Here is a 57,671-nt window from a genome sequence, read left to right as displayed (position 1 = left end):
GACCTCGAACCGGCCGATGGGGAACCGGGGATTGTCCCGATGACCTTGGCTCCTCTGCTTAACAAGCGGATCGCGCTTAAGTCGCTCATCATGACCCTTCCTCCTCTGGACTGCTGCCGACCGACCTACCAGGCGCTGGCATCAGCTGAGAAATGGCTGCTGGTCACCTGCTTTGGATACCTCGGGTATAAAAATGCGCGGTTCGGAAGAATTGAAGCGCACGAGGCAGTAACTGCCTATGGTCGGGAGGCCTTGCTGCGTGCCAAGGAAGCTGCAGAAGATATGGATTTTGAGATCCTCCACATGTATGTGGATGGGCTGTGGGTGCACAAGCCTGGGTGTAAAACCCCCGCGGAGTATGAGGTGCTCCTGGCAGAGATCACCGAACGCACCGGCCTGCCGATCTCTTTGGATGGGATCTACCGGTGGGTCGTCTTCCTGCCATCCCGTGTGAACGAGCGGGTACCGGTTCCGAACCGCTACTTCGGCGTCTTCCAGGATGGGTCGGTCAAGGTCAGGGGGATTGAAGCACGCCGCCGGGATACTGCTCCCTTTATCACTGAGACTCAGATGGGTATCCTGGAAATCCTGGCCAGGGCTCCCGATGCCGATGGCTTGAAGGATGTTCTTCCAAAAGCGCAAGCGTTTGTTGATAAGCAGTTGACATTGCTTCGGAAAGGAAAAATTCCCCTGGAGAAGCTGCTGGTGTCACAACGATTGACGCGTGAAGTGGGGGAATATTCCTCTCCCTCACCAGCCGCCCGCGCGGTAAAGCAGCTGCAGGCTGCCGGGAGAACGGTACGTCCCGGCCAGAGGGTGCGTTTTTTGTTTACGCTTGGAAAATCGGGGGTCCATGCCTGGGATATTCCGGACCAACCGGACCCCCGCAGTGTGGATGTGCCTCGATATCGAACCTTGTTCACTCGGGCGGTCCAGACTGTCCTTGATCCCATCCGGCAAAGTATCCTTGGCGGGAAAGAAAGTGAGTGCCTGTATCTCTTCCCAATAAAAAGTGCCGAGAACTGGGTGAGGGGGGCACCCAGCCGCTCGGCAGGAACAATTTATCATCAATCGTGAAATTTAGCAATGTGGTGAGGAGGTGAAACATGAGAATCGCCGATTTTGGCAAAAGTGTATAACGTATGGAAGCAGTAGAAACAGTGGAAAGCCGCAATGCTTGACATGCGAACATCAGTTCTATATAATGACATCACGGTTCATTGGAGAAAAAACCATGGAAGCAAGATTATTGAAAATGAAGGAGGTCGCGGAAATGCTTGGAGTAAGTCTCTCTTATGCTTACCTGCTTACCAAGCGCGGCGAACTCCCCACCGTTCGGATCGGCAACGCCATCAGAGTGAGAGTCGGGGATCTGGAACGGTATCTAAAAGGAAAAGTAGAGCAAAATGAACCGCCCTATACCTTTCCTTACCGCAAGAAATGAATCCCATCCCGGTCGCTCACTTGGCGACCAAATCAGGTACAATCTTTTTAGAGTACGACAGCACCTTACCAGTCGAATAGCACAAGCTTCACCACTCGTTCCTCCTGCCTGGGCTCACCAAGTCACAGAAAGGAGGAATGAACATGGCTAGAAAGCGAGGCAACAACGAAGGCACCATCTACAAGCGGAAAGATGGCCGGTGGTGCGCCCAAGTCAGCCTGAGCGGTCGACGCGTCACGAAATATGCCAAGTCACAAAAGGCCTGCCGCGACTGGGTCAAGGACATCCTCGGTAAGATCGAGCACGGCCTGACCTTCGATGGCACGCAGGTTTCCCTGGAGCAATTCATGGAAAGCTGGCTCGCCGGCAAGGAACTGTCCCGCAGGCCGAACACGGTCAAGAACTATCGATCGTACTGCTCGGATTACATCTTCCCGGCACTTGGAAAGATGCGGCTGCAGAATATCCTTCCATCACACCTGCGTCAGTTGTATCTACGGATGCAGGAGGAAGGTCGCGGAGCCCGGACGATCCAGCTGGTCCACGTGACTCTGCACGGCGCCCTGAAGCAGGCGGTCAAGGAAGGCCTGATCGGTCGCAATCCCGTCGAGGCAGTAGAGCGTCCGAAGGTGGAAACGCAGGAGTTCCAAATCTTCACCGAGGAACAGGTGCATGCGTTCCTGACAGCAGCCAGAAATCATCCACTTGTGGCACTCTACTACCTGGCATTGACAACCAGTCTGCGCAAGGGCGAACTTCTCGGCCTGAGGTGGACTGACGTGGATTGGCAAAAAGGATCCCTGAGGGTCGAACGCCAACTGCAGATCGAGGCCGGTAAGGGGTATGTGCTTGTCCCCACGAAGACGAAAGCCGGTCGACGAACGATCAAGATTGGCAAGGGCGCCCTGGCAATGCTGGATGCGCACCGCCAACGGCAGGAAGCTCTGAGAGCGGCTGCCGGAGATCGATGGGTTGAAACCGGCATGATCTTCACCACGACCATCGGCACCTACCTCGATCAGACCAAAGTATCACGCGAGTTCAAGGAAATCCTTCGGGAGAATGGCCTGCCGGTAATCCGCTTCCACGATCTGCGGCACACCTCGATTTCTCTGCTCCTGGACATCGGAACTCCGGTCAACACGGTCCAGAGGCGGGCAGGGCACTCCAAGGCGAGCGTCACCACCGACATCTACGGGCACGTAATGGCCCATTCGCAGGATGAGGCGGCTGAAAATATCGAGGAAATCGTGAATCCGCCCGATGATGACTTGCAGTAGGGTTGCAGTACAATCCGACCTCAAAATGCCCCGAAGAGAGCCAACCCCCATATTTGGTACGGTAGCCTACAACAGACATCCCAGATATGGGGGTGATACAATAGAGTGGAAGCTATGGAATTCGCACTGCTTAACTCATAATCGCTTGGTCGCAGGTCCGACTCCTGCCGGGCCCACTAGTAATTTTGCCGAACCACTCATGCGGGATTGGAGGCAATGATGTGCCAAGCCGAATTGGCAGAAGAAGCGCACTTTCGAAAAGCAGCAATATCTCAAATTGAAGCGGGGGAGCGAGAAGTTAAAACAGCCGTTCTTCTCTATTTGGGATATGCTCTAAATAAACCAATCACCTATTTTTTTCCCAAAATGGCTTAACCTTGAAAAACCAAAGATGCAGACTAATCACCTCTTGGAATTGAATTACTGTTACATGTAAGAAAACTTGAAGATGATGATCTACGTAGATTAATCGCTCAAGCTAGAGCTTTAGTTGATTTAGCTAATCTTTGATGAAAAAAATCAAGAAGGCATCCGAGGAAAATCCAATTTCTCCTGGTGGTCAGCTTAGGGAGCTGGTTTTTGTTTCTTTGCTCATTGTTGAATCAATTTTCATCGTTTGGGCATTTGCCACTTTCAAAATTGATCTAGTTGTGAAACTTGTTCTATATGCCCTTGAATTATTATTATTTTTATTAATTATGGTTAAGATCATCGATGCACTAACGAGGGTAGTAAAATCTTCGAAAGATTTTGCAGAATCGATCTATAACTTGATTTATCAATTACGAGGACGGATTACCGGGTCAATTCGTGTGGGCACATTATCAATAAAAATGCCCACAAGTAATAAGGTTACTTCGATAGATTATCAAATTGATGAACAAGCTCAAATAGATATTGTTTCAATATTTAAATTGCTGGATGAGATTAAATCACCTGACAACCCATTACCTAATCATGAACACACAAATTAGAAATAATATCTCATTGAACGACCTACTTAATAAGGTTAAGGAAAAAGACGAAATTGCCTTCGGAGAATTATTTAAGATATTAGCACCTGCTGTTACCGAATACATTAACAGAAGGTTCCCTGATCTTGAAAAAGAAATCGTTGAATCCATAGCAATAGATACCCTCTCTACTATATGGTTTAAAGCTGAAAATTATTATGGTACTACAGACTTTCAGGTCAGATCCTGGGCGTATAAAATTAGTTACTTTGAAGCATTAAATTACCTACAAAAAGAAAGAAAAGAAGTTCCTGCAGAACAAATCTCAGATTTTGATAATATTCCATCAGAATCAAATGATATTCACGACGATTCATGGGAAGTAGGTTTACAAAGAATAGAACCATTTCTAGATAGTTTGACTCAGGACGAAAAGCGATTATTTAACACACTTCTTGAAGGATATTCAATGCACGAAATAGCTTTAAGAAGTAATCAATCCCCTTCAATGTTGCGTGTTAGAATCAGCAGATTAAGAAATAAGTTCGCACATTTTGTAAAAAGTGCAGAAGTAACTGCTTAGCTAATCTTTATCACTATTTATTAAAAAACGATTGAAACATATCAGATAATTACCTAATAATGTGTACCAATTGGAATAAAGCATAAATCCGCTTGGTCGCAGGTTCGACTCCTGCCAGGCCCACCTTTGATGCAATTTAGTCTGCGCAATTAGCTTTTCTTTACTTTCCTAATATTAACGAAACTAGTAGGTTATTAAGAATATGCCAAATAATATAAACAAACAAGTAATTGAAAAAATAAAAAGTGATAAAGATATCCCCACACTAAATGAACAATTTAAAAAAGCACAAATATTAATCATTGCCGAACTCTTATTCATTATTTTACCGTTTATTGTGATTGGTATTATCTCTTTTAGTAAAGGCGAATTCTCCGCCTTTTTTCGTATCCCCGAATGGTCTCTTGCATCTTCAATTCTTGTTGGTCAAACAATAGTCAAATTAATTTCTGGTTTGGTATCAAAACCACGAAAGATTGCTTGGGAAAATACTGCCCTAATACTTTCGATAATTATCGTGTTAATCCTCGTTCCTGTCTTGATTATCCTTTCACTCATCATGACGACCGATACACCATCTGCATGGTTAGTAATTGCCCAAATAATCTATTTCTTTCTTTCAGCAACTCTGTTTTATGCAGGAGGTTCTATTGGGCAAATCTTTCTTACTGGATTGTAAATCCACCTCTTTAATACATCCCATGTAAGTTAAACGTGATCAACCCCCCACCTTTCTACAAGTTTTCTTATTATGTCCGTTAACTCTTCAATGTTCCTAACTTCACTAAAATCTTTTCTAAGACCAAGTGTCGTTATTTGTCCTTTAACATCATTATCTGAAAGTGTCCCGTAAACTCCATCTGTAATACTCAAATTTGAGTGCATCATATTTTTATCGCCATTAACAATGTAAGAGCTGTTTCTGTGATGGTTTTTTTTGGCAAATCAGATAAAACGAATTCCGATTTTGGAAGGAATGAGAGGACGATAATTTCAAAACCATACATCATACTAATTAAACAAGAAACAGCTTATATGCGTACAATGTTGGAAATGGCGCGATAATAACCAGGAGGAAAAACAAACAGGGAAAGGGGAACCTATGAAGATGAGTCGTTTCGCATTCTATTTCTGTATGGCGACTTTCTTTTTATCCGCGTGTACACCATCACAAGCAGCCATACAAAGCGCGGTTCAAGAAACACAAGGTGCCTGGACGCCAATCCCTTCACAAACACCGTACCCTACAAATACACCCTATCCAACCTATACCCAACAACCAACGGTCCAGATCACAAAAATCGTCACACCCACTTTCACTAATTCCCCAATATTCACACCAACCATCACGTCAACCCCCACAAAAACCGGTACCCCCACACCCACAGTAAATCCCCTCACAACGCCTCGCGGCGATGGGTTCTACCTGGTGGGAGTAGATATTGCACCAGGCGTGTGGCGATCTCAAGGAACAGGTGATCGGTGTTATTGGGAAATAGATACGCGAACTGGAGATATTATCAGCAACCACTTCGGAATGGCAGGTGGAACTATGTATATTCCTTCAACTGCCTTTCAGGTTAGTGTGGAAGATTGTGGATCTTGGATCTACCTTGGGCCGTAAAGGTAAACGGTTCATAATCGCCTAGTTGCACAAAATCCCATGGATACTACTAGTGTACATGTGGATAATATCGGAAAGAAAATTGGGTGGTAATAAAAATATACCTTCAGGTAAGGAGAGGTGAAAATGAAAAGGTTAATTGGTTTTCTCTTTCTCACCTTATATTTAATCACAGCAACATTATTATCTATATGGTGGTTTAGAGGATTTTCTTCACCAAGTGTTAACTTCTTAACTAAAACACTACGTATTGTTGTTTTCATCATTGGGCAATATTATGTGCTAATATTCTTTCTTAACTATTATGTCAATGTTCTTGATGATTTTCACCCAACTAAAGATACTTTTCAAAACTTTGTTGATAGATTACGCGATATACCCAGAAAGATTATCCTGGGTTGGAAATCATGGTTAATAGGGATATTAATATTATTATTGATCGTAATTTATATGATGTATGAAATCGAAAGAGGGAAATATAGCTATTATCAACATATATTTGCTACACAAACCGTTGATGCCCATATAGAAACACTTAATTCAAATGAAACTGAAGCATTTATTGAAGATAAAACGCGCAACTGCATTTCTGCTGATGATGCTTATCGCAATGTTGGGCTATTTACTTGTATCTATGGCACTATTACCAAAATGGAGATTGATATAAACTCAATACCTTCCCCCACATATAAAGGTTATTTTTGCCTCGATGGTAGAGATTTTGGTCTTGAATATGATAAAAAATGTCTTGAGTTATTTGGTGATATTTATTTGGGATTTTATATTAATCGATGTGTTTTGGTTGTGGGCAAGATTGAAGGGGGTGGATTATTAAATCCTTATATATATTCTTCGAAAGATGAGCAATATTTAGGAGACTTTTATATCGAGATCCTACCGGAAAGTTCATGTAAATAATGCGTCTTTATCCAGATTAATTTTTTTTCTAGGGATGTAATAGATGAGTTGATGGGATATTTCATACATATGATTGCTGGAGGCAGAATATATGAGACATTATCCAATAAAAACCTACTCTCCACGATTAGATCTGCAAGAAAATAAATGTTGCAATAAATTATTCACAAAATTTTATTCTCCAAGGCAGTAGGCGTATGACCCAAGATATGTTTGAATATTCACCTCATGAAAATGGTCCCGATGGAAAACAAATAAATATTGGTGATTCACCAATTCCAGGTATTACTTTAAGACAAGTCTTGTCCGAACATTCATCCCCAATAACTTGCATTGCAATTTCACCCAATGGTAACTATATAGCATCAACAGCAAATGATAATGCTATCCGAATTTGGGATATAAGACGTGGAAAATGTATGTCAATACTTAAAGGACACGAAGCTGAGATATTATCTATTTCCTGGGCACCTGATAATTCTCAACTCGTATCTGGAGCAAAGGATAGAACAATTAAGAGATGGGATATCAATAACCAAAATCAATTAAAAATGATTAGTTCTCTCCCTCAAAATGTGAAATCAATCTCATGGTCACCAGATAGCCAATATATAGCATATTGTTTTTCTCATAATGACCCCTATATTTACTTGTGGGCAACTGAATCCAATAAAATCAATATACTCAAGACAAATAAAGAAGAAAATGGGGGCGTTTTACAAATTGCTTGGTCTCCTGATGGAAAACAGATTTCTGCTTCAGTAAATAACAATGTATATCTATGCGATATTAGGACAAGAAAAGTTGTACAGATTATTAAGGAGCTTAATAAGAACACAAATATTCCAAGCTTGGCATGGTCTCCAGATGGTCATACACTTGCCATAGGATCCACTAGTAATAATATAAGCCTTTGGGACGTTAAGAATAATCAAATGACGAAAATTCTTGAAGGCCTTACACAAGCAATAAGATCAATCTCCTATTCATTTGATGGACGTTTACTATTCTTGGTAGATGGAAACCATACATTAAGAATTTGGCGTACTGATACTTGGGAAATTTCAGCAATATTTGCTCAAGAAATAACAAGTCTAAGTACCGGTTTCGGCGAAAATTATTCCCAGAAACATTTAATCGCAACCATTGGGAAAAATAAATTAATCCGATTCTGGGATCTAGACATGAGTATTCTCCTTTCTAAAAAAGCGACTACTCATTCTCTACAATATACAACAGCCAAACTCGTCTTAGTTGGTGATACTGGTGTTGGAAAAACTGGCGTGGGTTGGTGGCTTTCACATGGTGAATATAAAGAACAAATATCTTCACACGGACAACAGTTTTGGATAATTAACAGGCTCAACACTAAACGCAATGATGACACTGAGTGCGAAGCTGTTCTTTGGGACTTGGCTGGACAGCATGTATATCGCCAAATCCACTCAATCTTCTTAGATAATGTGAACGTCTCGCTAATTGTATTTGACCCAAGTAACCGTCAAGATCCTCTAAAGGGGGCACAATACTGGTTAGAGCAATTGAAAGGGAAAAAGCGATTACCACCATCTATTTTAATTGGAGCAAGGGTTGATCGCGGAGCTCCAATACTCTCGCAACAAGATCTTGAACAGTTCTGCCAACGTTATGGTATTAGTGGAGGTTATATAAGTACAAGTGCCTTGACTGGGGAAGGCATGGAATCATTACTGGAGATTATTAAAATCCAAATTCCTTGGGAACAAATGATTTCAACAGTCACTACTTTTACTTTCAAACGCATTAAAGATTACATTCTTTCTCTCAAAGAGAGCGATGACTCTAAGAAAGTTCTAGTTCGTTTCTCTGATTTGATACTGCAATTACATGCAATTGATAATGACATAAGCTTCACCACAGCAGAAATAAGAACGGCAATCGAGCATCTTGAAACCCATGGTTATGTCACAAACTTACATAATGCAGTCGGTGTTGAGTATATATTGCTTGCCCCTGATTTGTTGGTCAATATAGCTTCATCTGTTATCCTTTTAGCTGATAAAAATCCCCGCGAGCTAGGGGCTATAAATGAAATGGAACTCCTTCAAGGAAATTATCAGGTTGATGAAATTAAAGGACTCCCAAAAGATGAAGAACAAACCTTGATAGATGCAGTTGTACAGCGCTTTCTTGACCATGATATTTGTTTTAGGGAGAAATTAGGCAATGATTCCCTGCTGATTTTTCCTGCACTAATAAAACAAAAACGTCCACTTAAAGATGAATTTGATTATGTGGATGATGTGTTGTTTATCGTTCGCGGACGAACAGAGAACATTTATGCTTCATTAGTAGTTTTACTAGGTTATACCACCGCGTTCACCCGAATAAACCAATGGCAGAATCAAGCACAATATGAGATGGGGGCAAGTGAGATTTGTGGTTTCCGTCTCATTGACGAGAAAGAGGGAGAAATTGAATTATTGTTATATTACAGCACAACCATGCCTACATATGGCCGTGCACTTTTTCAAGGTTTATTTGAGAAGTTCTTATTCAATCATGACGTAGAAGTAATCCGGATACCGCCAGTTTTTTGTCCCCAATTGCACCAAATTGGACACTCATTAATTATCAAGCATTTACATGGCGGTAATAAATTTTTATTCTGCGATGAATGCGGGGCTAAAACGTTTCTCCCAGAAATTGATACTCCCCAAACTCTTGGCGCAAAAGTTGGAAGGAGAGTTCAGAGGGAAGAATCACTTGTTAAACTTCGAAGAATTTACGAGATGAATCTCGCTAAGATAAAAAGCTTTCGCATTGACCGTGTTCCTCCACGTTGTTATATCAGTCACGCCAACGACCAACTTGATTGGGTTGAAAATCTTATTCATGACTTACTCGAAGCAGGTATATTTGTTTTGGAAGATCTAGATCAGATTCATGGAAATGATTATATTCTGATGGTTTGTACACCTGACTATAAGAAGATGTGGGTAGAAAAAAAAGAAATCGATATTAAGACAGAAATCAAAAAAAATCATGAGAGACCTAAACAAAATCAAGTCTCAGTAATCCCATTATTGTTAAAAGGTAATTTACGTACTTCTATTCCTGTGGAAATGACCGATATTCGATATGGCGATTTTAGTGATGAAACATCATATGCTGTCACTTTATTTGATTTGGTTTTAAGCCTATATTCTATTCAACTCGAACATGAGAGATTCAAGCCATTACGCGATGTGCTCAAACATCAATTGATAGATACTTTTGGAAAAATGAAAAAAGCAGAAGTATTTCTTTCATATGCCTGGGGTGATGAGAATGAAATAATAGTAAATGAATTAGATCAAGAATTTCAAAAAAGAAATATAAATATCATCCGTGATAAACGCGATTTGGGGTTTAAAGGCGATATTAATAAATTCATGAAAAATATAGGTCGTGGTAATGCGATTATCTTGGTGATAAGCGATAAATACCTTAAATCTCCAAACTGCTGCTTCGAACTAGTCCAAATCGCGGAAAATGGAAAATTTGCTGATCGGATATTCCCAATAATACTAAACGACGCAAAGATTTACGACCCGATTGACAGAGCACAGTATGTTGAATACTGGGAGAAGAAGAAACATGAACTTGATGAAGTAATGAAGCGTGTTTCTTCTGATAATATGCAGGGCTTTCGTGAAGATATTGATCTTTATACGAAAATTAGAATAATGTTACCTGAATTGATGAACATTCTCAAAACTATGAATACCCTCACAGCATCCCTTCACCAGACATCAGGGTTTTCAGAAATTCTTGAAGCAGTGATAACCAAGCTTGATGAGGAATAACATAAGAAAAAAGTAATCACTACCAATAAACGATAGCTACTACAGCTACCAGAAGAGAAGGCATAGAAAACATACGGTGTATGCACATAGCATAAATGAAAATACCCCCATATATGGTAAATATTAATAAATGAAAAGCCATATATAGGGGATATAATTGGTGGACATTATAGAAATTGCTTTTTCCCCACCACATAATCGCTTGGTCGCACACCGTCCCGTCGAAGGCCTCCGGGAGGTCCGCCTCCCACCTGCGTCACTTTAGGTAATAGGTTCCCCAAAAATCAATCGCAGTTGACTGAATCGCTGGAGAGAAATCATCATGGCCCACAAAACAGATTCAAGACCTGGTTGCTTATCCGCATTCTTTTCCCTCCCCAAAAAGAAAAACACTCCCCAGAATACACATCTCCCCTATCGATTACGCGATGATTTTTTATCCCCTGCTGAGCTATCATTTTATAAGGTTCTCATATTGCTATTTGGGTCTCGTTATTCCATCCTTACCAAGGTGAACCTGGCAGATGTGTTTTTTGTCATGCGCCCAAATGAGAACTATGGGTTCCACAATCGCGTTGCTCACCGCCACGTGGATTTCCTTCTTTGCGAGCCTGGATCAATGCGACCAATCGCAGGGATAGAACTGGATGATGCCAGCCATAATCAGGCTTCCAGAAGGGAAAGAGATTTGTTCAATGACGAAGTTTTTAAAGCAGCGCATCTGCCCCTATTGCATGTACCAGCACAACATGACTACAACACCAAAGACATTGAATCACGAGTTTTACAACATGTGAACAATGGAGTCGGAAATATACCGCCGGTTCCGGTTGAGATTAACCAGGGAAGGTCCATCCCATTTTGTCCAAAGTGTGGGATCCCCATGGTTTTGCGGACAGCTGGCAAGGGGGAATATACCGGGCAACACTTCTATGGCTGTAGTAATTTCCCAAAGTGCCGCGAACGGCTTCCTTTCGTAAATCCAGGCTGATCATCGTTCGGCGCGGGTCCCCGATCCCGCCCACGGTTGACCGGAGGCCTAATACGCTTGGTTACAGGTCCGACTCCTGCCGGGCCCCCGCAGCGGTGTGCGCACGGATGGTTGTCCTTCCAGAACCTCTCCGCTTGATATCTCCACATTAGCATGCGGAGGCTAACTCGTTTCAATACCCCCGGCTGGTTGAACAGTGACCAGGTTGATCTTCCGGTCGTTGATGCCATCAATATACTTCTTTGGGACATTAATATCCGTAACGATGGTATGGAAGTAATCCAAGGAACAGGTGCGAGCAAAGGCGTTGTTACCAAATTTCGTGCTGTCCACCACCAAGATGGCTTGTTTGGCTCGTTTTATGGCCGTCAATCTTACCTGGGCTTCCTCGTAATTAAAATCTGAAATTCCTTCATCAAACGTCACCCCGGCTGCACCGATGAACGCTTTTTGTACGCAAAATTGTTCCAGCGAATGTATCGCGATACTGCCCGACATCGATAATTCATGCGGGCGGATCTTGCCTCCCAGCGAATAGACAGTGACATTGGAATTCGCCAATTCGGTCATGATCGTCAGTGAACTGGTGATTACGGTAATATTATTCATTTTCTTTAGATTACGTCCCACCTCCTGGGTGGTTGTACCAATATCCAGGTAGATCGTATCGCCCTCCACCACCATTTCCGCAGCTGCCTTTCCGATGGCGATTTTTTCGGCCCGATTTTCCATTTCCCGCGTGAAATATAACGGCTCGGTGCCTGATGGCGTCACCGGGATGGCGCCCCCATAGACACGCTTGATGTAAAGTTGTTCTTGCAGGATGTCAAGGTCACGACGTACAGTGGCAATCGAAACATTAAATCGTTTGGTAATATCCTTGATCTTAATGATCTTATCGTGATTGATGATCTCAAGGATTTGATTGCGGCGCTCTTCAGATAACATATACCCTGCCTTCCACTTATCAATAATTCGGGTCTCAATGCTCAGGTTTTCATCGTTATTATATGATATTCCAGTAGTAATAACAGTTAAATTTCTAATTCGGACAAGTCAGTGAACGGATAGAACGATGAAGGTACTTTCTGAAAAGGAAGAGATGCCAAGTCTGCTGAGGCCGCCCCCGGGGTGTCGGTATAACAAACAATGTCAGAAATCTGGGCATAGGCTTCTCTGAACGATGTGCAAGCCTTGACCACCACCATCTTGTAGAAGGTGGGTTCCAGCCCAAACCCTCGATAGATCTGCGGGTCGCCATTCATCATCATCGCATGGCACAGCACGATATCGCTCTCACCAACGGTGATCACCGCGGTCGGTCCGATCTCGATCCGTACCCCGCGATAGGCTGCTGTTTCCAGTCTGAAAGCACCATCATGCAGTGATTTCACATATCCCTCGGCCACCACAGGCGAGAACAAAGTCGGGTTTCTGGTCCCACCAAGACGGAATTCGACTACTTTCCCAATACCAGTCTGAAAGGCCAATGCAACGGCGGGAGCATCATTGATGATCATTGCTGTCCGGGGTTTCTTCTCATGCCGCAGGAGAGCTTCTAACACAGCCGCACTATCTCCCGTGGAACCGGCATTGGCTGAGTCGGCAGCATCCACCAGGAGCACAGGTTTCTTGGTTTCATTTGTAAGGGAAAGGTCGATAACCTGGTCAATGGACTGCAGGGCTGGTCGGAAATCTTTGCGCACCTGGAAGAGATGCAACGCCAATTGGTGGGCATATGTCTCCGCATTGAGAGGGTTTTCATCTATGGCGATCACCACCGCTCCGCTCGCGCAACTCACATCCAACCATGGTTGCATCTGAAAAACGGAACAATCCAGCAGGGTCTGGCAGTTAACCAAATCCTTCGCTTCCTCGATCACCTCTTTGAATGGGCCAGCCACACTGGTATAGAGGTTTGCTGGCACCAGCATTGGCACCGATACGCGCACCATGGACAATTTCCGTCCCTGCAAGATCATCATGCCCAGCCTGGCAGCCCGGTATCCTGTTTCCAACAGGTCAACATGGGGATAAGACCGATATCCGCAGATGATATCTGCGTTCGCTGCCCATTTTTGCGTGATGTTCGCATGCAAGTCAGCAGAGGTGGCGATCACAACCTGGCTGCCGGCTTCCTTCCGACAGGCTTCAATGATCTCACCACACGCATCTTCCCATTCAATCGTTTGCGTTGCCCCATGCAGGGATAAAAAGATGCCGTCCACATGCTTCGCTGCCCGGATGGCACAGATCATCTGGTGCAGGAAATCTTCCGCAATCTCCTGCACTACCGGCCCGCCGCTGGGAGCCTTCAGAGCACAAACCGGGATCACCCTGCCATCCGCCTCCTGGATTGCCTGGAGCATACCGGTAAGTTCCAATTGCTGTCCGGTTTCCAGGATCTGTTTTCCTGTTGACACCTGCCTTCTCTCAAAATCCTTACGTGTGGTTGGCCAGGGATTAAAGGAGTTCGTTTCCTGGTGAAATTCTGCCACGAGAATTGTTTTCATGGGTTTCTCCTATTTCCAGGATCGCCACCTCCCTCCTGCAATTCTGGCACCTACTTATTAAGGGCTGAGAATAGTGGTTCCAACATCGGGCTGATATTCGTATACTGCCCATAAAGATCATCGTATATTTTGGCATATTCAGCACGCGGCTGGTAAGTCTTTTTTACCCTGACCTTGCGCTTGACATCTGAAAAATCACTGCACAACCCAATGCCGATGAACGTGCAATAGGCCGTTCCCAGGGCACCCACATGGCTGGGGTTTTCGGGCACTTCTATCGGTCTGCCCAATACATCTGCCATCATTTGCATCCATGGACCTCCATTTGCGCCGCCACCCACGATTCTCAGGGAATTTACACTTTTTCCGGTTTGAGCATGGTAGATTTCCGCATACCAACGCATCTGGTAGCAGATCCCTTCCAATACCGCATGGATCATATACCGGCGGTCATGTTGGCCAGAGATATTCAGGAAAACTGATTTGGCGTTCTGCGCAACTGGAGGGAAATCACCATAATACCAGGGCGTTGCCAACAGGTTCCCCGAGCCTGGTGGAATGTTCTGGATGTCCTTGTTCACATATTCATAAATGCCTTCCTTGAGGGTCTCTTTTTCCGCCCGGTAAAATTGATCAATCGCCCAATTAAAGGACATGCCAGCGGCTTTCGTTCCACCCAAAAGGTTGATATCTTTATCCTTCTCAAAGGTCACATAATTCAAGGAGCGGCTGGTTACCCGTTTCGACACCACTGCCAGCCAGCCTGAGGATCCCAGGTAAATATGAAAATCTCCAGGTGAACAGCGTCCCGATCCGATCGTTATTGCTGGAATATCCCCACACCCACCAAACACCGGGGTCCCTGCCAAGATGCCCATTTCCTCCGCTGCCCTGGCTGTAACCTCCCCCACCTTCTCGGTGGACATCACCAGCGTTGGAAACTTGCCCAGGTCCACATCTGCAGCCTTTTGTATCTCACTGTAGTAAGTCTGTAGGTCCGGGTTGGCTGTATGAACAAAATTATTGGTCAAGTCCACGCACTTTTCACCGGTAGCCTTAAATTTTAGGAACGCATTTACCTCCAGGAAAGATTTCGTCTTCGCATAGATGGCTGGTAATTCTTCCTTAACCCACAGCACCTTGGGCCAGTAGTCATCTCCCCGCAGTAGTTCCCCGTTTAATTTCTGGTTGAGTCTTGTTGCCTGCCTGACCGCACGGTTATCGAGCCAGATAATATTATTGTGCAGCACCTGGTCCCGTTCGTCCACCGGGATGATCCCCTTCCATTGCGTGCTAAAGGCTATTCCCCTGATCTTGTTGGGTGATATCCCTGTTTGCTGCAAGGCCTGTTTCGTGGAAGTACAGACCCCGTTCCAGTAGGCAGCAGGGTCTTGTTCTGCCCAGCCGGGTTGCGGGGTGAGTAAGCCATAACTGGCAAACGCGATCCCTGCCACATTCCCATCCAGATCAACAAGTACTGTCTTAACACCACTTGTCCCAACGTCATACGAGAGAACATATGCTTCTTCCATGAGTTTTTCCTCCTTTTAGTAGATCGGGGTTGAAATGCGTATTTCTCGGAATGACCTTACGTTTCTTGCATCTGCTGTACCAGATGACAACTCGCGAAATGACCAGGCGCTACCTTGGCATCTGCCGGCCTTTCGAGAAAGCAACGCTCTTCGCTGTACATGCAGCGAGTATTGAACAAGCATCCCACAGGTAATGAATCGGGACTGGGTGTATCACCCACCTTGATATCCAGGTTAAACCCCTCTTCATTGATCCCCTTGGAAATGCTGGGAGCAGATTTCAATAAGATTTTGGTATAAGGATGCTGAGGATTATTATAGATCTCCCAACTGGGTCCGCTTTCCAATATCGTGCCTGCATACATGATCATGATCTTGCTGGACATCTGCCGGACAACCGCCAGGTCATGCGCGACGAACAGCATGGACATTTTATATTCCTCTTGTAGGTCCATCAATAAATTCAGCACCTGCGCCTGCAGGGATACATCCAGAGATGAAATGGGCTCATCCGCCAGGATGAGATCTGGTTGTTCCACAAGCGCCCGGGCAATGATCACCCGCTGGCACTGCCCCCCAGATAATTGTTCAGGATATCGAAAACGATATATCGGGTCCAAGCCGACTTTTAACAAGGTGTCATTGATCGCTTGCTTTCTTTTCTTCGGGTCTTTCATCCCGGTAAGGATGAGCACCTCTTCCATGGATTGTTCGATCGTAAAGCGAGGATGGAGTGCGGTGAAGGCATTTTGGAAGATCAACTGCACTTTTTTTCTGAATCCGTTGGTTTCCCGCTTATCCATTTTATGGATTTCTTTATTCCTGAATAACACCTTTCCATCCGTGGGTCGTTCAAGCCCGATGATCGTACGCAGTAAAACCGATTTTCCACAACCAGACTCGCCCACCAGCGCCACAGTCTCACCATCTTCGATGGTGAAACTGACGGAATTCACAACTTGCTTTAATCCCACCTGTTTGTTGAAAAATCCTTCGCGGATGGGATAATGCTTATTAACTTTTTGTATTTCCAGAATCGGCGTGCTCATCAGGTTCACCTTGTCCTATTTTTAGATCATCACTGGTATGATAATTGTATAGTGGGTAATGGCATGCCACCTTTCGGCTTGCTCCAAGGTCCTGAAGGAGGGGGAGTTCCTGGGAGCATTTCTCTTGCTTGTACAGGCAGCGGGGTGCAAAAGGACATCCTTGGGGTACATGTACCATGTCTGGTGGGAAACCCGGGATGGATTTTAATCGCCTCGTCTTGCGAGCTTCCAGCAGGGGGACAGATTGGATCAAGCCAACCGTATAAGGGTGTTTAGGAGTTAACAGCAGGTCTCTCTTGGGCGAATATTCCACGCAATGTCCTGCATACATCACCATGATATCGTCTGAGAACTGCGAAACCACCCCAAAATCATGCGTGATAATGATCACCGAATTGCCCACCCGTTCTTTGACTTCAATGAGTGCTTCGATGATCTCAGCTTGGATGGTGATGCCCAGGTTCGTGGTTGGTTCGTCGGCGATTAGCAGTGCCGGGTTGAAGATCATGGACATGGCAATGAAGATCCGCTGTCTGAAGCCAGCAGAAAATTCACAAGGATACCGGTCGAGAACATCCTCGTAATTGGAAATTCCCACCATTTTCAGCGCATCGATGACGTGTGTTTTGACAATTGCTTTGTTATCGCGCCGGTGAACGCGGTATGCCTCAGATAATTGTTCGCCGATTTTGGTATACGGGTTAAACGAGGTGGTCGGATCCTGGAAGATCAGCGAGATCTGTGCCCCGCGGATCTGTCTCATTTCCTTTTCAGACATCTTCAGCAGGTTCCTGCCCCTGAAAAAGATCTCACCATCCACAATCTTGCCCGGTTCATCAACAATGCGCAAAATAGACCGGGAGGTGACACTTTTTCCAGATCCGCTCTCGCCGATGATGCCCAATACACTCCCTTTACGCAGGGAAAAATCTACACCATCAACAGCCTTGACCACATCCCCAGATTGCATATAGAAATACGTCTTAAGGTTTTTTACCTCGAGTAATACTTCTGAATCAGGTGCTGGACTTAAACTCTTGGTTACGATTTGATCCATGATCTCTCCAAAAGCCTCATTCTTTTTGTCGTTTTCCCGATACCGCTTGCATGGCGTCAGCCATGAGGTTAAGCCCAAGGACAATTATGAAGATGACTATTCCAGGTGAAGCGGTAATCCACCATTGTGTTGCGATGTATTTCCATCCATCAGCCATGATATTGCCCAGTGATATTCCAGGGGGTTGAATACCCAGGTTCATAAATGAAAGCAAGCTCTCTGCGATCACGATGCTCGCCAGGTCCATGGGGGCGACCGGTAGAATGGCAGGCACCAGGTTTTTCCCAAGGTACTTAAATGCGATCCGCAGCCGGCTTGCGCCCATGATCTTTGCGGCTGCCACATAATCCATCTCTTTTTCGATGATCACCCCGGACCTAATGACGCGGGCATAGGCTGGCCATGCAGATAAACTCAACACCAATATGATCGTCACCACGGTAGGATCGACCAGCGATAAGATGATGATTGCCAGTAAAACAAACGGGAATCCCATTTGGATGTCTGTGATCCGCATCAATAACGAGTCGATAAAGCCTGGATAAGACAATCCTGATAGCAGTCCCACCACCGCCCCGATCAATATTGCCACAGCAATGGAGAAAATCCCAATCACCATGGAGTTCTTGATACCAATGAAAATGCGCGAGAGCAGGTCCCTGCCAACTGAATCTGTGCCCAGGAAGTGAAATGCGTTGGTGTCCGAACTCCAGAATGGTGGCATCAGCCGGTCATGGGGAGCAACTTTTCCAGGATTATAGGGGACGATTTGCTGCGCAAATATGGTAATGAAAAGCGTAATAACGATGATGACGGCGCCGATCAGGAAATTCCTGTCCTTCAACAGCAATCCCAATGCTTTATTCTTTTTCATCATAAGCCACCCAGTGCTTTCCGGATGCGCGGATCTAGATAGATGTACCCAATATCGATGGCAGTATTTACGATGATAAAGAATCCAGAGATCAAGACCACCAACCCTTGCACCAGGAAATAATCCCGCCGAAGAATGGCATTCAAAGTTTGCAGTCCAATCCCCGGGAAACCAAATACATACTCAACGACTACGATACTTCCTACAATGAAACTTAGTTGAGCCCCAAATAAAGTTAACATGGGGATGAGCGAGTTCCGGAATGCGTATTTAATCAGGGTAAATCTCCAAGGAACCCCCCTGGCCCTGGCTGCTTTTACAAAACTCTGGCCGAGGCTGCCCATCATCGAAGCGCGGATGTTACGGATTAAAACCGCCATTGGCTGCAGGGAAAGTACGATCGCAGGCAGCACAGCGTAGATTGGTCCTTTATAACCAATGGATGGGATCAAGTGAAGTTTGACTGTAACGATGGAGATCATGATGAGTGAGATCCAATAATTTGGCAGGGATTGAAATATCACTGCAAAACCAGAAATGACTTTATCCACCCACGTGTTCGCCTTAACTGCTGCTAAAATCCCAAATACGATTCCAAATATCAGTTCCAGGATGAGGGCGAAAAACAACAATAACACCGTCTTGGGTAGGGCATTGCCAATAACCACCGAAACATCTGCTTTTTGAAAATAAGAATACCCCAGGTATCCATGAAAAAGGTTCTGACAATATTTCCAAAATTGAATGGGGATGCTTTCTCCAATGCCCATCTGCTCTTTGAGTTGTGCGATCTGCGCTTCAGTGGCAACGGGTGCCAGGGTCCTTGAGGGATCACCCGGGATCAATCGTAGCATGATGAAGGTGATTACCATGATCGCAAATACAACAATCAAGCCTTGCAGCAAGCGCTTAACAATAGTTGTGATCATTAAAAGATCTCCATTTCAAGCCCTTCAATATTCCGCTGGCGCATTCTCCCATTGTATTCCTTTCATCCCAATCATTATGGTATTCAGAAGATATATTTTCTGGGATTTCATCGGATTAATTCTAAATTCGATCAGGACGAAACATTACTTGTATAGCCATTCGACATCACTAAAGATATTTCCTGTTTTTGCCAGGATTAATAAAAAATAGCATGGGTGGTAACTTCGGATCAGGAAATTTTTGAACCGTGCCCAAAACATTGCAGATTGTTTTGGGCACGGGTTTGTTTATTGCTGTTACTATTTATTGATGAAGTATGCGTCTCGGATGGACGACAGATCCGATGTGGAAGCAGGAACGAATCCCTGCAAGGTTGTGCTCTTGGCATAGATCAACATGGAGTTGAACAGGGGCAACTGTGGCATCACGTCTGCAATGAGGGGGTATACCACATCTTTTAAATAGGCAGCCCGTTGCACCGGATCAACCATCCTGCTTTCATTGATAAGTGCCTCATTAATTTCTGCACTTCCACCACCGGTGGTCAACCCCGGATTCTTGTACAGCGCCGCCAAGGTCATATCAGGTTCCAATGCAGGCGGCATCCAACCGGTATCAACCATATTACCAGAATTGGGGGTATAGAGCGCATTCAACCAGCTGGCAGTCTCCATTGGTTGAAGGGTGCACTTTATGCCCACATCGGCCAGGTTTGACACAATGACTTCACCGTACTCTTTGGTCTTCGGGTAGAAGCCGACCGAGGTCAAGTAGGTCAGTTCGGGCAAACCCTCACCATTTGGATATCCGGCTTCAACTAGAAGAGCTTTTGCCATCTCAGGATCGTATGTCGGGAACCCCTCAGCCGGAGCGTAACCCCATGCAACAGGAGAGACGAAACTATCTGCAACAGTTGCATAGCCCTGCATGATGTCATTGACGATCGTCTCGCGATCGATGGCATAAGAAATCGCTTTGCGGACCAGGGCTTCTTCCGTTGGGGGAACGGCCCACTTGAAGACCAGATTCTTCTGTTCGATCGAAGGCAGGGTAATCAGTTCGAGGTTTGCATCTGCCTGGATGGTGGGGATCTGTTCAGAATCAACGCGCTCGATGAGATCAGCCTCTCCAGACTGAAGAGCCGCCAACCGGGTGGCAGGGTCTGCCACATATCGGAAGGTAATGGTTTTTATTTGAGGAGCGCCATCCCAGTAATCTTCATTCGCCACCAGGTTGACTTGCTCATTCTCGTAGCTGACGAACTTGAAAGCACCGGTGCCGTTCATCCCGGCTTTCAGTTTGGCTTCATCCAAGATATCTGCTGATGACATGATGGAAATGAAGGAAAGGTTGTTCACCAGGGGAGCATATGGCTGCCCGCTTGTGGTGGTGATCTGCACGGTCAGCGGATCGACCGCGGTTCCGACCATTTGCTCTGCCCAGAAGAAACCCATGGGTTTGGTTGGATCGCTGTAGCGTTCCACTGTTGCGGCAACATCTTCCGCATCGAAATCGGAACCATCCTGGAATTTCACACCTGGCCTAAGTTTGATCTCGAGCGTGACTCCATCCGCCAAATACCCCCAGGAGAGGGCCAGGCGCGGCACGTACTCGGTACTTCCACTTGCCCAATCCACTTCCCAAAGATGGTCAAACACCAACTGCTCAAGGTGCACATTAGCCAGGACCGTGTGACCAGCCGGATCCCACGCACCGGTGAAACTTTCTGCAGATAACATGACCAAAGAATCCTTGGCGGGAACTTCAGCTGTGGGTTGTTCCGATGTGGGGGACTGTGGGTTGGATGCCACGGGGGTCGCGGTCGCGCTGGGTTGGCAGGCGCTGATCGCTGACACGATCATGATTGAAACCATCAATGTGGCAAAAAATCTTACAGATTTTCTCATCTTCATTCTCCTTGTTTAGGTTGATCAGATCGAATGTGTCAAGAGCATTGATAGAATTTTTTGTCAGTCCTCCTTTCCATCCAGTATCCTTCCATGGACGATTGGTTATGGGATATCCAATCAATTTTTCAGGACTTCTTCCAGCACTTGCAAGAAAGCGTGGCAATCGCTTTCATAGATCTCACCCATGTTGGCGATCTGGAACATGCCCAGATCGGCGTACTTCCCCTTGCCCAGGTAAACAAAAAAGCCACGCTCCTCCAGGTCGCCTATGAATTGGTAAATGTTGCGGCCCTCGGGCAAAAAAACCGAAGTGACAGTGTTTGACATTTCCTTGTCCAACAGTAGACTGAGTCCAGCATTGCGGACTCCGTTACGGATGATTTGCGCGCAGTTGCGATAACGACTGATCCGTGATTCCAGTCCTTCCTGGAGGATATTGGTAATTGCCTTATTGAGCGCCCAGAAGAGGGTCACATTGGGAGTGTTTGGGGTTTGGTGCTTGACAAGGGCAAATTGGTAATGCTTATACAGGTTGAGATAAACATTCTTGCATTGGCTGGCGGTGATCTGCTTTAAATATGCTTCCCTGGCACAGATGAAAGCAGAACCGGGAAACGCACCAATGCATTTGCCACCCACAGAGGTGGTGAAATCGATGTGATTCTTAAGCATGTCAACATGCTCGCCCCCTGCAGCAGATACAGCGTCCACGAAGTATTTTTTGCCATACTTCACGCATAACTCCCCCACCTGGTGGACCGGATTGATCATCCCAGTGGAGGTTTCATGAAAAACCATGGCAACCAACGCGATCGTTGGATTTCGTTTTAAGATGCTCTCGATCAGGTTCAGATCTGGAGAGGTTGCCCATTCACTTGATGCGATTTCTTTTGGGATGCGGTACTGGTCAATTATTTCTTCCAATTTCTCCCCAAACGTCCCGTTCTTGATCAGCAATACCCCCTGCCCTTCCTTAAGAACCGATGAAAGTATGGTTTCGTTCGCAGCCGTTCCCGATCCTGAGATGATAATGGAATAATAGGTAGCATCGGCATTAAGGATCTGGTTGATCTTTTCTTGGGAGTCAATGAACATTTCTTCAAATGCTCTGGTGCGATGACAGATATCATAATGAAGCAATGCTTGACGGACATCCTCACTTACATTCACAGGTCCGGGGGTAAAAAGTTTCGGTGCATTCATGATGGGTTTCGTAACCTTTGTGAATTCTGGTGGAAATGACCTGGATCTCAAACTTCATCATCACAACAAGGAAGCAGAATAAATATCATTATTGAGGTGAAACCTATACTCAATTTTCTTGTTCAGTATAATATTTATATACTATTTTGTCAATATTATGATGGTTTTTGATGTTATTTTGTTGTATCCGCTGGCATTTATTTATACATTATCTGTTCATTGAGTATATATGTGTTCAAATAATAAAACATATTGGTCATCTACATCGATATAACAATCAGTTAATCGATCTCTTTGTGTTGTTTATATTAACATTTATGATGAATTTTATCCGATAAAATGAATGATCATAGCGACTTTGTGTTCAACAAGACGGTTGAAATCGACATATTGGAACCTTCCGAGCACTTTTGAGTACTAAATAGACCGTTCATCGATGGTACCCTTTAGGCATAAAGGCACCATATATACGGTATATCGAGCATTTGTTCCAATTCATAATCGCTTGGTCGCGCACCGTCCCACCGAATGTCCACGTAGCGAAGGGGGTTGCCCTTCCGGGAGGTACGTCTCCCACCTGACCTATTAACGCCATACCTCAAACTGGCACGGCAGAGCCGTACTTTTCACAATATTATCTGAAATCTCGGAGTATAACTCCGATATTTCATGCTATAATAAACTCATGATCAATCGCCCAGATTATCTCGAATTATTGAAAACAGCAGTTCGCCGCTCCCCCATAACCGCTTTGTTGGGGCCGCGCCAAACTGGGAAAACCACATTGGCGCGCATGTTTGCCGAAGAAAAAACGGCGACTTTCTTTGACCTGGAATCCATTCCGGATCAGCGCCGACTCCAGAACCCCGAACTTGCACTTGGAAACCTGGAAGGGCTGGTCATTCTGGATGAGATCCAGCTGATGCCGGAATTGTTTGGCACTTTGAGAGTATTGGTGGACCGCCCGGGACAAAAAGCGCGCTTCATCATCCTGGGCAGCGCCTCACCGGGGATCATCCGGAATGCTTCAGAAACGCTTGCGGGACGAATTGAATTTGTGGATTTGAATGGATTTGACCTGACTGAAGTGGGGAGTTCGAATTGGCAGTCGCTTTGGATAAGGGGATGTTTTCCACGCTCCTACTTAGCAAAAAACGAAACAGACAGTCTGACCTGGCGGGAAGGATTTATCCGCACTTTCCTAGAACGAGACATTCCACAACTCGGCATTCAGATTCCTGCCACTGCCATGCGGCGTTTCTGGACCATGCTGGCGCATTATCATGCCCAAACCTGGAATGCATCCGAACTGAGCCGTGCAATGGGATTATCGGATAAAACGGTACGTGGATATCTTGATGTTCTGACAGGGGCTTTTATGGTGCGACAACTCCAGCCATGGCATGAAAACATGAGCAAACGCCAGGTGCGGTCACCGAAGGTCTATCTCCGCGATAGCGGTCTCCTGCATAGCTTGCTCAACATAGATGGTATGAATACCTTATTAGGTCATCCGAAGGTCGGTGCTTCCTGGGAAGGATACGTGATCGAACAGGTCTTGCAGATCATCCGTCCGTCAGAAGCATACTTCTGGGCGGTCCATAAAAGTGCGGAGCTGGATTTGCTGTTCTTCCATAAAGGGAAACGTTACGGGATTGAAGTGAAGTTCAGCGAAGCTCCCGAGATCACTCGTTCGATGCAATCTGTGCTGCACGATCTGGATCTTTCCCATTTGTGGGTGGTCTATCCAGGTGCAGATGCTTACCAGGTCGAAAAGAAGATCTCGGTTCTGCCATTGCAAAGCGTCCCAGAGTTGATCCATCATCTGTAGCTCGCCCTATATGGAAAGCGGACGCCCTTACTCATAATCGTTTGGTCGCACACCGTCCCACCGAAGGTCCACGTAGCGTAGCGAAGGGGGTTGTCCTTCCGAGAAACCCGGCTCTCCCTGCGGGGGATCCCGTCCTGCCAGGCTCAATTATGCAGTGTTAATGGGTGAGCATGGATAAACCAAACCTTCCACGATCTTCATCCCCCCCTTTTCAACCCCTTTCCAAAAAAACAAATAAAAACAAATCAATTTTAATAATTCACACGTATCGCTTCTTCATTACTATAACCCCCTATAAACTCAAATTTTGATTTGTTTTTATAAATCACTTAAGTGTGCGCGCGCGGGGCTTAAATCAAGCTTTTTGCCGCCCGGGGCGGCATTCGCGAAGCATCCCCGTTCTTTGGGGACAAGCCGCCACCGGGCGTATTCGGCGCACCGCGAAGCGTAATTATTATTATCCCCGCTTTTTGGGGATCCCCGCCCCTTGGAAAACCCCGTATTTCGGGGATGAGCGCCGGATGCTCCCCCCGCCGGGGAAGCGCTGCCCCTCTTAACCAGGGGACTCCCCAAAGTACGGGGACATGTGCATCGCCTTGCTCGCAGTGACACAAAAAAGTGGGTCGCTGAGAGGGCGCACCGCGCCTCTGCACCGCCCTAGGCAGGCTCGCAGCCCGCTCGGGCATGCAGTCGCTGCGCCCGGGGGCTTGTCTGCTCATATTCCAACCCTTGATCTGGTGATTACCTATTGTATTCAGTAATTAAAAGGAATACTATTTAATGGACATTAAATGTCGCCTGATGCGCGATATGTCCTGGCGGAAGGCAACATTTCCAGATCATAAGTCAATGGAGGGAGCCCCATGAAATACGCCGCTTATTTGTTGATCTTTTTGATGTTCCTGGCGGGTTGCAACAGTACCCCTGCTACTCCCACCAGCGTGCCCGCCACACCCACACCTCCCCCTCCCACCTCCACGATTCCACTTCCCACCTTCACCGAACCAACCCCCTTCCAGGAAGACTTCGACGCCGTCCTTCAGCCGGGTTGGACATGGAACGCGGAGCATGTCCCCTCCCTGGATCTTTCCACCACCCCAGGATTTTTACACTATGTCCTGCAAAATGATCCTTATGAACTGGTCTTGTTACGCGACCCGGGCAGCTCCGATTTTGAGATCAGCACTCATGTGCTCTTTGAGCCCACCAGTAAATTTGAATTTGCCGGGCTCATCGTTTTTGTAGATCCTCAAACTGTGGCCTCTTTTGGCCGGCTGTTCTGCGACATCCCCGGCGGATGCGTTGGAAATGGCATCTATTTTGAAGGTGCGCAGGATGGAAAGTACGTGGGTCCCAACCTGGGAACTGTGACCGATGTGAAGAATGAAGCCTGGTTGCGCCTGACCAAGGCCGGCACGCTCTTTACTGCGTATTACAGTTCGGATGGACAGGACTGGACCCTGATCGGGACGCACGAATTCGATTTTGTGAACCCCAAGGTTGGCATCCGTGCCAGCGCTACCACCACCACAGGCACCGTGGCAGATTTTGATTTCTTCACCATTCTCAACAAGCCCTGATAGGTTGGATTCCCCTGCCCGGGCAGTTGGATGACGTCTGGGCAGCGGGTGCTCTTTGAGGAGGAAAGTCATCATTGCCTGGCGGCTCGCCGCTGGTGAGCCAGGCTGTTTGGCAGCCTTTTATAAAACTGGAATTCTCGAATCAGGTTGGGGTTTCTTCCATTTCTTTCGCGGTTGGATCAGTCTTCATCTCGGCTGGAGCAGAAGGAGAGGTCATGGCGAATCCGAGATTTATGAATTTCCGCTTATTATGTGCAGTTCTTACTCTATTCGTTTCCATCCTCGCTTGTTCCAACCCAATCGGCTATACCCTCTACGAAGGTGAAGATTTCACGTTTTCGGTTCCAGCAAGTTACAAAACCAAGATGTATGATCCACCCTATTTTGATTCGGTCACCAATTCCGAACACTTGTTGTTTTCAAATGTGGGACATTACCCGTATTTTTTAATTAATCGCCAAACAATCCCTTCGGGGAGTGATCTGGACACCGTTTTCACAGACCACATGCGATTAATCAGCGAACTTTATTCCAATGACTTCCAGTTGATATCACAAAACCAGATCACGATCAATGCTCGCACGGCAATCGAGTATATCCACCGCGAGTTCAGCGGTGAACCTTATGTACAGACGAGAGAAATCTGGATGGAATACAATGGTTGGGCGTATGCATTGATTTGTGTCAGTCCAGCAGATGCCACGCCAGGCGCGATCATCCCTGTGTCAGAACGGTGCATTCAGCTTGCCGAAGGGTTCAAGTTCAAATAGCATTTTTCCTTCCACTTCACCGTAGCAAATCCCATGAAGGATAGATAATTGTCGAACTGGGTTTGAGACTGAATACGCTTGGTCGCACACCGTCCCGCCGAAACCCCTCGTAGCATAGCAATGGGGTTTGTTCTTCCGGGAGGCCCGACTCCTGCCGAGGTGAGTCACAACAGCCCCAACCCTGCCCTCCCCAAAAAACGGGGATGCAAAGTGCGCGATCCCCATTTGCAGTATGTTGAATTTTGGAAAGATGTCATGCCAAGTCGGGTGGGGAACCGGTTCATCAGGTTTTCACTGACCACCTTTATAGCTTCTATACCTTCTGCCATCTTTTTTTGAATAACCTCGTCCCATGCCTTAACTTGGGGGAGAATGATCAGGCAACCCACTTTCCTTCACATGCCCCTTAACTTAGACGAATCTTAATTGGATAAATTATGTCTTATTTTGGACTATAATATTAAACACACTTATCGGTATACTGAAAGGAGACCACCCATGGCCGCAGAACACGAGCATGTGAAGATCCTTAATGAACTGGCAGAGCAGTTCCGCCCCCTGTTCGAGAACAGCCCGGAGGGCATCTATCTTTACATTGATGAAGTCCACAAGATCTGCAACGAGCGTTTTGCCAAAATGTTCGGCCTGACCGTGAAAGAATGGGAAGCGATGGATGGCTTTGTGAACAAGCACGCCATCCCCGGGGATGTGGAGAAGATCGTCAGTATGTACCATCAGCACATCCACCAGGAACTGACCCCGGCTCGTTTCCAGGTGACAGGCATCCGCAAGGACGGCTCACGGTTCAAAGCCGAAACGGATATGATCCCCTTCCCCTGGCGTGGTGAAATGCTTGCCCTGCATTTCTTCCGTGAAGTGAAGTAGGGGCTGATCCTCTCCACCAGTCAAGCCATGTCTTCCCGTCGCAACCGTACCGTGTTGTTCATCACCCTGGCGCTGGTCATCTCCATCGCCCTCCTGTTCGCCTTCTCACCGGCTGCCAGGGCTGCCATGGAGACCCTGCTCACCTTCAACGGCGTGACCGTCCGCGTTGACCCGGGCACCGGCAAATTGGTGGTGAGCGGGAACATGGAGGCTGTGACTGAACTGAGCGATACCTCCGTGACCATCCAGGGTGAGAACGGGGAAGTGGCCGGCGCAGGCATCGGGGTTGCCCAGGCGGTCGAATCGTTGGAGGTGGGCGACCTGCTCGCCCTTCACCCGGACCTGGTCCTTCCGAGCGTTCCTCCCGCGTACTCGCTGCAGCCGCAGGGAGAGGCAACCGGGGACAGCCTGACCATCACCTGGCAGGATCCCCGCGGGCACCTGATCATCTACCAGCGCAGCCCCGTCCAACTGCTACCGGAACAGGCTGTCCCCCCTGAAACTCCACCTGCAGGGAGCGTTCAATCCGGCAGCGGGTTCATCACGATGGGCGGGTACAGCGGTCCCATGCTGACGTATCGCTGGGAAACCGGCGGGTATACCCATGAACTCATCCTCACGGACACATCCATGAGCGAGTCTGACCAGCTTGGTATGCTGCCATGAACGCAAAAGTGCACCTCATTTCTCCCAGTGCATCCGTTCTCATTGGGGGAGGGCGTCTTGCTGAAGGTCACCGAATTTCCGTGAGGGGGATGCCCGTCAGACAAGCAGATCTGGCTGCTGTGGGTATGACCAGCTCACCCCTGCTTGACCTTCAACCAGATCTTTTCTGCAAATTCGTTCATCAACAAACGGATAAAACCAATGGTTGCGCTCTTTAATATAATAACCCCCCAGTTGTAAGAACCATCTCCGATGAATCTGGCAATGAAATAGACTTTATCCGTGGTGGTCATGTTGTTTTCCACCTTGCCCAAGTTAATTTTCGCACCAGCTCGAGCAGCCAATTGTAAAATCGGTGTGATACTTGCAGCAGTGATCGTCGAGTTGAATGCGGGATCATTCGACCTGCTTGACAGGATGTTTCCATCCGGTCCTGTCACCACCGTGGCGATCAAGTCCTCTCCCGCCTGTGTCACGAATTGTTGGACAACGGAATCAAGTTCGGGATGCGCGGGTAATTGAGCCTCAGGCTTTGGTTTTACAGCCTCCAGCTCTGAAATATGCCGGGAGACATCCACGGGTATTACGGGAATTATTTCTGCTTTACTGGTTTCAGGAATTTGGAGGTCTGGTTTGGATTCTTCAATGGAGATCACCGGATCAGCCCGGGTCGATTCTCCGACCTGGTAATTAATGATTCTAATTTCATAGGAGGAGGTTGCGCCATTGCGCTGGTTGTAAATAAAGGAGAATGGGGATGACTCTCCCGGGATTAATGTGGTGATCTCTGGGTAAAAAGGTTTCCCATCCACTACCTGACCGCTTTCGTCCCTGAGGAGTGAATTCCCCGAGTCATCACGGATGTCCGCCAGCAATTGAATTGACTTTACGAGATCGCCAGTTTTGTTCTTTATCAATCCAACTATCCGAAGATTTCCTTGCGGATCGGTGAAAGTATTTAACCTGGCGATCACCAATTCTCCTGGATTCTGACCTGGAGACATCGCCTGCTGTTTTTTTGCCATATTCGCCGCCTCTCGATAATGGCTAATTAATATACTGGCTGTATTATTCGGATTAACAGATCATTAGTCTGCGTAACTCTTCAAATCAATAATGGTCTTGATTTGACCTGCCCCCGAAATGTGGATCGCTTCTTATGTTAGTACAATCTGACGTAATTGGGAAGGCTGGAACAGGGTTGCCTTTGGCTCAGGACGAAATAAATGTAAAATAATAACGCTTGGGCGATTGTGACCCAACCTGGAGGCAAGCATGTCATTTGATTGGTTCGCAAATCTCAATCCCATTCTGCAAGCGCTCCTGGGAACGCTTTTCACCTGGGGTGTGACGGCAATTGGCGCGGCGATGGTCTTCTTCTTTAAGGCCATCAACCGCAAGGTGTTGGATAGCATGCTCGGTTTTGCAGCTGGCGTGATGATCGCGGCAAGTTTCTGGTCGCTGCTGGCGCCAGCCATCGACATGGCCGAGGAATCGAGCGATCTCCCCGCCTGGTTGCCAGCGGTGATCGGTTTCTTAATGGGTGGTGTGTTCCTGTGGGGTGTGGACAAGATCCTGCCACATCTCCACCTGGGCCTGCCCACCAGCGAAGCCGAGGGGATCAAGACGTCATGGCAGCGTAGCATCCTGCTGGTGCTGGCCATCACCCTGCACAACATCCCGGAAGGACTGGCAGTTGGCGTGGCCTTTGGGGCGGTGGCGGCAGGCATCCCTTCTGCCGCGCTGGCCGGTGCGGTAGCCCTGGCCATTGGGATCGGATTGCAAAACTTCCCCGAAGGGGCAGCGGTCTCCATCCCTTTGCGGCGCGAAGGCATGAGCCGCTTGAAAAGCTTTTTGTATGGCCAGGCTTCCGGTTTTGTGGAACCGGTGGCGGGTGTGATCGGGGCGGCCCTGGTGTTGGCAATGCGTCCCATCCTGCCCTACGCACTGGCATTTGCGGCGGGTGCCATGATCTACGTGGTGGTGGAGGAGCTCATCCCCGAGTCGCAGTCCGGCAAGGATACCCACTTTTCCACCTTTGGCGCCATGCTGGGTTTTGCCATCATGATGCTGCTTGACGTAGCACTGGGATAAAAATAGTTAATGAAAGGAGTATCATGCGCAAATACTTGTTCCATGGAAAGTACACGCCGGAGGGGTACAAAGGTCTACTTCAAGAAGGTGGTTCGGTGCGCATCGATGTGGCACAAAAGGCGTTGGGAAGCGTGGGGGGTTCTCTCGAAGCCTTTTATTATTCGTGTGACGAAGAAGACTTCTTCATCATAGTGAATTTACCGGATTACGTGAGTGCCATGGCTGTAACCCTGGCTGGGAATGCCAGTGGAACATTCAGCATTCGTGCGACAGAGCTTCTCACTCCCGAGCAGGTTGACAAGGTTGTCGCGAAAAGAGTTGATTTTCGCCCGCCGGGTCAATAGATTTCCCAGGGAACAACTTTAGATTGGACCCATTCACCTGGAGATCAAAGCATGCCGAAACACCGAATTTTCACGACCAGTTTCTCAAGCGTTTACCCGCTGTATATCCAGAAAGCGGAACGGAAAAACCGCACCAAAGAAGAAGTTGACCAGGTCATTTGCTGGCTGACCGGCTACAGCCTGCTTGGGTTGCAGCAACAGATCACGCAGAACCATGACTTTGAAACCTTCTTTGCCCAGGCGCCTGCCATCCATCCCCACAGTGCGCTGATCAAGGGAGTGGTCTGTGGTGTGCGCGTGGAAGAGATCGAAGATCCATTGATGCAGAAGATTCGCTATCTGGATAAGCTGGTGGATGAACTCGCAAAAGGGAAAGCCATGGAGAAGATCCTTCGCTAATCCCATCCACGACCTGGTAGGGGGAGCTTTGCCGGCGCGATCATTACGGTTGATCATCTCCGGCTTGTAATCATTAATTCACTCACAAACAGGATGGCAAGCATTCGCCCAGTCGATTTTCCCCATCCGGGTGCATCGTGACAACTCCAGCAATCATGGAATTACTGAACCGGGATATTCGTTCTTCATACGCTCAAGCATCTACGTGTGCCCCCTGTTTTTATTCACCCATCCAGTTCCCCGAACTCGGGGATATAGTGAACCCGCCCATCTGCGCCAGCCAGCGCTCCCACCCGCAGCTCCAACGCCTGGAACTCATCCCCGCTGCCGTAATCGCTGGTGAGACCAAGGCTGCGCCCGGGTTTGAACCCAAAACGGGCGTAGTAAGCCGGGTCGCCCAGCAGGACGACGAAGCCGTGCCCCATGCTGCGCGCCCGCTCCAGGGCAGCGCGCACCAGCCGCGCACCCACCCCCTTACCCTGGGCCTCAGGGGCAACCGCCAGCGGACCCAGCCCCAGCCCACCGGTGGGTATGGATCCGTTCTCTGAACTGAGTGGGGTGAGCAGCACGTGTCCCACCAGGCTGCCCTGCTCGACCGCCACCATCGAAAGGCTGACCCTGCCATGCTGGCGCGCCTGCTCCACCAACCGCGCCTCGGCCGGGCGGGAAAAGGCGGCTGTCTCCACGGCACGGATGCCGGGGATATCCTGCCCGCTCTCCGGGCGGAGCTCCAACCGGTCTCCAAAATATGCCAGCACGGCTCCCAGCGGCTGGCTGGCCAGTGAGTGCAGCGTCAGGTCAGCCGGCAGGGGTCCCTGTAGGGATGTGACAGCGTTGGGCACCCCCAGCACCCGCACCCCTGCGGCTTTTGCCGCAGTAATTCCATTGGGTGAATCCTCCAGCGCCAGCGCCTGGTCTGCCCGCAACCCCAGGGTTGAAAGGGCCGCCAGGTACAGGTCGGGTGCAGGCTTTGTGCGTGGGGCATCTTCTCGGCACACGACCGCCTCGAACAGGTGCTCGAATCCCAGCCGCTTTAGGAAGCCTTCCACCCAGGTGTGGGGTGAACTAGAGGCAATGGCAAGGCGCAAGCCTTGCGCGCGGGCGGTCTGCAGGGTGTCAACCACTCCCGGCATGGGCTGCAGGGTGGTTTGTAACTGCGTCCAGGTTTGGTGCGCCTGCTGGTGCAATGCCTGGTGATCGAGCTGGAGCCCGGTGAGTTGTTCCAGGCGGGTGACCGGGTCCAGGTTGGAAACCCCTGAACCCACCACGATGCGCACCCACTCTTCCAGCGGGAAAACCTGCCCATAGGAGGCGAAGAGGTCCTTCCAGATCTGCAGTTCGGGCGTTTCGGTATCCACCATCAGGCCGTCAAAATCAAAGATCAGTGCTTGGATCATGCCACTCCGGGCGAAACCTTGAGATCGCGACCGGCAGCCCAAGTACGGGCTGCCAGCACATCGGCTGATTATACTGCCAGCCAAGCACCCGGACAAATTGATGTATACTGGCAGGCATGGAAATGTCCCGCACCACCACCGCCGCCAACCGTGAAGAATGGCGCCAATGGCTGGAACAGAACCATGCCACCGAGCGGGAAGTCTGGCTGATCTTCCACCGGAAAGAAAGCGGAAAGCCATCCATCACCTACCGCCAATCGCTTGAAGAAGCCCTGTGCTACGGGTGGATCGACAGCCTCATCCAGAAGATCGATGACGAACGCTATGCCCGCAAATTCAACCCCCGCCGGCCCGGCAGCCAGTGGTCCGAGCTCAACCGGCACCTGGCAGCCAGGCTGGTGGATGAAGGCCGGATGACCCCGGCGGGGCTGGCTGCCATCCGTGTCCCACTGCCCGACGCACACCTGCCGCCCCCCCGGCGCCTCGAACTTGCGCTGCCCGACTGGCTGAAGGCAGCCCTGATGACCAGCCCGGTCGCCTGGGAATTCTACAACACACTGCCGGCCTCTCAGCGCCGGATCTGCATCGGATGGATCTCGGACGCCAAAAGGGATGACACCCGACAGCGGCGGGTTAAAGAAGCCATTGAAAAACTGGAAAGGAAAGAACGCTGGGGGTTGTAGCCCCATCCCATTTGCCCATGCCTGACAGATCGCACCTCACACGCGGCTACACTGCAGCCCTTATCAGCGCAGCCATCCTATCCACCACGGCCATTTTCATCCGGCATCTCACCCGCACTTATTCCCTGCCAGCGCTCATCCTGGCATTCTGGCGCGACCTGTTCGTCTTCCTCACCCTGCTGCCCATATTGGCGCTGGGTAGGCGGGCGCTTCTACGCCTGGAGCGCCCGCATATCCCCTTCCTGGTCCTCTACGGGCTGGCCCTGGCACTGTTCAACTCCCTGTGGACCCTGTCGGTGGCGATCAATGGTGCCTCGGTGGCAACCGTGCTGGCTTATTGTTCGGCGGGCTTCACCGCCCTCCTGGGCTGGTGGTTCCTTAAGGAGCGCCTGGAGTGGAGCAAGATACTGGCAGTGGTGCTCAGCCTGGGCGGTTGTGTGCTGGTTGCCAACGCCCTGGACGAAGCCGCCTGGCGCTTGAACCTGATCGGGATCATCACCGGGACGCTCTCCGGTTTAATGTATGCCGTCTATTCGCTGATGGGGCGCTCGGCATCACAGCGTGGCATCAACCCGTGGACGACCCTGCTGTACACTTTCGGGTTCGCGGCGCTCTTCCTGCTGGGTTTCAACCTGGTCTCCGCCGGCAAGATTCCGGGCAGCGCCAGCCAGCCGGGCGAGCTGCTCTGGTTGGGAAACGCCTGGGTGGGTTGGGGTTTGTTGTTCCTGTTGGCGGCAGTACCCACCCTGGCTGGCTTCGGGCTGTACAATGTCAGCCTGTCCCACCTGCCTTCCAGCGTCGCCAACCTGGTGGTCACCCTGGAACCTGTTTTCACCGCCGTCCTTGCCTATGGGCTGCTGGGCGAGCAGCTCACCTGGAGGCAGTTGCTGGGCGGCGTGTTGATCCTGGCGGGGGTGGTCTTCCTGCGCATCCATGAGGGCCGCCTGGATCGCCAGCGATCGCAGATGGAAGCCACAGCAACCTGAGGAACCGTATGCCCGGGCTGATCACCTCCCTGCTTGATAAAGCCTTTCAGGCACGCCAGCCGATCATCGACGATGGGCACCTTAGCGCTTTCCGTCTGTTCAACGGCTTTTTGGAAGGCTGCCCGGGGCTGAGCCTGGATGTTTATGCCACCACGGCAGTCCTCACCCTTCATCCCACCCACCCGCAGCAGGACTTGGCGCTGGTCCGTGAAGCGCAGGACTTCCTGGAGCAGCGCCTGCCCTGGCTGAAGGCGGGCATGCTCAAGAAACACGGCAGTGCCTCCAGGGAAGAAAAACGCGGCCAGCATCTCTTTGGCGGGCAGCCCGACCGCAAGATCCTGGAAAACGGGGTCTGGTATGCTGTGGACCTTGGGATGAACCAGGATGCCAGCTTTTACCTGGATACGCGCGGCTTGCGCCGATGGCTGCTGCTGAACACACACGGCAGGCGGGTGTTGAATACGTTTGCCTACACCGGCAGCCTGGGTGTGGCCGCCCTGGCAGGCGGTGCCCGGCAGGTTGTGCAATTGGATCTGAACCATGCTTTCCTCAACCTTGCCAGGGAATCCTGCAGTTTGAACGGATTCCCCATCCGTGAGGCAGATCTCATGGCAGGCGACTTCTGGAGCCAGGTGAAGCGCCTGAAGAGGACCGGAGAGCTGTTCGATTGCGTGGTGGTGGATCCACCATTTTACTCCTCCACCCCGCGCGGCACGCTGGACCTGAACACCGACAGCGCCCGCCTGATCAACAAGGTGCGTCCCCTGGTGGCTCAGGATGGCTGGCTGATCTTCATAAATAACGCCCTCTACGTGAGCGGAAAGAAATTCCTGGGCACCCTGGAAGAACTATGTGCAGACGGGTACATGCAATTGGCAGAATTAATCCCCGTCCCCGAAGATGTGTGCGGGTATGCCAGCACACGCTCAGGCTCGCCCATCAGCGACCCGGCTCCCTTCAACCATTCGACCAAGATCGCAATGCTTAAGGTGAAGCGGAAAACGAAAACACCGCTGCCCGAGGAAGTTACATGAAACAAGCGACGCTGGACCGCATCCGCCAGTTGAACAAAGCCGCCACCAACAAGCTGCTCATCCACCTATGCGGGAAGAAATTCGGCCATTTCGCCATCCTCGGCCACCTCGGACGAAAGAGCGGCAGGTTATACCAGATCCCAATCATCGCCGAGCCGTATGAGGATGGCTTCGTGATCGCCCTCACCTATGGAAAAAAGGTGGACTGGTTGAAAAACGTGCTGGCAAGGGGGAGTTGCTCACTGCGCTGGAAAAATCGCGACTATGCCCTGGTCCACCCGGAGTTTGTCAGCCCGGAAAGAAGCTTGCTGGCATTTCCAGCCATCTTCCGTTCAGGGTTGAGGATGATGGGGATCGAGTACTTTTTAAGGCTCCGGATCCAGGGCGATTTGTGATTCAGGCGTGAAAGAGTATAATGAGTAAAGAACAGATTCGGATTGACTTCTTCCCCGCGCGCTAGGTCGGACCAGGCAAGGCAGATCAAGGGGGAGATCCGAACATCACCGAGCCCTGGGGCATGATTTGTTGTAAACGAGCCATGGCATACACCGAAAAACATATTCTCACCATCGCCTCGCGAACAGTGAAGGAGTTCCCCCATTGGGGGGTGCGCCTGGTTGCCATCCTGATCTGGCTGTTGGGGGCTGTTAATCTCCTGCTGGCCATCCAGCCGTCCATGATCGACCGCCTGGAAGAGATCAACTCGACCAGCGCGTTGGAAGTCCAGGTGGGAGGCCACCTGGCAACCGCCCTGCTCGGGTTTGCCTTGTTCCTGCTTGCCGGCAGCCTGTGGAGGCGCAAACGCACCGGTTGGGTGCTGAGCGTATTGGTGGTGGGCGGTAAGATCCTGGTTGACTTCCTTACCACTCCGGATCTAGGGACCCTCCTGGCCGGGGTGTTGTTGTTCCTGTTGCTCCTGCTCAGTCGCAGTTTTCATAGTCATTCCGACCCGCCCTCGGTGCGCCAGGGGGTGATCATCCTGGTTTCGGCGTTCCTTTTCACGCTGGCATATGGTACCGCCGGCTTCAGCCTGGAGGGCACATCCAGCGGGCATCCCATCAACCTGGTGGAAAGCATCAGCCAGACCTTTAAACTACTGTCTGCCACCAGGGCGCCTGACCTGGGGAGCCTGGCGGGCTTTAGCCGCTATTTTGTGGCTTCGGTTTATGTGGTCTGGGTGGTGACGCTGGGTTTTTCCCTGATCATGATCATCCGCCCGGTGTTGGTGCGCCGCCCTGCAAATGAAGAGGAACGCACCCGCGCGGCTGCCATCATCGAAAAATATGGACGAGGTGGCCTGGCACGAGCTGCCCTGTACGAGGACAAGTCCTATTACTTCAGCCCGGGCGGCTCGGTGATCGCCTATGTGGAACGGGGCCGGGGTGTGCTTGTGCTGGGAGACCCGATCGGTCCGTTAGAGGATATCCATGCAGCCATCCACGGGTTTAAGCAGTTTTGTGAAGAGAACGATTGGCAGGCTGGATATATGGCGGTCCTGCCAGACCATCTCGACATCTACGCTGAGGCTGGGTTTGAAAAACTCGCCATCGGGAAGGAAGCCATCGTAGCGCTGGCAGGTTTTACACTGCAGGGGAACAAGAATAAGAATATCCGCCAGACAGCCTCCAAGATGACGCGTCTCGGATACAAGGTCACCTTTCACCGTCCGCCGCTCGATGACCAGTTAGTGCGCGAATTGAGGAAGATCAGTGATGCCTGGCTGTCCATGAAGGTGGGCGGGGAGCTCTCCTTCACCCACGGCTGGTTCAGTGATGACTACATCCGCAACGGGTCGGCATTTGTGGTATATGGGCCCGATGACCGCCCGGCTGCCTTTGCCAACTTGATCCCCGAGTACCAGAAAAATGAGGTCACCATTGACATGATGCGCCGTTACCCACATATGGATAACGGGTTGATGGATCTCCTTTACATTTTCATGCTGGAGTGGGCGAAAGATCGGGGTTATGAATCGTTCAGCCTGGGAGTCAGTCCATTGATCAGCGTGGGCGCCCATCCCGATAACCCGCGCCTGGAACGGATCCTGCATTCGCTGGCGATCTCACTGAACCGCATCTACAACCTGCAGGGGATCCATTTCTTTAAGGATAAATTCCACCCCCAGTGGGAGCCGCGCTACCTGATGTACCCTGGGATTTCCTCCCTGCCCAGCATCCTATCCGCGGTGGTGCGCGTTTACAGCCGCGATAATTTTCCCTGGAAGTATTTAAAAAGGTAAACCAGGCAAGGTCTCAGGGGCAGGGTGTGCCCATGGCCTGGGAGGTGGCGCAGACAGAGGTGGCCGTCCCGGAGGGATCGGTGGGCAGGGGGGTGATGGTGGACGAAGGGATGCGTGTGTTGGTGGGCGTCCAGGTGGCGAGCGGCGCCTTCGGCGTGGGGGTGGCAGTGCGGGTGGGTGTGCGGGTCCAGGTGAGGTTGGGGGTTGGGGAGGGTGGACGCCCGATCAGGAACAACCAGGCATTGTTGAATTGGCACTTGGTCAGCCCATATTCACTCATGCTCATAAAACCCAGGAAGCCGTCGGTGAAGGTGGCAATTTTATCATTGTTGTAGTTGCGTTGGGCTTCCAGCAGGTCCGATTGCATCTGTTCGTAGATCTGCGCATACTGTGCCACCTGGGCCTGGTATTCCGCGATTTGAGCCTCGCTGGCATCGGAGGGCATTTGCGGGAAAGCCGGCAATTGAAGTGTGGAGGGCGGCGGCTTGGTGATATCCACCTGGCCGATCTTGATGCCGTTGGTAAAAAATTCGATGAGATTGCCACGCGCCACCACCACCAGCCGGTTGGTGGAACCATTCAACCAGTCAAAGGACTTGTCTTTGCCGCGCGGGTAAAAGGCTTGCGTGTTGGTGATGTTGCCATCCACCAGGGCGGAAAATGTGAGTGTGCCGTTGGCAAAGCGGGAAATGGACACCATGAATTGATTGGGTTTATCTTTGTTCCCGTCGGAACGGAAATAATACCCGCAGGTGGAGGAGCCAGCCTTGGTGTCCCAGGTGATATCCGCGGCCAGGGCAAAATCGCCCGCCAGGATCTCAGGGTAATCATTGGCATACCCATACTGCATGTAACCGTCCAGATCCAGGTCGAAGGGGTTATGCAGCCAGGCCACCTGCCCATCCAGCGGGTTAACCCCGTAAAGGGGCAGTTCCTGCAAGACCGGCAGCATGGCTTCGGCAGTGGCGGCAAAGGCAGCCTGTTCCGTTTCCGCCTGGGCGGTCACATCCTGGCTGAGGGCGGTGGCTTGCGCATATTGGGTCGCCAGGTCATCCCCCGAGCCGGCCTGCAGCCCGGCGCGCGCTGTGACGGTGAGCATGAATTCTTCCGCAAAGGGCGTGCGGGTATTGGAGGGCTGGAGATCCTGGTCGAAGATGGGCACACACGCCGCGACCATCACAATTATCATTAGGATCAGCAGGGCTGCAATGCGCGGTTTAGTGGACATCTCGGCTCTTTACCAGGATCAAGATGACGGAGAAATACAGGACGACCAGGATCAACTGGGCATACCAGGTCTTGAATACCCATGGATAATAGATGGAGGGATCTGTTTTGTCAACCCAGGCCCAGTCGGAGGAGATCGCCACGCTGTCGATCAGGGCTTCGCCTGCCGAGACCGCAGCCGCCCGCGAAATGGTGTAGTGCGCCAGGTCCTGCTGGTACTGTACCAGGTTGGTCTGGTAGATGGCAACCGTGTTCTTGTAAAAATCCATCTGGCTGCGATAATTTTTCTGAAGGCTGGTGACTGACTCTTCATACTGCTGCAGGGCATTCAGGTATTCCACCACCTTCACCTGGTCGGAAGTGTCCTGCGGGGGGGAAGGCGGGGAGGGCAGGGCCGGTTCTGCCGGGGCTTCGGGCAGGGCAGGTGGAGCCGCGGGCGGAGCCTCCGAGATCTCGGGCACATACAGGGCACCCAGACCCGGGAAGTCACAGGAGTTCTGGTCGAACATCTTCACACCCATGCAGGGACATTGGTAAAAAGCCTTGTCCTCCAATGTCAGTGCATCGCGCAGCGGCTTGGGCAGGTCCCAGCAGGGATCGCGGGCCACATCCGAGCCCATTTCGGTGATCCCGATCATCACCTGGAGCGACCAACGGGTGGTTGCCCAGGCGCTCATATAATCAGGGATGGGCGCCAGGCCGCCGCTGAAAACGATCAAAACCACGATCAACCCGATCATGATCAGGGGGGTCACACCGGGGTTGTTGGAGATGGCGGAAGCCACCAAGCCAAGCATCATGCCGGTCATCACCGCCAGCACCAGTGAAATGTAGATCTCCAGGAAAGCTGAGGGACCCCCGGGGACTTTGAAGGCTGCGAAATGCAGAACCGTGAACGCCAGGGCATGGTAGAAAGCCAGCAATAAAGCCACCCATACCTTGGACGCCACGTAGGGAAAGATACGCAGGTTAACCAGGCGTTCGCGCTTGTAGATGCTGGCTTCCTTTACGAATTCTCGCATCTGGCTCATGGCGCCCACCATCAGGGCGTACATGGTCACGATGAACAGGGATACGTTGGCATAGATGCCGTTGCCGGTGACGTAATTAAAGGTGTCTTTCCCCAAAATGGGGGCGATGATGAAATCCACCGAGCCCACCAACGGGGCGATCAACAGCATCAAGATCAGGCTGGAGCGATCACGCGCCAGGATGGTGAGGTTCCTGCTGGAAAGGATGGCAAATTGACGGAAGGATGAGATGGTCAGTTTCCGCACCCGGTTTCTATCCAGGCGGGTGCGACGGGTCTCCAGCTTTTTCCGGCGGGAGCGGGATTGGATCACCAGGTCGTCAAGGCTTTCCCGGCGGGCTCTCAAGGGTTCGTAGATGTATTTGCGGTAGGCTTCGCTGGCCAGGTAGCGCTCAGCCCATTCTTTCGGTCCCCCCAGGTCCGGGTCTTCAATGACGGCGTAGATGTCATCGAATTGCATCACCGTTTCACCCAGGTGCTGTTCACTGCGATAATGGTCAAAATATGCGAGTGCTTCATCTGGCGGACCATACCAGGCCATGTACCCGCCGGTGTCCATGAACAGGACCTTGTCCGCCAGTTTTACATTCTTGGTAGTGTGGGTGATCATGATCACCGTGCGGCCCTGGTCAGCCAACCGGCGCATGAGGTGCATGAAAGCTGTCTCGTTGCCGGGGTCCAAGCCGGAGGTGGGTTCATCCAGGAAGAAGAGCCGCGGCCGGGTGAGCAATTCCACTCCGATGGAGACCCGCTTCTGCTGTCCCCCGCTCAGGTCGCTGATGCGCACATCCTTTTGCGCTTCCAGGTCCAATTCCTCCAGCACCTCCAGGATGCGCCTCTGGCGTTCCATTTTGCTGGTTCTGGGGGGCATCCTCAACCTGGCACTGAAATCCAGGGCCTGGTAAACGGTCAACTCCATGTGGATGATGTCGCGCTGGGGCACATAGCCGATCTTTCCCCGCATGGAGGCTTTATTACGATACACGTCGATACCGTCCACCAGCACCCGGCCGTGAGTGGCAGGCCGGTACCCCGCGATGGCATCCACCAGGGTGGTCTTGCCGCCACCGCTCTGCCCTACCACCACCACGAATTCATTCGGCTTCACAACCAGGGAGATGTCGTGCAGAATATTGAGTTTACGGCGAACCCACTTGTTCACCTGGAGTACTTCTACGAGTGCACCTCCAGGTTCGGTTTCCTTGTTTGCTTCAGTCTTGAGCATGGTCATAGGTTGGTTTCACACTGGGCAGTATGCCCCACGGGTTCTACCCCGCCCGGAAAGATATGAATAAGGAAATTACTGCCTGGCTCTGAAGGGAAGGGACGTAATTTTGAGGGGGAAGATGTTGCCAGGGGATGATGCCTCATGGTGTAGGGATGACTCTCAATATTTTAACTTTTCCCTTCCGGATGGCTTACCCGGAAGGAGCGGTGACATTTCTCTCCTACGGACAGGGAGTACCGGGGTAACCAGCCTGGTAGGTGGCACAGGCTGATGTTGCCGTGCGAACCCGGTTGGGGGTGCGGGTGGGTGTAATCGTGGGAGTGGCTGTCCAGGTCAGGTTGGGGGTGGGAGTTGGCGGCCGGCCAATGATGAACAGCCAGGCATTGCTGAATTTGCAGGTGGTATGGCCATATTCGCTGGCGCTTATGAAACTGAGAAAGCCATCCCGGAATGTGGCGATCTTTTCGCTGTTGTAGTTGCGCTGAGCCTCGCTCAGGTTTGCCTGGTTCTGTGCCATCACCTGCTCATACTGAGCCAAGGCCTGCTGGTAGGCAGCAAGTTGTTCGGGGGTGGGGTCAACCGGTCGGATAGGGAAGATGGGTGCTTCAACCGTGGAGGGCGGCGGCTTGGTGGTATCCACCTGGCCGATCTTGACCCCATTGGTGTAAATGTCGATCAGCGTGCCGCGCGCCACCACCACCAGCCGGTTGGTGGCGTCATTCAGCCCGTTGAAGGAGGTATCTTTTTTCTTGGGGTAAAAGGCCTGCGTGTTGGCCAGGTTTCCATCCACCAGGGCTGAAAAATACAGCGTGCCGCTGGCATAGCGTGCCACCGTGATGTTAAACTGGTTGGGCTTTTCCTTGTCGCCGTCCGAGCGGAAAACATACCCGCAACTGGCAGTGGCGGCCTGCGTGTTCCAGGTGAAATCCGCTGCCAGGACGAAATCGGCCGCGGTCACCTCCGGATAGTCGTTGGCGTACCCGGTCTGCGAATACCCGTCCAGCTCGATGGTCACCGGCGGATGAAGCCAGGCGACCTGCCCGTCCAGGGGGTTGACGCCATACCGGGGGAGCTCTTCCAGCACCGGGAGCATGGCGGCAGCTGTCTGCTGATAGACCAGGTTGTCCTGCTCCGCCTGGGCGGTGGACTCTGCACTGATGGCAGTGGCCTTGGCGAAGGCGGTCGCCTGGCTGGAGCCCGAGCCTGCTTCCAGGGCACGCGCTGTGATGGTTTCCATCACCGCTCTCCCCATGGGTGTGAGCGTCCCATAATCCAAGTTATGTTGTTCCAGGATGGACCCGCAGGCTGCCAGGAAAAGCAGCACAGGAAGGATCAGGGAAACGACCTTTGTCCATCTGCGAATTTCAGTTCTCATCGCGCGCCTGCCTTTGTTTGGTACTCACACTCATCATACCTTTAATACCAGCGCTTAAGATCACTGGCTGTCCTTGCGCTTGATCAGGATCAGGATGACCACAAAATAGAGCAGCATCAGGATGACCTGGGCAGCCCACACCTGGTACAACCAGGGAAGATAGGCCTTGGGATCGCGCTTGTTCACGAATGCCCAACTCCAACGATCAACGACACTGTCAATGACGCCCTCAGCGCCAGACACAGCCGAGACGCGCCTGACCGTGTATTTGGCCAGGTCTTCCTGGTATTGGATCATGTCATTCTGGTAGATCTCTGCCATGGTCTGGTAGATATCCACCTGGTTGCGGTAATCATCCTGAATGTCTGTGACATCCTCCTGGTATTTCTTCAACGCGTCCAGGTATTGAACCACGACCACCTGGTTTGAAACATCTGCAGGGGGGTCGGGAGGATCGGGGAAGAGCGGCTCAGGGGGGGCATCCGGTAGTGCCGCCGGGCTGGCAGGAGGATCCTGGTTAAGCTCACTGGTGTAATATGCGCCCACACCCGGGAAGTCACATGAATCCTTGCTGAACATGTCCAAGCCCATGCAGTTGCACTGGAAGAATTCCTTGTCGTCCAGGGACATGCCATCCCGCAGGTCTGCCGGCAGCTGCCAGCAGGGATCGCGGGAAACATCCGAGCCGATCCCGGCGATGCCCATCAGGGCTTCGTAAGACCAGCGCGTGGAAGCCCAAACGCTCAGGTATTCCGGGATGGGTGCCAGTGCGCCGCTGAACATGTACATCGGCACCGTCAACAGGATCATGATCAGCGGGGTGGTGCTCTGGTTGTTCGAAATGGCGGAAGCCATCAAGCCGATCATCATGCCGGTGATGGTCCCCAGCAGGAGGGTGACATACACCTGGATGAATTCGCTCAATCCACCCGGCATATTAAAAGCCAGGTAACGGATCAAGGTGAACGCCAGTGCGTGGTAGAGGGCCAGGATCAAAGCCACCCACACCTTGGAGGCAACATAAGGGAAGATCCGTAAATTCACCAGTCGTTCACGTTTATAGATGCTGGCTTCCTTGACGAACTCACGCATCTGCGAAAGACCACCCACCAGCAGGGAATAGATGGACCACAGGTAAAAGATCACGCTGGCATTCACAGCGCTGCCGTTCTCATAGGAAAAGACATTCTTCCCCAACAGCGGTGCCAGAAACAGGTCCAACGTCCCCACGATGGGGGCGATCAACAGCATCAGGATCAGGCTGGAGCGGTCGCGCCCCAGGATGGTCAGATTGCGCACCGACAGGATGATGAATTGCCGCAGTCCTGAAATGCGGTTCTTGCGGGCGCGTTTCCTGTCTTCCTGGTATTGCCGGGTTTCGGCAGACCTGCGGCTCAAGCGGGCCCGGGTTTTTTCTTTCTCCAGCAATTCCTGGCGGGGCTGCAGCGGCTCCAGCACATACTGGCGATACGCCTGGCTCTCCTGAAAGCGGTCCGCCCAATCCTTGGCATCCCCCAATTCAGGGTCATCCAGGATGGCGTAGATCTCATCGAACTGCATTTCGCCATCCCCAAACTGCCTCTTGGTGCGGAACTGGGCAAAATAGGTCATGGCTTCGGCCGGGGGGCCAAACCAGGCCATGTAGCCGCCGCGGCCCATGAAGAGCACCTTATCTGCCAACATCACATTCTTGGTGGTGTGCGAGATCATCACCACCGTGCGTCCCTGGTCTGCCAGGCGGCGCATCAGGTACATGAAGGCCGTTTCATTCCCGGGGTCCAGGCCCGAGGTGGGTTCATCCAGGAAGAACAAGCCGGGGCGGGTGAGCAGTTCCACACCGATGGAGACGCGCTTCTGCTGCCCCCCGCTTAACTCGCTGATGCGCATGTCCTGGTGATTTTCCAGGCCCAACTCTTCCAGCACCTCGTGGATGCGTTCCTTACGCTCCGCCCGGGTGGTGTGGGGTGGCAGACGCAGGCGCGCGCTGAATTCAAGTGCTTGGTACACGGTTAATTCCATGTGAATGATGTCGCGCTGTGGGACGTACCCGACCTTGCCGCGCATCGAGTCCACGTTCCGGTATACATCAATGCCATCCACGAAGACCCTGCCGTGGGTGGCCGGGCGGTAACCGGCAATGGCATCCACCAGGGTGGTCTTGCCGCCCCCGCTGGCCCCCACCACCACGATAAATTCACCCGGCTTGAAGGTCAGCGAGACGTCCTGGAGAATATTGAGCTTCTTGCGCACCCATTTGTTTAATTGGAGCGCTTCAACTTCAGACCCCTTGACCTCGCCTGCTCCAATTAATGGTTTGTATTCAGCCAACATTTTGATCAGACCGCCTTGATGATTATGCCAACCATTCCCTGCCGGTGCTGGTATCCCCAATCTTTCAGGCAGCAAGAGGAGCAGTAACCAGGTCCTTTTTAACTTGCGAGCAAGGGATTGTCGATTGGTTCTTCGATAGTATAAGTGAATTCAGGTAATTATGCAAACCAACCACCCGGGAGGCGGGAGCGAATGAAAAGTTGGGTTTCATTACCGGATTTGTGGTTTTTGTTGGGCTGCTGTATAATGATGAGATGAAAAAATCAACCTGGTTTCTGCTAGTTGCGGCGTTACTGCTCACTTCCTGCGGATCGGGTGGGGATGCTGAGTCCACGGCAATTGCACAACACGTTGCCGAGACCCTGACCGCCATGCCAACCTCCACAGCGACCCTTACTGTTACCCCCAGCGAGACCCCCAGTCCCACCTTCACCTTCACGATCACCCCTTCGGAAACTCCCAGCCCAACCTCCACACCCACCCCAAAACCAGTGATCTATCTTCCCACCGCAACCCTTGCACCTAATGTCACCTGTTACAATTCAACCTCCCTGCTTGGGTTGCAATGCACGATATGCATGGATCAGAGCGGGAACATTACTTCCAACAATTGCGGGTTTTAGTCACCTTCTCCAATCGCCTCGCCCCCAGTTGGTCGCGGCGTACCCCAGCCTTGCTTTCAGGGTTGATTCATTTAGCAACGGCTTGGTACCACTTCCAATCCAAATCAGGTGGGGGTTAAGGGCAGGCTGTATGGATGATTTTTCGGAATTACGGAATATTATTATCCTATCATTAAAGTCTCGAAAGCGACCACAGGAAAAGTGGAATGATTAAATACCTTCCGAAAAGGACATGTGATGGATAAAGAATTCCTTCCTTTCCCGCGCAGCCGCAGGGTGGCCAGTGAAGCGCTGCGCTTCGCAGTCCGGCGTCACATCGTGCATGGATTGCTGGAAGCAGATATAACCGAGCCGCGCCGCATGCTGAAGGACACCCGCGGAAGTGACGGTCACCCGCTCTCCCTCACCGCCTACATCATTGCCTGCTATGCCAGGGCTATCCATGCACACCCGGCAGTGCACGTCTATCGCACCCTCGACAACCGGCTGCTGGTTTTCAATGATGTAGATGTCTCCACCTTTGTCGACCATCCGGATGGCCAGGGAGTGCCCGTGCCGCATGTCGTCCGGCGGGCGCACGAAAGATCAGTTAGGGAGATCAGTGATGAATTAAGGGCGGTCAAAGCCGGCTCGCATCCCCTCGGCTGGCTTGAGAAGGTCATGCCGCTCGCAAGCCACGTTCCCGGGTTCATGCGCACCCTCACATTCAGCTTGATGAAGTGGTTCCCTGGCCTGATGAAGCGCATCGACGGCACCGCCCAGCTCTCCGCGTTCGGGATGTTTGGCAAAGGTTTAAGATGGGGGGTTGGACAACTATACATCCACACTGTGGGAGCCTGGATCGGCAGCATGGTGCCAAAACCAATGGCTTACAACGGGGGGGTGGCATTGCGCGACTGCCTGCACCTGACGGTCAGCATCAATCATGACATCGTTGATGGCGCACCCGGAGGGCGGTTCGTGGGCACTTTCATCGAACTTCTTGAAAGCGGCAGCCTGTTGGAAGGGGAAATTCCTCCAACGGCATAAGTCGGGCAGCAGGATTACGAACTCAGCCAATAAAAAAAGGACGGTGAAATTCTCACCGTCCTTTGCATATCTGTGGTTATTTTAGAATATTGTCAGTACCGCACCGCTTGCCCAGGCGAAGAGCGCCGCCGGCACGAAACTAAGCACCACCGTCGCCAGGGCTGCCAGTTCCCAGGTAAGGTCCAGCCAGAATTCACGCTTGGTTTCAGGCTCACCCGTGTGCATATACATGGTCACCACCACCCGCAGGTAGTAGTATGCCGAGATGAGCGAAGTGAGCACGCCTATCACCGCCAGCCAGATGTAACCGCCTTCCACCACAGTGCGGAACAGGTAGAACTTACCCACCAGGCCCAGCGTGGGCGGCATGCCGGTCAGTGAGAGCATGAAGATGGTCATGGCAGCCGCCATAAGGGGGCGTTTGCGTCCCAGGCCTGCGAAGTCGCTGATCTCCAGACCTTTTCCATCCTGTTTTTCCAGCCCAATGACCACTGCCCAGGCTCCGAAGGAGGTGATGGCATAGGTGAGCAGGTAGAACAGGGCTGAGGCGACTGCATCCGGTCCCACTTTTGGGTTCCCAAAGTTCACAAAAGCCATCAAGATATAACCGGCATGGGCAATGCTGGAGTAGGCCAGCAAGCGCTTGATGTTGGTTTGTGAAATGGCAACCAGGTTGCCCACCAGCATGGTGAGGGCAGCCAGACCCCACAGCACCGGCACCAGGTCGGCGCTCAATGATGGCAGGGCAGCCACGAAGATGCGCAACAACGCGGCAAAACCAGCCGCCTTGGCACCCACCGCCATGAAGCCCGTCACCGGGGTGGGCGCACCCTGGTAAACGTCGGGAGTCCACATGTGAAAGGGGACGGCTGCCACCTTGAAACTGAACCCCACCAGGATCAGCGCCGCGCCGATTGTCAGCAGGAGCGGATTGAAGGTGCCGCTGAAAGTCTCGGGGGTTTGGATGACCGAGACGATCCCGGCCAGGGAGGTGTGCCCGGTGGCACCAAAAACCAGGCTGATGCCATAGACCACGAACCCGGTGGCAAAAGCACCCAGCAGGAAATACTTCAGCCCGGCTTCTTCGGAATCTGAGCGCGAGCGGGCAAAAGCTGCCAGCACATAGAGTGGAATGGATAAAAGTTCGAGGGCGAGGAACACCACGAAAAGGTCCGTCGCCTGGGCCATTAACATCATTCCCGACAGGCTGAACATCAGGATGACATAATACTCACCGCGCTCCAGCCCCATGCGCTTGAGGTAGCCGTAGGCGAGGGCGACCGCCAGCAGCCCGCTTGCCAGGAACAGGCTGGTCATGAAGGATGAAAAGCCGTCCAGCACGACCATGCCGCCAAAGGCGGAAAGTTGCTGCCCGGCTTGTGCCAGGTTCAAGCCCAGGGCGCCTGCCAGGCCGACCGCAGCCAGCAAAGCGGTCCATTTTTTACTGCCCTTGGGTATGAACAAGTCCACCAGCAGCAACACACATGCCCAGACGATGAGCACGAGGATCGGTAAAATTGTGAAGAGATCGGATTGCGTCATGGATGCTCCGAACCACAGGTGAACAGGGAAGGATTAGAAAGGAGTACGTCGTTCATGTGTGGCTAATGAAAGGCGATCAGTAGTTTTTCTACTGCAGGAGCGATCAGGTCAAAGAATGGCTTGGGGTACAGGCCAATCCAGAAGATGAAGACCAGAAGAGGCAGGACGGTGACGATTTCGCGCAAATTCAGGTCGCGCAGGGCATGCCCGTGCTTCTTCACATCTTCCACGATCGAGCCTTCGGGTCCCAGGAACATCTTCTGGAACATGTACAGGATATACACAGCCGCCAGAATGACACCCGCCGCGGCCAACCCGGCAAACCAGGGTGAGCCGATGGCCTTGGAGCCAAACGCACCCAGCAGGATCGCAAATTCGCCGATGAAACCGTTCAGACCAGGCAAGCCCATCGATGAGAGGGCCACGATCAACATCACCGTGCCATACACCGGCATGATCTTCCACAATCCACCGTACACACTGAATTCCCGCGTGTGAGTTTGCTCGTACACCATGCCCACCAGGAGGAACAACGCACCCGTGCTCAAACCGTGGTTGATCATCTGCAGGATGGCCCCCTCCACCCCCTGGGCATTCAGGGCAAACAAGCCCAGCATTACAAAGCCCAGGTGGCTGACCGATGAATAAGCAACCAGTTTCTTGATGTCCTTCTGCGCGTACGAGACAGCCGCGCCGTACAGGATGCCAATGACTGCCAGGAGAGCCATCCAGGGTGCGGCTTGCTTGACCGCATCAGGGAAAAGAGGCAGGTTGAAGCGCAGGAAGCCATACGTGCCCATCTTCAGCAGTACACCCGCCAGGATCACAGAACCGGCGGTGGGGGCTTCCACGTGTGCGTCTGGCAGCCACGAGTGCAGCGGCCACATGGGTACCTTGATGGCGAAGGCAGCTGCGAAAGCCAGGAACAACCAAAGCTGGATGTTGCCGGGAATGCCGCCGTTCTTGATCAGGTCGGGTACGCTGAAGGTACCCTGGTTGATGCCCAGCCACAGGATGGCCAGCAGCATCAGGATCGAGCCAGCCATGGTGTACAGGAAGAACTTGATGGCGGCGTAGATGCGGCGCGGTCCGCCCCAGATGCCGATCAGGAAGTACATCGGCACCAGGGTGAATTCCCAGAAGATGTAGAACAGGAACAGATCCTGCGCCAGGAAAACGCCCAACATGCCCACTTCCAGCAGCAGGAAGAAGATCATGAACTCTTTCACCCGTTCCTCGACCGCAGTCCAGGTGGAAAGGATGGAAATGGGGGTCAGGAAGGTGGTAAGCAACACCAGCAGGATGCTCAGACCGTCCACGCCCATGATGAAACTGATATTCCAGTTTGCCACCTGGATCCAGGGCAGGTTAAATCCCAACTGCAGTTCTGGGTTGGCCTTGTCGAACAACGTCAGCATCCAGATCGACAGACCAAAAGTGACCAGGGAGACCAGCAGGCTGATCCAGCGCATGAGAGTCTTGCGATCCGAGCGGACAAAGAGCAGTGCCAGGACACCCAGCAGTGGGAAGAATGTCACCAGGATGAGGGGATTGGTAATTAAGTTCATGTTCACTCCTCAGTCATTTTGAACCACCTCCACAGCCCGGGCGATGGGGGGTTCAAATAATGAGATTATTTCAACAATAGATAGCCAATAATGATGGCAACACCTGCAAGCACCGCCATGGCATAACTGCGTACAAAGCCATTCTGCAGGCGGCGCAAACCACCTGAAACGCGCTGGGTGATCTTCCCCAGACCATTGGCGATGGCATCGATAAACTGCTGGTCCACGCGCAGGTCCAGGAAGGTGCGTGCAAACCAGTTGTAGGTACCGGCGATGAGCTTGTCATGCACCCAGTCATGCCAGAATCTTCCATCGATCACATTTGCCAGGAAGCGGGAAAGATCCACATACCGGTCGAGGATGAGAGCATTGTAGGCTTCATCCACCCAGTATTTTCGCTCGAAGACGGTAAAGAGCGGGCCGAGCATTTTCTTCAGCGGATCCTTTTCTCCCTGCGCCAGTGGCTTGCGTCCGTAAAGCAGCCATGCCAGGAAGATGGCCAGCAAAGCCAGCCCGGTGGAGACGGCCGCCACCATGAAGTTGAATTCCCCGGCTTCGATGCCCTCGATGGAATGTTCCAACCAGAGGGTCAGGCTGTGCAGCCCGGGCAAATTCAGTGCCCCACCCAGGATCGCCAACCCCGCCAGGACCATGAGCGGGATGGTGATGACCTTGGGGCTTTCCTGGGCATGCCCGGCCGCGGCATGGCGGGCTTTTCCAAAGAAGACCATCCAGACCTGGCGGCCCATGTAAAAGGCGGTCAGGAAGGCTGCCACGCTAAGCAGGGCATATACCAGGGGAAATTGGTGGAAGGCATCTGCCAGGATCTCATCCTTGGACCAGAACCCCGCCAAGGGGAAGATGCCCGCCAGGGCCAACGCACCCACCAGGTAGAGCCAGAAGGTGACAGGCATTTGTTTGCGCAAGCCGCCCATGTTGCGCATGTCGCCGGGATCAAAGACCTCTTCGTGGTGTTCGCCATGGGCTTCGTGCGGAAGGTGGTGATGCCCGCGTTCCATGCCCAGGATGACGGAGCCGGCTGAAAGGAACAACAAAGCCTTGAAGAAGGCATGCGTCACCAGGTGGAACATGCCGGCCACATAGGCTCCCATGCCCACCGCAGCCACCATGAACCCCAACTGCGAGATGGTGGAATAAGCCAGCACCTTCTTAATGTCATACTGTCCCACCGCAATGGTGGCGGCAAACAGGGCGGTAATGCCTCCCACCAACGCCACCACCGTTTGTGCCTGTGGAGCAAGCATGTAGAGCGGGGCGGAGCGGGTGACCAGGTACACGCCGGCGGTTACCATGGTGGCGGCATGGATGAGGGCGGAAACCGGTGTTGGGCCAGCCATGGCGTCTGGCAACCAGACGTAGAGCGGGATCTGGGCTGACTTGCCTGCCACGCCCACCAGCAGGAAGAGCGTGATCATTAGGATCACATTGGAAGGGATGGTGGCGGCCTGCTCGAAGACCTCGGTAAAATTGAGGCTCTTGAACCACCAGAACATGGTGAAGGCTGCCAGTAGAAAACCAAAGTCACCGATGCGGTTGGCGATCATGGCTTTTTTGGCGGCATTGGAATTCGCCCACGAAGGCCTGCCGAGTGTATCCATCTCATACCAGAAGCCGATCAGCAGGAAGGAGCACAAGCCCACCCCTTCCCAGCCGACGAACAGCATCAGGTAGGAGTCGCCGCTGACCAGGATCATCATCATGGCGATGAACAGGTTCAGGAACACGAAGAAGCGGCGGTAGCGGCCCGGATCGTTCTTGAAGCGCACATCCTCATGCATGTAACCGATGGCATAGATATGAATGAGGGTGCCAACGCCGGAGACCACCAGCATCATCACCACCGAAAGTGTATCCACCCGGAAATCCCAGGCAACGTTCAGGTCACCAATGTGCAGCCAGTCGGCAAATGGGACCACCACAGCCTCGCCGCTGCTGGTCCATAGCGCAATGCCCAGCAGGACAGCCACTGCGAATGAAAGCCCGGAAGCCAGGCTGGCAACTGTGCCGATGCCTTTTTCACTCATGCGGCCGCCGAAGATCATGTTGACCAGCAAGCCCGCCACCGGCAGGAAGACGATCAGGGGTACAAGCGAGAACAGACCAGAAGTTTCCATTGCGCTTATCCTTTCAGGCTGTTCATCTGATCCACATCAATGTTGTGTCGTGTGCGGAAGATGATCACGATCAGGGCCAGGCCCACCGCCACTTCTGCAGCCGCCACGGTCATCACAAAGAAAACGAAGATCTGACCGGTGAGCACGCCAAAGGAGCGGGCAAACGCCACGAACGCCAGGTTGGCTGCATTCAACATCAACTCGATCGACATGAAGATGATCAATGGGTTGCGCCGGACCAGCACCCCCAGCGCGCCCATCACGAACAGGATGGCTGAAACCAGCAGGTAATAGGTGAGAGGGATGGTTTGCTCCATTAGGCCTCTCCTTTCTCTTTTTTCGTCAGCACAATCACACCGATCATTGCCACCAGCAGCAGCACGGAGGTCACTTCAAATGGCAGCAGGTACTGGCTGAAGAGCATTTTTGCCAGTTCCTGCAGGTTGGCGGTGGTGTTGGCAGATGCGTCCGGGTTGGCCAGGCTGGTGCTCAGGTTGAGGCGTTGGATGAGCAGAAAGCCCGCTTCCGCCAGCAGCACCCCCGCCAGCACGATGGCCACAGGCCGCTGCCAGGGCAGGACCTGCCCACGTGGCAGTTTATCCGCACCCAGCAGCATGATGACGAACAGGAACAACACCATGATAGCGCCGGCGTAAACGGTCACCTGCGCCAGGGCGATGAAGGGGGCGCCCAGCAGGAGATAGAACACAGCCACGCAGGCAAAGTTGAGCACCAGGTACAGGGCGGCATAGACCGAATTCCGGCTGATCAATAAGCCTGCTGCAGAAGCGATGGCAACAACCGCCAGGATGATGAAGAAGATGAGGGTCAGGTTCATGGGTGTCTCAATCTTGTGGATCTTTCATTTCAGGCACCGAGCGGGTGTAAAGGCCCGGCTCGGTCTCCTGGGGGGTGGGCTTCCCGCCCGCCGGAACAGGCTCGATCAGCATTTCCTTGGGGTAGATCGATTGCCGCCGGTCGGTGAAGGACAGCTCATATTGGTCACCCAGCACGATCGCTTCGGTAGGGCAGGCATCCTCACAAAAACCGCAGTAAATGCAGCGCAGCATGTTGATCTCGTACGTGCTGGCATAGCGCTCGCCGGGTGAGAAACGCCGTTCATCAGTGTTTTCGGCTGACTCGACGAAGATGGCATCCGCCGGGCAGGCAGCGGCACACAGGGCACAGCCGATGCACTTTTCCAGGCCATTCTCGTAGCGCTTTAAGACATGCCGGCCGCGGAAGCGGGGCTTGACGGGTTTTTTCTCTTCCGGGTACTGGATGGTGACCGGTTTGTCAAACATCATCCGGAGCGTCGTCCACATGCCCCGAACCAGTTCCACCACAGGCTCAACGACGCGCATAGTCTTTTCTCCTTAGCGTTCGGTCGATCAGCGCAACCGCCACACCGCCTGCCAGCAGGGATGCCACCGGGATGATGAATACCAATCCCGGGTTCACCTGCTGCCCCAGCATGATCCCCACCGCCGTGATGAAGACCAGCGCCAGCGAGAGCGGCAGGAGTACTTTCCACCCAAAAGCCATCAGGCGGTCGTAACGGATGCGTGGGAAGGTCGCCCGCACCCAGATCATTCCAAACAGCAGCAGCAGGATCTTGATGAAGATGTAGATCGGTCCAAGCCAGGGAAACTTATTAATGAAAGGACCATTGTAGCCGCCAAAGAAGATGGTGGCCCCGATGGCACTGATGGCGATCATCTTGGTATATTCGGCCATGAACAGCAGGGCGAACTTCATGCCGGAGTACTCGGTATGGTACCCGGCGGTCAGTTCCTGCTCGGCTTCGGGCATGTCGAAGGGGGCGCGGTTGACCTCCGCCAGGGTGGCGATCAGGAAGATGGCCGTCCCGACCGGCTGGAGCACCACGAACCACTTGGGAATGAAGTTCAACCAGTATCCGCCCTGCAGGTGGACGATATCGAGCATGTTCATTGAACCAGCCAACAGGACCACCGAGACGAATGACAACCCCAGGGCGATCTCATAACTGATCATCTGCGCCGACGAGCGCAAACCACCCAGCATGGCATACTTGTTATTGGAAGACCAGCCTGCCAGTACAATGCCATACACTGCAATGGAGGCGATCGACATGATGTACAGCACGCCCACATTGATATCTGCGATATACAGATCCAGGTGGTAGCCGAAAATATTCAGGCTGGGCCCCCAGGGTACCACCGCCGTGATTACCACCGCCGGCACCACCGTGATGACCGGGGAGAGCAGGAAGATCAATTTATCCACATTGGCCGGGGTGAGTTCCTCTTTAAAGATCAGCTTGACCGCGTCCGCGATAGGCTGGAGGATACCCCATGGCCCGGCGCGGTTGGGGCCGATGCGAGACTGGATGCGCGCCAGTGCCTTGCGCTCGTAGAGCGTAAGGTAGGCAAAACCGCCCAGCAGGATCAGTGCCCACACAAAGCCTTTGATAAGCCATTCCAATACCATGGGAAAGTTCATTGTGCCTTCCTTATGCCTTCTTTATTTCAGCATAGGCTGGAGCATGGATCGACAGACCCAACCTGCGCGGCAGAAGCATGACCGAAGCCGGGACGTTTTCATCCACCTTCAGCCTGGCTTCCACCCCGTTCACGGTGACCGGACCGCCTTGGGTAAACCCGTACTTGCGGGCGGTCTCGGGGTGCACGAGCACTTCAACCTGGCGGATATGCGCCTCCAGCAGGCTGGAACCAGTCAAAGTGACGCCGGGGTCGTATAAATGTGTCACAGGCACCGCCAGGAGCCTGTCATCCAACGGCCGCAAGGAGGCGGGCGCTGGAGCAGCCGCGGGGGCAGAGCCCGCCAGGGCCAGGTGCACGCCCAGGCCCTGCCGGTTTTCATAGGTCGTGCCGCCGTAGTACAAGTCGCCACGTCCCACCAGTGGGGCTTGCTCATGCGTGGCTGCCAGGCTGCGGTAGGTAATGCCTTTATAGGCTTTCAGCGTGCCGGCCAGGGAATTCATTACCCGCGCCGGTGAGCCGCTCTCCAGGGTCACGCCGATTTCACTGGCAATGGCACTGGTGATGGCGAAATCCTGGCGCGCTTCGCCGCGCGCCGATATGGCAGGGTAGAAACGCTGCACCCTACGTTCGCCGGAGGTGTAGGAGCCTTCGCATTCGGTGTAGGATCGCGCCGGAAGAACCACCTGTGCCAGTTTTGCGGTTTCGGTCAGGAACAATTCCTGCACCGCCAGAAATTTGGCTCCCTTGAGAGCCTGCTGCAGCAGTGGGTCATCGCCAGCAGGATCGGCTGCCACCACGTAGACCGTCTTGCCGCTGAGGGTCTTTGCCAGATCTTCCGCTGGTTTAAAGCCAATTTCCCAGGCTCCCTGGTCATTCGCCCGGGGCCAAACGCCGATCAGGCCGCTGTTTGGTTTTCCGGCGTGGGCCTTCACCAGTTCAGCACAGGCTGCCGCCAGGGCACTGGAACCTTCCAACCCAAGTCCGTCCGAGCCATAAAGCACCACCAGGTTCTCAGCCGACTGGATCAGTGCACCGATCTTCTCCTTGCCGGGGAGACCTTGGACGGTTTCCACTTCGTCCCCGTAGGAAGTCCGGACCACAAAGGCAGCCCAGGGGTCCAGCTTGGTCTGGCGTGCATTCACCACGATCAGGGTGGCACCGCGCCTGGCAGCCTGCTTGATACGCAGGTACCAGAGCGGGGCTTCCTGGTACAGGTCCGAAGCCACCACCAGGAGGATGGTGCCCTTGCCCATACTTGAGAAGTCCATCCCGGCACTGACGCCGTAGGCGAGGGTTTGTTCACCTCCACCCATGTGGGTGTAAAGCAGGGCTTTGCCACCCAGGCTGTCAGACAGGCCTTTCAGCGTGAACAGGTCTTCATTGGAAAGCCGTCCGCTGGCAAGGATGACGGCCTCATTACCCGCCTCCTTAAGGGCCATCGCCACCGTTTGCAGGCCTTCCTGCCAGGATGCCTGCTGGAGTTCGCCATTCCTCCTTACCAGCACCTGGTCCAGCCGGCTGGCAGATTCGACATAATGATGGGCGAAGCGGCCCTTGTCGCACAGCCAGATCTCGTTCACGGCTTCGTTCTGACGCGGCATGACCCGCTTGATGGCTACTTTTCCGCCCGAACTGGCTTCCCGCCGGGTGTTCAGCGTTACGTTGCAGCCCACTGGGCAGTGCGGACAGATGGATGCAGCCGCCTTCATCTCCCACGGGCGGGCTCCAAAGCGGAAGTCCGCAGTGGTCAATGCACCCACCGGGCAGATGTCGGAAGTGTTGCCGGAGAAGATCGAGTCAAAACCCGGCTCGGAATTGGTTATGATGTCGGTGGCACGACCGCGCTGGTAGAAGGCCAGCACGGGCTCCCCGGCAATTTCATCCTGGAAGCGGATGCAGCGGGCGCACTGGATGCAGCGTTCGCGGTCCAGCCAGATCAGGTCGCCCAGGGGCACATGTTTGCCGGCATGGTGCTTCTCGCTGTACTGATAACGGCTTTGCGGTGAGGCATGGGCCATGGTCAGGTTCTGCAGCGGGCATTCGCCGCCCTTATCGCAGACGGGGCAGTCCAGGGGATGCGAGGTGAGCAGGAATTCCAGGATCTCTTTTTGAGAAGCCTTGGCTTTTTCAGACTGGCTCAAGACCTGCATGCCTTCCGAGACCGGGGTGGTGCAGGCGGTTTCGAGTTTGGGGCCAAAACCGATCTTGGGCTTGTCACCTTCCATCACCACCTGTCCGGTGGCGCGGTCCACCACCGGGCGGCCCACTTCCACCAGGCATTGACGGCACATCCCCACCGGTTCCATCTTCGGGTGATAGCAGAAGACGGGGATGTCAATGCCGACCTGCTTGGCGGCATTAACGATGAGCGTACCTTCCGGCACACTGACCGGTTTTCCATCGATCGTCAGGGAAACCATTTTAGCCATGGCCGCCTCCGCTGTGGGAGGGTTCAAAGTCTGCCGGGAAGCGCTCGATGGCAGTGGTGACCGCCATTGTGGAGAACTCACCCAGCGGGCACAGGCATTTATTCTGCATCTGCTTTGCCACGCTATGGAGCAGTTCTGTATTGGCTTTCACTTCCTCGCCGCGCTTAATGCGCTCGATCAGGTGCTGCATCCAATAGGTTCCTTCCCGGCAGGGAGTGCACTTGCCGCAGGATTCGTGTTTAAAGAATCGGATGGTCTTGTTAATGACCCAGTCCATATCCACACTGTCATTGATGACGATCACGGAGGCGGACCCCAGATCTGCACCCAGGCCGCGCACCGAAGCATAATCCATGGGGGTATCGAGCGCCTTGTCGTCGGCAATGATCATGGCTGACGAGGCTCCCGCCGACATGATGGCCTTGACCGGGCGGTCATCGCTTACGCCGCCGCCGTGGGTATAGATCAACTCACGGTAGGTGGTGCCAAAAGGTAGTTCGTAATTCCCGGGCTGCTTCACATGCCCGGAGAGGGAGAAGATCTTCACACCAGCGCTGTCAGGAGTGCCCAGCGACTTGTACCAGTCGGCCCCTTTTGAAATGATCAGTGGAACGTTGGCGAGCGTTTCAACGTTGTTGACCACGGTGGGCTTGCCGTACAAACCATACACCGCCGGGAAGGGAGGCCGGATGCGTGGCTGGCCGCGTTTCCCCTCGATGGACTCAAGCAGAGCCGTCTCCTCGCCGCAGATGTAGGCTCCCGCACCCAGGTGGGTGTAAATGCGCAGTGAAAAGTCGCTGCCGAAAAGTGCCTCCCCCAGCAGACCGGCTTTTTCCATCTCGGCGATCTTCTTATCGAGGATGGCGGCAACCGTCCAGAATTCGCCCCGCAGGTAGATGTAGGCCGCCCTGGCACCCACTGCGTAGGAGGCGATGGCAACCCCCTCCAGGAATTGGAAGGGATTGCACTCCATGATCTCGCGGTCCTTGAAGGTGCCCGGTTCGGACTCGTCAGCATTGGCCACCACGTAATGCGGCCAGCTCTTGTTGTCGATGAAGGACCACTTGGTGCC

General features: G+C 52.1%; 49 protein-coding genes (1 of these 49 running past the window's edge). 24 read left to right on the top strand and 25 right to left on the bottom strand.

Features of this window, described 5'->3' with window-relative positions:
• The 6 genes from C3F13_02770 to C3F13_02745 all read left to right on the top strand — a co-directional run.
• Positions 1-1,077: the final stretch of a hypothetical protein gene (locus tag C3F13_02770; GenBank protein PWB56001.1), read on the top strand. The gene continues 1,185 nt to the left of window position 1, outside the view; the window shows 1,077 of its 2,262 coding nt (coding positions 1,186-2,262); the start codon falls outside the window, past its left edge; its stop codon occupies positions 1,075-1,077.
• Between the two features lie 100 nt (positions 1,078-1,177).
• Positions 1,178-1,444: a hypothetical protein gene (locus C3F13_02765; GenBank protein PWB56000.1), complete on the top strand. Its 267-nt coding sequence runs from the start codon at positions 1,178-1,180 to the stop codon at positions 1,442-1,444.
• 137 nt (positions 1,445-1,581) lie between these two features.
• Positions 1,582-2,724: a hypothetical protein gene (locus tag C3F13_02760; GenBank protein PWB55999.1), complete on the top strand. Its 1,143-nt coding sequence runs from the start codon at positions 1,582-1,584 to the stop codon at positions 2,722-2,724.
• 509 nt (positions 2,725-3,233) lie between these two features.
• Positions 3,234-3,698 (top strand): hypothetical protein, encoded by a 465-nt coding sequence (locus tag C3F13_02755; protein ID PWB55998.1) that lies wholly within the window; start codon positions 3,234-3,236, stop codon positions 3,696-3,698.
• Positions 3,682-4,260 (top strand): hypothetical protein, encoded by a 579-nt coding sequence (locus tag C3F13_02750; GenBank protein ID PWB55997.1) that lies wholly within the window; start codon positions 3,682-3,684, stop codon positions 4,258-4,260. The genes C3F13_02755 and C3F13_02750 overlap by 17 nt, the downstream gene beginning before the upstream one ends.
• A 202-nt stretch (positions 4,261-4,462) precedes the next feature.
• Positions 4,463-4,939 (top strand): hypothetical protein, encoded by a 477-nt coding sequence (locus tag C3F13_02745; GenBank protein ID PWB55996.1) that lies wholly within the window; start codon positions 4,463-4,465, stop codon positions 4,937-4,939.
• 29 nt (positions 4,940-4,968) lie between these two features.
• Here C3F13_02745 and C3F13_02740 read toward each other — a convergent pair whose 3' ends face one another.
• Positions 4,969-5,148 carry a hypothetical protein gene (locus C3F13_02740; protein ID PWB55995.1) on the bottom strand — a complete coding sequence of 60 codons (180 nt, stop codon included), beginning with the start codon at positions 5,146-5,148 and terminating at the stop codon, positions 4,969-4,971.
• A gap of 862 nt (positions 5,149-6,010) precedes the next feature.
• Here C3F13_02740 and C3F13_02735 point away from each other — a divergent pair.
• The 3 genes from C3F13_02735 (at position 6,011) to C3F13_02725 (ending at position 11,620) form a co-directional block, all read left to right on the top strand.
• Positions 6,011-6,802, top strand: a complete 792-nt coding sequence (locus C3F13_02735; GenBank protein ID PWB55994.1) for a hypothetical protein — start codon at positions 6,011-6,013, stop codon at positions 6,800-6,802.
• 197 nt (positions 6,803-6,999) lie between these two features.
• A complete protein-coding gene (locus C3F13_02730; protein ID PWB55993.1) occupies positions 7,000-10,629 on the top strand; it encodes a hypothetical protein in 3,630 nt (1,209 codons plus the stop codon).
• A gap of 322 nt (positions 10,630-10,951) precedes the next feature.
• Complete coding sequence (locus tag C3F13_02725; GenBank protein PWB55992.1) at positions 10,952-11,620, top strand: topoisomerase; 669 nt, start codon at positions 10,952-10,954, stop codon at positions 11,618-11,620.
• A 162-nt stretch (positions 11,621-11,782) separates the two neighbouring features.
• Here C3F13_02725 and C3F13_02720 read toward each other — a convergent pair whose 3' ends face one another.
• From C3F13_02720 to C3F13_02680, 9 genes are all read right to left on the bottom strand, one after another.
• On the bottom strand, positions 11,783-12,568 hold the full coding sequence (locus tag C3F13_02720) for a DeoR/GlpR transcriptional regulator (protein PWB55991.1): 786 nt from the start codon (positions 12,566-12,568) through the stop codon (positions 11,783-11,785).
• An 86-nt stretch (positions 12,569-12,654) separates the two neighbouring features.
• The gene (locus tag C3F13_02715; protein PWB55990.1) at positions 12,655-14,133 is read right to left on the bottom strand and encodes a hypothetical protein; all 1,479 of its coding nucleotides are present in this window, start codon (positions 14,131-14,133) and stop codon (positions 12,655-12,657) included.
• Between the two features lie 50 nt (positions 14,134-14,183).
• A complete protein-coding gene (locus tag C3F13_02710) occupies positions 14,184-15,665 on the bottom strand; it encodes a carbohydrate kinase (GenBank protein ID PWB55989.1) in 1,482 nt (493 codons plus the stop codon).
• Between the two features lie 56 nt (positions 15,666-15,721).
• Positions 15,722-16,714 carry a dipeptide/oligopeptide/nickel ABC transporter ATP-binding protein gene (locus C3F13_02705; GenBank protein PWB55988.1) on the bottom strand — a complete coding sequence of 331 codons (993 nt, stop codon included), beginning with the start codon at positions 16,712-16,714 and terminating at the stop codon, positions 15,722-15,724.
• Positions 16,680-17,771, bottom strand: coding sequence for a peptide ABC transporter ATP-binding protein (locus C3F13_02700; protein ID PWB55987.1), 1,092 nt, complete (start codon positions 17,769-17,771; stop codon positions 16,680-16,682). The genes C3F13_02705 and C3F13_02700 overlap by 35 nt, the downstream gene beginning before the upstream one ends.
• Positions 17,772-17,787: 16 nt before the next feature.
• Entirely contained in the window at positions 17,788-18,648 is an 861-nt protein-coding gene (locus C3F13_02695) for a peptide ABC transporter permease (protein PWB55986.1), read from the bottom strand.
• Positions 18,645-19,574: a hypothetical protein gene (locus C3F13_02690; GenBank protein ID PWB55985.1), complete on the bottom strand. Its 930-nt coding sequence runs from the start codon at positions 19,572-19,574 to the stop codon at positions 18,645-18,647. The genes C3F13_02695 and C3F13_02690 overlap by 4 nt, the downstream gene beginning before the upstream one ends.
• Before the next feature lie 300 nt (positions 19,575-19,874).
• Positions 19,875-21,488, bottom strand: coding sequence for a hypothetical protein (locus C3F13_02685; protein ID PWB55984.1), 1,614 nt, complete (start codon positions 21,486-21,488; stop codon positions 19,875-19,877).
• Positions 21,489-21,602: 114 nt separating this feature from the next.
• On the bottom strand, positions 21,603-22,688 hold the full coding sequence (locus tag C3F13_02680) for an alanine--glyoxylate aminotransferase family protein (protein PWB55983.1): 1,086 nt from the start codon (positions 22,686-22,688) through the stop codon (positions 21,603-21,605).
• A gap of 685 nt (positions 22,689-23,373) precedes the next feature.
• On the opposite strand from C3F13_02680, the gene C3F13_02675 reads away from it, so the two are divergent.
• The 5 genes from C3F13_02675 to C3F13_02655 all read left to right on the top strand — a co-directional run bounded on the left by C3F13_02675 (position 23,374) and on the right by C3F13_02655 (position 28,420).
• Complete coding sequence (locus tag C3F13_02675) at positions 23,374-24,519, top strand: hypothetical protein (GenBank protein PWB55982.1); 1,146 nt, start codon at positions 23,374-23,376, stop codon at positions 24,517-24,519.
• A gap of 863 nt (positions 24,520-25,382) precedes the next feature.
• Entirely contained in the window at positions 25,383-26,099 is a 717-nt protein-coding gene (locus tag C3F13_02670; protein ID PWB55981.1) for a hypothetical protein, read from the top strand.
• A 74-nt stretch (positions 26,100-26,173) separates the two neighbouring features.
• The gene (locus C3F13_02665; protein ID PWB55980.1) at positions 26,174-26,869 is read left to right on the top strand and encodes a hypothetical protein; all 696 of its coding nucleotides are present in this window, start codon (positions 26,174-26,176) and stop codon (positions 26,867-26,869) included.
• A gap of 498 nt (positions 26,870-27,367) precedes the next feature.
• Positions 27,368-27,754 (top strand): hypothetical protein, encoded by a 387-nt coding sequence (locus C3F13_02660; GenBank protein ID PWB55979.1) that lies wholly within the window; start codon positions 27,368-27,370, stop codon positions 27,752-27,754.
• 27 nt (positions 27,755-27,781) lie between these two features.
• Positions 27,782-28,420, top strand: a complete 639-nt coding sequence (locus tag C3F13_02655) for a hypothetical protein (GenBank protein PWB55978.1) — start codon at positions 27,782-27,784, stop codon at positions 28,418-28,420.
• A gap of 134 nt (positions 28,421-28,554) precedes the next feature.
• On the opposite strand, the gene C3F13_02650 is transcribed toward C3F13_02655, so the two are convergent.
• Positions 28,555-29,445: a hypothetical protein gene (locus C3F13_02650; GenBank protein ID PWB55977.1), complete on the bottom strand. Its 891-nt coding sequence runs from the start codon at positions 29,443-29,445 to the stop codon at positions 28,555-28,557.
• A gap of 250 nt (positions 29,446-29,695) precedes the next feature.
• On the opposite strand from C3F13_02650, the gene C3F13_02645 reads away from it, so the two are divergent.
• The 3 genes from C3F13_02645 to C3F13_02635 are packed head-to-tail and all read left to right on the top strand — an operon-like array spanning position 29,696 to position 31,257.
• On the top strand, positions 29,696-30,514 hold the full coding sequence (locus tag C3F13_02645) for a ZIP family metal transporter (GenBank protein PWB55976.1): 819 nt from the start codon (positions 29,696-29,698) through the stop codon (positions 30,512-30,514).
• A 23-nt stretch (positions 30,515-30,537) separates the two neighbouring features.
• Positions 30,538-30,858 carry a GYD domain protein gene (locus tag C3F13_02640; GenBank protein ID PWB55975.1) on the top strand — a complete coding sequence of 107 codons (321 nt, stop codon included), beginning with the start codon at positions 30,538-30,540 and terminating at the stop codon, positions 30,856-30,858.
• Between the two features lie 51 nt (positions 30,859-30,909).
• Complete coding sequence (locus C3F13_02635; protein PWB55974.1) at positions 30,910-31,257, top strand: DUF2200 domain-containing protein; 348 nt, start codon at positions 30,910-30,912, stop codon at positions 31,255-31,257.
• A 224-nt stretch (positions 31,258-31,481) separates the two neighbouring features.
• On the opposite strand, the gene C3F13_02630 is transcribed toward C3F13_02635, so the two are convergent.
• Positions 31,482-32,894: a hypothetical protein gene (locus C3F13_02630; GenBank protein ID PWB55973.1), complete on the bottom strand. Its 1,413-nt coding sequence runs from the start codon at positions 32,892-32,894 to the stop codon at positions 31,482-31,484.
• Here C3F13_02630 and C3F13_02625 point away from each other — a divergent pair.
• From C3F13_02625 to C3F13_02605, 5 genes are all read left to right on the top strand, one after another.
• A complete protein-coding gene (locus C3F13_02625) occupies positions 32,771-33,337 on the top strand; it encodes a hypothetical protein (GenBank protein PWB56046.1) in 567 nt (188 codons plus the stop codon). The genes C3F13_02630 and C3F13_02625 overlap by 124 nt on opposite strands.
• A gap of 17 nt (positions 33,338-33,354) precedes the next feature.
• On the top strand, positions 33,355-34,323 hold the full coding sequence (locus C3F13_02620) for an EamA family transporter (protein ID PWB56045.1): 969 nt from the start codon (positions 33,355-33,357) through the stop codon (positions 34,321-34,323).
• Positions 34,324-34,331: 8 nt separating this feature from the next.
• Positions 34,332-35,357 carry an SAM-dependent methyltransferase gene (locus tag C3F13_02615; GenBank protein ID PWB55972.1) on the top strand — a complete coding sequence of 342 codons (1,026 nt, stop codon included), beginning with the start codon at positions 34,332-34,334 and terminating at the stop codon, positions 35,355-35,357.
• A complete protein-coding gene (locus C3F13_02610) occupies positions 35,354-35,752 on the top strand; it encodes a nitroreductase family deazaflavin-dependent oxidoreductase (protein PWB55971.1) in 399 nt (132 codons plus the stop codon). The genes C3F13_02615 and C3F13_02610 overlap by 4 nt, the downstream gene beginning before the upstream one ends.
• Positions 35,753-35,874: 122 nt before the next feature.
• Complete coding sequence (locus C3F13_02605) at positions 35,875-37,596, top strand: hypothetical protein (protein ID PWB55970.1); 1,722 nt, start codon at positions 35,875-35,877, stop codon at positions 37,594-37,596.
• 13 nt (positions 37,597-37,609) lie between these two features.
• Here C3F13_02605 and C3F13_02600 read toward each other — a convergent pair whose 3' ends face one another.
• From C3F13_02600 to C3F13_02585, 4 genes are all read right to left on the bottom strand, one after another.
• Positions 37,610-38,824: a hypothetical protein gene (locus C3F13_02600; protein ID PWB55969.1), complete on the bottom strand. Its 1,215-nt coding sequence runs from the start codon at positions 38,822-38,824 to the stop codon at positions 37,610-37,612.
• The gene (locus tag C3F13_02595) at positions 38,814-41,084 is read right to left on the bottom strand and encodes an ABC transporter ATP-binding protein (GenBank protein PWB55968.1); all 2,271 of its coding nucleotides are present in this window, start codon (positions 41,082-41,084) and stop codon (positions 38,814-38,816) included. Before C3F13_02595 ends, C3F13_02600 begins: the two co-directional genes overlap by 11 nt.
• A 217-nt stretch (positions 41,085-41,301) precedes the next feature.
• Positions 41,302-42,456, bottom strand: a complete 1,155-nt coding sequence (locus tag C3F13_02590; GenBank protein PWB55967.1) for a hypothetical protein — start codon at positions 42,454-42,456, stop codon at positions 41,302-41,304.
• 60 nt (positions 42,457-42,516) lie between these two features.
• Complete coding sequence (locus C3F13_02585) at positions 42,517-44,787, bottom strand: ABC transporter ATP-binding protein (protein ID PWB55966.1); 2,271 nt, start codon at positions 44,785-44,787, stop codon at positions 42,517-42,519.
• 200 nt (positions 44,788-44,987) lie between these two features.
• Between C3F13_02585 and C3F13_02580 the strand changes: the two genes are divergently transcribed.
• Positions 44,988-45,410 (top strand): hypothetical protein, encoded by a 423-nt coding sequence (locus C3F13_02580; GenBank protein PWB55965.1) that lies wholly within the window; start codon positions 44,988-44,990, stop codon positions 45,408-45,410.
• A gap of 237 nt (positions 45,411-45,647) precedes the next feature.
• A complete protein-coding gene (locus tag C3F13_02575) occupies positions 45,648-46,439 on the top strand; it encodes a hypothetical protein (GenBank protein PWB55964.1) in 792 nt (263 codons plus the stop codon).
• A gap of 81 nt (positions 46,440-46,520) precedes the next feature.
• Here C3F13_02575 and C3F13_02570 read toward each other — a convergent pair whose 3' ends face one another.
• From C3F13_02570 to C3F13_02530, 9 genes are all read right to left on the bottom strand, one after another.
• Complete coding sequence (locus tag C3F13_02570; protein PWB55963.1) at positions 46,521-47,981, bottom strand: NADH-quinone oxidoreductase subunit N; 1,461 nt, start codon at positions 47,979-47,981, stop codon at positions 46,521-46,523.
• A gap of 62 nt (positions 47,982-48,043) precedes the next feature.
• Positions 48,044-49,540: a Fe-S-binding domain-containing protein gene (locus tag C3F13_02565; GenBank protein ID PWB56044.1), complete on the bottom strand. Its 1,497-nt coding sequence runs from the start codon at positions 49,538-49,540 to the stop codon at positions 48,044-48,046.
• A 74-nt stretch (positions 49,541-49,614) separates the two neighbouring features.
• Positions 49,615-51,669 carry an NADH-quinone oxidoreductase subunit L gene (locus C3F13_02560; protein ID PWB56043.1) on the bottom strand — a complete coding sequence of 685 codons (2,055 nt, stop codon included), beginning with the start codon at positions 51,667-51,669 and terminating at the stop codon, positions 49,615-49,617.
• Between the two features lie 20 nt (positions 51,670-51,689).
• Entirely contained in the window at positions 51,690-52,001 is a 312-nt protein-coding gene (locus C3F13_02555; protein ID PWB55962.1) for an NADH-quinone oxidoreductase subunit NuoK, read from the bottom strand.
• A complete protein-coding gene (locus C3F13_02550) occupies positions 52,001-52,516 on the bottom strand; it encodes an NADH-quinone oxidoreductase subunit J (protein ID PWB56042.1) in 516 nt (171 codons plus the stop codon). Before C3F13_02550 ends, C3F13_02555 begins: the two co-directional genes overlap by 1 nt.
• Before the next feature lie 13 nt (positions 52,517-52,529).
• The gene (locus C3F13_02545) at positions 52,530-53,048 is read right to left on the bottom strand and encodes an NADH-quinone oxidoreductase subunit NuoI (protein ID PWB55961.1); all 519 of its coding nucleotides are present in this window, start codon (positions 53,046-53,048) and stop codon (positions 52,530-52,532) included.
• Positions 53,035-54,168, bottom strand: coding sequence for an NADH-quinone oxidoreductase subunit NuoH (locus C3F13_02540; GenBank protein PWB55960.1), 1,134 nt, complete (start codon positions 54,166-54,168; stop codon positions 53,035-53,037). Before C3F13_02540 ends, C3F13_02545 begins: the two co-directional genes overlap by 14 nt.
• 10 nt (positions 54,169-54,178) lie before the next feature.
• Positions 54,179-56,599, bottom strand: coding sequence for an NADH dehydrogenase (quinone) subunit G (gene nuoG, locus C3F13_02535; GenBank protein ID PWB55959.1), 2,421 nt, complete (start codon positions 56,597-56,599; stop codon positions 54,179-54,181).
• On the bottom strand, positions 56,592-57,671 hold a 1,080-nt coding region (locus C3F13_02530; protein PWB55958.1), incomplete at its 5' end, for an NADH-quinone oxidoreductase subunit NuoF. The genes C3F13_02530 and nuoG, both read right to left, overlap by 8 nt.

The organism is Anaerolineales bacterium (assembly GCA_003105035.1).
Taxonomy (GTDB): domain Bacteria; phylum Chloroflexota; class Anaerolineae; order Anaerolineales; family UBA4823; genus FEB-25.
The sequence above is the reverse complement of the archived record's forward strand: the minus strand, read 5'-3'. Positions and strand labels throughout refer to the sequence as shown.

Excerpts from the sequence above, each read along its gene's own strand:
- C3F13_02760 (PWB55999.1), top strand. The coding sequence starts at position 1,582 with ATGAACATGGCTAGAAAGCGAGGCAACAACGAAGGCACCATCTACAAG.
- C3F13_02755 (PWB55998.1), top strand. The coding sequence starts at position 3,234 with ATGAAAAAAATCAAGAAGGCATCCGAGGAAAATCCAATTTCTCCTGGT.
- C3F13_02750 (PWB55997.1), top strand. The coding sequence starts at position 3,682 with ATGAACACACAAATTAGAAATAATATCTCATTGAACGACCTACTTAAT.
- C3F13_02745 (PWB55996.1), top strand. The coding sequence starts at position 4,463 with ATGCCAAATAATATAAACAAACAAGTAATTGAAAAAATAAAAAGTGAT.
- C3F13_02740 (PWB55995.1), bottom strand. The coding sequence starts at position 5,148 with ATGATGCACTCAAATTTGAGTATTACAGATGGAGTTTACGGGACACTT.
- C3F13_02735 (PWB55994.1), top strand. The coding sequence starts at position 6,011 with ATGAAAAGGTTAATTGGTTTTCTCTTTCTCACCTTATATTTAATCACA.
- C3F13_02730 (PWB55993.1), top strand. The coding sequence starts at position 7,000 with ATGACCCAAGATATGTTTGAATATTCACCTCATGAAAATGGTCCCGAT.
- C3F13_02725 (PWB55992.1), top strand. The coding sequence starts at position 10,952 with ATGGCCCACAAAACAGATTCAAGACCTGGTTGCTTATCCGCATTCTTT.
- C3F13_02720 (PWB55991.1), bottom strand. The coding sequence starts at position 12,568 with ATGTTATCTGAAGAGCGCCGCAATCAAATCCTTGAGATCATCAATCAC.
- C3F13_02715 (PWB55990.1), bottom strand. The coding sequence starts at position 14,133 with ATGAAAACAATTCTCGTGGCAGAATTTCACCAGGAAACGAACTCCTTT.
- C3F13_02710 (PWB55989.1), bottom strand. The coding sequence starts at position 15,665 with ATGGAAGAAGCATATGTTCTCTCGTATGACGTTGGGACAAGTGGTGTT.
- C3F13_02705 (PWB55988.1), bottom strand. The coding sequence starts at position 16,714 with ATGAGCACGCCGATTCTGGAAATACAAAAAGTTAATAAGCATTATCCC.
- C3F13_02700 (PWB55987.1), bottom strand. The coding sequence starts at position 17,771 with ATGGATCAAATCGTAACCAAGAGTTTAAGTCCAGCACCTGATTCAGAA.
- C3F13_02695 (PWB55986.1), bottom strand. The coding sequence starts at position 18,648 with ATGATGAAAAAGAATAAAGCATTGGGATTGCTGTTGAAGGACAGGAAT.
- C3F13_02690 (PWB55985.1), bottom strand. The coding sequence starts at position 19,574 with ATGATCACAACTATTGTTAAGCGCTTGCTGCAAGGCTTGATTGTTGTA.
- C3F13_02685 (PWB55984.1), bottom strand. The coding sequence starts at position 21,488 with ATGAAGATGAGAAAATCTGTAAGATTTTTTGCCACATTGATGGTTTCA.
- C3F13_02680 (PWB55983.1), bottom strand. The coding sequence starts at position 22,688 with ATGAATGCACCGAAACTTTTTACCCCCGGACCTGTGAATGTAAGTGAG.
- C3F13_02675 (PWB55982.1), top strand. The coding sequence starts at position 23,374 with ATGATCAATCGCCCAGATTATCTCGAATTATTGAAAACAGCAGTTCGC.
- C3F13_02670 (PWB55981.1), top strand. The coding sequence starts at position 25,383 with ATGAAATACGCCGCTTATTTGTTGATCTTTTTGATGTTCCTGGCGGGT.
- C3F13_02660 (PWB55979.1), top strand. The coding sequence starts at position 27,368 with ATGGCCGCAGAACACGAGCATGTGAAGATCCTTAATGAACTGGCAGAG.
- C3F13_02655 (PWB55978.1), top strand. The coding sequence starts at position 27,782 with ATGTCTTCCCGTCGCAACCGTACCGTGTTGTTCATCACCCTGGCGCTG.
- C3F13_02650 (PWB55977.1), bottom strand. The coding sequence starts at position 29,445 with ATGGCAAAAAAACAGCAGGCGATGTCTCCAGGTCAGAATCCAGGAGAA.
- C3F13_02645 (PWB55976.1), top strand. The coding sequence starts at position 29,696 with ATGTCATTTGATTGGTTCGCAAATCTCAATCCCATTCTGCAAGCGCTC.
- C3F13_02640 (PWB55975.1), top strand. The coding sequence starts at position 30,538 with ATGCGCAAATACTTGTTCCATGGAAAGTACACGCCGGAGGGGTACAAA.
- C3F13_02635 (PWB55974.1), top strand. The coding sequence starts at position 30,910 with ATGCCGAAACACCGAATTTTCACGACCAGTTTCTCAAGCGTTTACCCG.
- C3F13_02625 (PWB56046.1), top strand. The coding sequence starts at position 32,771 with ATGGAAATGTCCCGCACCACCACCGCCGCCAACCGTGAAGAATGGCGC.
- C3F13_02630 (PWB55973.1), bottom strand. The coding sequence starts at position 32,894 with ATGGCTTTCCGCTTTCTTTCCGGTGGAAGATCAGCCAGACTTCCCGCT.
- C3F13_02620 (PWB56045.1), top strand. The coding sequence starts at position 33,355 with ATGCCTGACAGATCGCACCTCACACGCGGCTACACTGCAGCCCTTATC.
- C3F13_02615 (PWB55972.1), top strand. The coding sequence starts at position 34,332 with ATGCCCGGGCTGATCACCTCCCTGCTTGATAAAGCCTTTCAGGCACGC.
- C3F13_02610 (PWB55971.1), top strand. The coding sequence starts at position 35,354 with ATGAAACAAGCGACGCTGGACCGCATCCGCCAGTTGAACAAAGCCGCC.
- C3F13_02605 (PWB55970.1), top strand. The coding sequence starts at position 35,875 with ATGATTTGTTGTAAACGAGCCATGGCATACACCGAAAAACATATTCTC.
- C3F13_02600 (PWB55969.1), bottom strand. The coding sequence starts at position 38,824 with ATGTCCACTAAACCGCGCATTGCAGCCCTGCTGATCCTAATGATAATT.
- C3F13_02595 (PWB55968.1), bottom strand. The coding sequence starts at position 41,084 with ATGACCATGCTCAAGACTGAAGCAAACAAGGAAACCGAACCTGGAGGT.
- C3F13_02590 (PWB55967.1), bottom strand. The coding sequence starts at position 42,456 with ATGAGAACTGAAATTCGCAGATGGACAAAGGTCGTTTCCCTGATCCTT.
- C3F13_02585 (PWB55966.1), bottom strand. The coding sequence starts at position 44,787 with ATGTTGGCTGAATACAAACCATTAATTGGAGCAGGCGAGGTCAAGGGG.
- C3F13_02575 (PWB55964.1), top strand. The coding sequence starts at position 45,648 with ATGGATAAAGAATTCCTTCCTTTCCCGCGCAGCCGCAGGGTGGCCAGT.
- C3F13_02570 (PWB55963.1), bottom strand. The coding sequence starts at position 47,981 with ATGACGCAATCCGATCTCTTCACAATTTTACCGATCCTCGTGCTCATC.
- C3F13_02555 (PWB55962.1), bottom strand. The coding sequence starts at position 52,001 with ATGGAGCAAACCATCCCTCTCACCTATTACCTGCTGGTTTCAGCCATC.
- C3F13_02545 (PWB55961.1), bottom strand. The coding sequence starts at position 53,048 with ATGCGCGTCGTTGAGCCTGTGGTGGAACTGGTTCGGGGCATGTGGACG.
- C3F13_02540 (PWB55960.1), bottom strand. The coding sequence starts at position 54,168 with ATGAACTTTCCCATGGTATTGGAATGGCTTATCAAAGGCTTTGTGTGG.
- nuoG (PWB55959.1), bottom strand. The coding sequence starts at position 56,599 with ATGGCTAAAATGGTTTCCCTGACGATCGATGGAAAACCGGTCAGTGTG.